Consider the following 57,671-nt stretch of genomic DNA (forward strand, 5'->3'; position numbering starts at 1 on the left):
TCTTGAGGACTCCGTCTGCATGGATCCCAGACTCATGGGCGAAAGTGTTCGTGCCTACGATGGGCTTTCCTGGCGGGATCTCCCTTCCGGACGCCCTCGCCACGTACTCGGAGATCTCCCTGAATCTTGTGGTCTTGACGCCGAGGTCTATGCCGTAGATGTGCTTGAGCGCCATCACGACCTCCTCGAGGGCCGCGTTCCCCGCGCGCTCGCCGAGGCCGTTCACGGTTACTCCGACATACCTGGCGCCTGCCCGCACTCCTGCAAGGGTGTTGGCGGTGGCCATGCCGAAGTCGTTGTGAGTGTGGGTCTCGATGTCGAGCCCGGTCTGCTCGTGGAGGGTCTTGATCTTCTCATACATGGTCAGTGGGTCCAGCAGCCCAACCGTGTCGCAGTAACGGAGCCTGTTGGCACCCGCTCCTTTCGCGGCCATCGCGAATTCGAGCAGAAACTCGGGGTCGGCGCGGCTCGCGTCCTCGGCGTTAACGGATATGTACAGCCCGTACTGAGCGGCGTACACCACCGCTTGGGTCATTGCATCGAGGACCTGCTGGCGCGTCATACGAAGCTTGTGGAAGATATGTATGTCAGACACGGAAATGGATATGGCTACGGCGTCCACCCCGCAGTCGATCGATGCCTCGAGGTCGGAGATGACGGCTCTGTTCCACGCCATGATGCTCGCATTGAGTCCGGCATGGGCGATCGCTTTCACGGCCTCCTTTTCGTCCCCACCCATGGCCGGGATGCCAGCCTCGATCTGGTCCACCCCGATCTCATCCAGCATTCTCGCGATTCGCAGCTTCTCCGTCCGAGCAAACACGACGCCCGCTGTTTGCTCGCCATCACGCAACGTGGTGTCGACGATGAGGACCTTCTTCTCGCTCTCCTTCATTGCTTCTTCCCTCCTCCTTTTCGGGTAGAGACTGCATATATATGCATACTCTCTGTGGCACGCCCGGCAGCTCACCCCGGTGTTGTCCAGCTACCGGTGTCGCAGCCTCGGATATGCATGTATATGCTACTACACTACACTCTCCACCAGCTTCCTGTCAAGAGGAAATCTAGGTGGATTGCCATGAAGACGTTAAACATTTTCAATTCAAACGTTATGCCCAGACTCGTCCGCAACGCGCGCGGTCAAGCCTTGAAACAGCAGGAGGGTACGCGGCACGCAAGGAGTATTAAAAAAGAATGTAGGTCAGGGTTGCGCCGCGACGGCGCCCAGGAGGGATCGCGATGGTCCTCGTGTCATGCAGCTACGTGCCGTTTGAGATCCCGCTAGCTCTCGGGATGCCTGTGAAAAGGGCAGTCTTCCGCGAGACCGGCGAGTGCTCGGACGCGTACCTGCCGCGCGACTTCTGTCCGTACGCGAGGGCTTTCATGCGTGACCACGGAAGGGACCATGTAGTCGCCATCGCAGGATCGTGCGACGCGATGCGGCGAGCGTATGACGCTCTGCGATACTTTAAGCTCGCCGGTGGCGTGTGCTTCGTGGACATACCTAGGACGTCTACCAGTGCTTCCGAGGAATACTATGCCTCGGTTCTGAGGGATTTCGCCCTTGACCTGGCGCGTGCAGCGCGCGCGGGGGTGCCCGACGCGGTTGCGCCCGCGGTGAACGTCGACGGGGATTCGTTTCGCAGGCGGCTCATCCATGCCGCAGGCTCAATGAACCTGCTCAGGTCGGAGCTTTCAGGCCTGTCGAGGCTGGTGGACGAGGGCCGGCTGTCAGCCGGCGAGGCTGCTAGCGCGGCGTTCCTGGCAAACGACGCGCTCGGCGCGGGCACGAACCAGTACCCGCACGAGGCTCCTGGCGGCTCCGAGAGCGGGCAGAGGGAAGCCCAGGCCGCGGAGGCGACCGACCTGGCTCGCGCCGCGGCGGCGGTCGCTCGCGCGCTGCACGCCATAAGGACCGCGGGAGACCCTGGGGCCGGACGGGCTGGCATGAGCCAATGTGAGTCGAGGAGCCGCCGCCACGGCCGGGGAAGGCCGCGCGTCGGAATCACCGGAACGTGCCTCCTGGAACGCGCACTGCTCGTGATGATCGAGCAGTCGGGGCTGGAGGTGGCCTTCGTGGATTCCTGCATCGGTCTTAGGTCTTTTGACTTTCGTGTCGAGATCGAGGCTGGCGCGGGCGACCCGTTCCGCGACCTGGCCCGGGCGTACCTGAGGAAGCCTCCGTGTCCGAGGATGTTTGCCGGCGACGCGAGGGCGCAGCGTCTCCGAGCTCTAGCCATTTCGCACAAGGTCCGCGGCATCGTGTACTTCGCGCCCAAGTTCTGTGATTATGCGTACTACGATTTCGCTGATATGAAAAGACGCGTTGGAGAGGGGGACGGCGTGCCCATGCTGCTCTTGGAGACTGAATACGGTTCGGCAGGATCAGGCCAGATCCTCACGCGCGTCACTGCGTTTAGGGAAATGCTGGAAGGCCGGCTGGAGCGAGGGTGAGGCGAATGGTTGGAGCACCGGCGTCGGGTCGGGCGCGAAACGGGGCGGCGGGCGGGTTCCGTGACGCTCGAGGCGGTGCGCGTGCGAGAGGCGCGGCGCGCCGACGTGTGCCGCAGCAGCCACGACGGGGATTCCTTCGTCCTGAGACCTTGTTGCGCAACAAGTGGGCGTACAGGGCGGCTTCCGCGGCCCTCCCGTTGCTCCGGGCCCGCGGTGCCAAGGACTACCAGATCGCGGCCATAGAGTGCATGCTTTCCGACTTTGCCGACGCGTATCTCGGCAGGAAGCCGTGTGTGTTCACGAGCGCCTTCGTGCCCACCGAGCTCGTATACGGCCTCGGTGGCGTGCCCTTCTTGCCGGAGGCGGCGTCAGGCCTCGCAGCGGCGTTTGGGCTCGGTGCCGCAAGCCTCTCGGCGTGCGAGGCGCTCTGGTACTCGCCGGACCTTTGCAGCTTTCACCGCGCGGGCGTAGGAGGGGCAGCGGCCGGGTTTCTGCCGCGTCCCTCGGCCGTGGTGGTCACAGCCCACCTGTGCGACGGGGGCAAGAAGTCGCTTGCCCATCTCAGTGCGCTGGCCGGTTGTCCGTTCTACATCATCGACGTCCCGTTCGCCTCGTCGAACCGCGGGGAAAGGTGGGTCGCCTCGCAAGTCGAGTTCGTGGCGGAGGACCTGGCCCGGCGCGTCCCGGGGCTTTCCGTGGATGGGCTGCCTCGTGCGCTCGTCGCATCCAATGAGGCTCTCACAGAGTACAGGGAGGTCTGTGCGCTCAGGAGAAACGTTCCGGCGCCGTGGCGCGGGTCGGAGGCGTTGAACTATGTCCTCTTGTTCCTGTGGTCGTGGGGGAGCCCATTACTGGCGCCCTTCTATCGAGCCCTTCGAACGCACCTCGCGCGGACCATCGACACGCAGGGCTTCCCCGTTCAGAGCGAGCGTCATAGACTCCTCTGGCTCAACCTTAGGCCGTATTACCGTACCAAGCTGTTCGAACACCTCGAGCGCGATAGAGCCTCCTCGGTGGCCTTCGAGGAGTATAGCTTCGCGTACTGGCCGGCTATGGATCCGCGCGATCCTTTCGTGAGCCTCGCGCGTAAGATGACGTCCAATTTCGGCTGGGGCCCGATTGAGCGTCGGCTCGAAGTCATCGAGAAGCTCGTGGACGAGTACTCCATCGACGGGGTCGTGCAGTTCGCGCAATGGGGCTGCAGACAGTCGAATGGTGGTGCAGCCATCATCGGCAGCGAGCTCCGGAAGAAGGGAGTTCCCTTCCTCAATTTAGACGGGGATGGGGTTGACGACGGGTCTGGAATCGAGGCGCAGTCCATCACCAGGTTGGGGGCTTTCATAGAACTGCTTGATGCGCGAAAGGTGGGTGAGAGATAGTGCTCGTGGCTGGAATAGATGTCGGCTCAACGACCACGAAAGCTGTCCTTCTGGACGGTCGCGCGATCGTTGGGGAACACGCGATGCCCACCGGCGTGGACCTCGCTCTTGCGGCCGAGCAGTGTCTCCACGCGGCGTGCAGCGCGGCCCGCGTGGCGCCGGAAGAGCTCGAGGCGCTCGTCGCGACCGGATACGGGAGGGACAGGGTGACCCGTGCTACAGCGAAGGTGACAGAGATAACCTGTCACGCCCGTGGCGCCCGTGCGCTCGTTCCGTGGGCTCGGGTCGTCGTGGACGTCGGGGGTCAGGACTCGAAGGTCATCCGGCTGGATGACGACGGCATGGTGGCCGACTTCGTCATGAACGACAAGTGTGCCGCGGGCACCGGAAGGTTTCTGGAGGTGATGGCCGCGAGGCTAGGCATTGCTCTCGATGAGTTCGGACCGAGGTGGCGGAGGGCGAAGGAAGCTGCGCGGATCTCGAGCACATGCACGGTGTTCGCTGAATCAGAGGTCATAAGCCTCCTATCCCATGGCGTCCGCCCCGAGCCCATAGTCAAAGGACTTTGCGACGCAGTGGCGGCGAGGCTCGCCGGCATGGTCCACCGCGTAGGCCTGGGCGGCGGGCTCGTGATGACGGGTGGGGTCAGCCGGAACGAGGGAGTCAGGAGGTCCCTGGAGGAAAGGCTTCATGCGACCGTCACGGTTCCGGACGAGTCCCAGTTTGCCGGGGCGTACGGTGCCGCGTTGATCGCTTTGGACCTCAGCGATGGGAGGGGCGGGGGGAAGGGAAAGCCCGATGCTCCCTGAGTCGAGGTGCGAAAACGCTCGCGATCATCGGGATGGGTTGCCGGTGATTGCACGAGGGGTGTCAAGATCCGGCCACTCGCCTGACGGGCCGGATCTTGGCGAAGGGAGCCCCGCTCGGGGACACCGCCGCGCTAGCTGGAACGTGGAACTTCAGATATTGGCCGCCCGTTCTATATAAGTGGTCTCCTCGCCACGCCCGTCTTGGACGTTGACGCACGCGGCGCCTTCGCCTATGACGGGCTTTTCGCCGGATTGTGGCGCATACAACGTGCTTGGAAGCAGAAAGGGGGAACGCGTTGCCGTGATCGAAGTGAAGAACCTCACCAAGATGTACGGCAGGGCAAGGGGCATCGAGGATCTGACGTTCTCGGTGGAGCAGGGCGAGATCCTCGGATTCCTCGGGCCGAACGGCGCCGGAAAGACCACGACCATGCGGATCATAACAGGGTACTTGGCGGCGACGTCCGGCACGGTCAGGGTCGCGGGGCGCGACGTGTTCGAGGATGCGATGGAGACGAGGAGAAGGATCGGGTATCTCCCTGAGAACCCGCCGCTTTACCGCGAGATGACGGTCAAGAGCTACCTGCAGTTCGTGTGTGAGATCAAGGGCATTCCGAAATCCCAGCGGGCCGCGCAGGTTGTCAGGGCCGTGGAAGCGTGCGGCCTGGGACCGGTGTACGGTCGCGTCATTCAGAACGTCTCGCGCGGGTTCAAGCAAAGGGTCGGCCTCGCCCAGGCGCTCCTCGGAGACCCCGATGTCCTCATACTGGACGAGCCCACGGTGGGGCTGGACCCTAGGCAAATCATAGAGATCCGGCAGCTCATCCGCAGCCTCGGGGGGAAGCACACCGTGATACTGAGCTCACACATCCTCCCCGAGGTGAGCATGGTGTGCGGCCGAGTTGTGATCATCAACAACGGACGCCTGGTCGCCATCGACACGCCAGAGGGCCTTGCCCGCAGGCTGCGTGGCTCGCAGTGCCTCGCGGTGCGCGTGCGCGGGCCGCGAGACGCGGTCGCGTCCGAGGTGGGGGCGCTCGCGGGCGTGCGGTCGGTCTCGGTGGACGATTCCGAGCCGCAGAGAGATGCCGGTGGAACGCACAGGCGCGACGGAGAGGTGCTGCTGTCGGTGGAAACTGAGCTCTCGGCGGACGTCCGCGAGGCCCTGTTCTTTAAGATGGCGGAGCGCGGATGGCCGATCCTGGAAATGAGATTCGTGGACCTAAGCCTGGAGGACGTGTTCCTCAGGTTGACCACCGAAGAGAAACTGGAGGACTCGGCGGAGGTGGCGGCAGGTGCTTAAAACGTGGTCTATCTTCAAACGCGAGGTAGCAGCGTACTTTCTGTCCCCCATGGCGTACGTCATGGGAGCGGTGTTCCTGGTGCTCTCCGGCTATTTCTTCTCGATCCTACTCTTCGCCACGAGGACCGCGACCATGGAGGGCACGTTCGGGAACATGGCGGTCACGTTCATCTTTGTGGCACCCGTTCTCACTATGCGCCTCCTGGCTGAGGAGAAGAAACTCGGCACCGACGAGCTTCTCTTGACTTCCCCTGTGACCATCACGTCTATCGTGGTCGGGAAATACCTCGCGAGCGTCTTCACATACCTTGTGTTCCTTGCGGCGACCCTCGTTTATCCAGCCATCCTCCGGCATTATGGCAGCCCTGATATGGGCCCGATTTACTCTGGATACCTAGGCATGTTTCTTTTCGGGGCGGCATGCCTTGCGGCCGGCACCTTCGCTTCCGCGCTGACAGAGAACCAGATGGTTGCCGGGGTGGTCGGGTTCGGCATCCTTCTGCTTTTCTGGATCCTGGGTTGGGTCAGCGCGGCGGTGACGGGCCCTGTCGGAGACGCCATATCGGCGCTCTCCATATTGAACCACTTCGACGACTTCCAGAAAGGGATAATAGACCTGTCGCACACCGTGTACTACCTCAGCTTCGCGTTCACGTTCCTCTTTCTCGCCGTACGCACCATTGACTCGAGGAGGTGGAGCGCATGAGATTGGCGATCCCTCGCGCGTGCCCGGTGCGCAGGCTCCTGCTGAGCCGCAAGGTGCGCTACGGATCCAACGCCGTGGTGCTCACATGCGCCGTGGTTGCTATAGTCCTCATGGTGAACTTCGTCGTCGGCCGGCATCCCGCCAAGGTCGACCTCACCCAAAACAAGATGTACACCCTCTCGGAGGAAACGCGTCAGATCCTTCGGAAGATCGACAAAGACATCAAGATAACCGCGTTCTTTCCCGAAGGTGACTCCGTGGGAGGCATGGTGAAGGATCTCCTCAAGGAGTACACTCGGCTGTGTCCGAAGATTTCGGTGTCTTTCGTGGACCCGGACAAGAACCCGTCCCTTGCAAAACAGTACGAGATAACCGCGTACGGCACGTCAGTGGTGGAGTCGGGATCGAAGTCGCGCAAGGTCATGCAGTATGACCTCGTGGATTACGGCGACGGTTCCCAAGCCCCAGGGTTTGCCGGGGAGCAAGCGTTCACGAGGGCCATAATCGGCGTGACCCAGGAGGAAGAGAAGTCCGTGTACTTCCTGGTCGGCCACGACGAGCGTGACCTCGTGCAGGACTACTGGCAAGCGCGATCATTCCTTGAGGGCGAGGGGTATACCACGAAGACGCTCAACCTCGCGACCGAAGGAAAAGTTCCCCAGGATGCCGCTCTACTAGTGATAGCAGGCCCGCAGAAAGACTTCGCGGACAAGGAAGTGGCGGCCATCCAGGATTACGTGAGCCACGGCGGCAGCGTGATGGTGCTGGCTGAGCCCTTGCGCGAGAAGGGGCAACTCAAGAATATCAAGGCGATGGTCGCCAGGTGGGGCGTGGGCATGAATGATGACGTGGTGATCGATCCTGCGAGTCATTACTTCCTCGACGCAGGCAGCCCCATTCCGGAAGTGGAGTATCATGACATCACCACGAAACTAGTCACAGAGAAACTCGGGTGCGTGTTGCCGAGAAGCCGGAGCCTGTACGAGATCACGGACAAGAGGGACCCGGGCGTCTCGGTGACGGCGCTTCTCAAGACGTCCGGTGAGTCGTGGGGAGAGACGGACCTCGCGGCCAAGCAGGTATCGTTCAACCAGAAAACGGACATCAAAGGGCCACTTGTTCTCGCATACGCAGTCGAGCGTGCGCTGGAGCCCAGCTCTGAGGCGAAGAATCAAAGCGGGAAGGAGGCCGGGGCCGAAGGCCAGGCAAGCGATGGAACCGGGACGCCCAGCGTGACGAACGCTTCCGGCACGGGCGGCCCAGCCGGCAAGGCGAGGATGCTCGTGGTTGGAAACGCGAGCTTCCTCGATAACGACGTTGTGACGTTCCAAGGCAACATAGACTTCTTCATGAATTCCGTGGGCTGGCTCGTGGGCAAGGAGGAGTCAATCACCATCAGGGCCAAGTCCCCGAGTTACAGCCAGGTGTACCTCACGGGCCAGCAGGCGAGCCTCGTGTTCTATAGCACGGTGGTCGGGCTCCCGCTGCTCTTCGTGTTGGTGGGCGGCGGTATCTGGCTGAGGAGGCGCAACCTATGAGGAAGTTCGCGAGCACTCTCGTCGCCCTTGCAGTGTTGGTGGTGCTTGGCGCGTACGTCCTCTTCGTTGAAGGCGTGAAGCCGCCGGACAAGAACGCAGGCAACACCCTCGTGAACGTGCCGGCCGGAGACGTCAGCCGCGTTGCCGTGGAGCAGGCTTCTGGCCGGGTCGAGGTGGAGAGGACGACCGACAGCGCAGGCAAGGACAAATGGAAGATCACTTTCCCGAAGGCGGTCGCAGCGAGCGACACCGCGGTCAATGCCCTCGTTAAGGCAGCTAGTAAACTTGTGGGCGAGAAGAAAGTTGCGGAGAAAGTTGATGCCAACGGGCTCGAGGCTTTCGGGCTCGCATCGCCCTGGCTCAAGATGACTCTTCACACCAAGGAAGGAGAGAAGGCCGTCCTCGTGGGCGCCGAGACGCCCGTCGGGGGTGCGCGATACGCAAAGCTTGCCGACTCTGACACGGTGTACACGCTCTCGTCTGACACCGTGTCGGCTCTAGCCAAGGGCCTGGATGACCTCCGCGAACGCGAGATATTCGCGGTATCGACTGACTCGATAACCGCCCTCCGCCTCGTAAAGCCGGGCGCGACCGGGATAAAGCTTGAAAAGAACAAGGGCGGCGCGGCTGGCGAGGATGAATGGCGGATCGCTGAGCCGTTCAGCGATGAGGCAGATAGATGGAAGGTAAGCGATCTCATATGGGATCTCACCGGCCTTACGGTGAGCGAGTTCGTTGACGACGAAGGCAAGGACCTCGCGAGGTGGGGGCTCGACCGTCCGAGGCTCCGAGTGCAGGCTGATACCTCCGAGCGGCCTTCGACCTTCGAGCTTGTCGTGGGTTCCGAGGCGCCGGACGGCAAGGGCTTCTATGTGCGCACGTCGGACTCACCCTCGGTTTACCTGGTCAACCCCGCTACGTTCTCGCCGCTGGAGACCACGGCCGTTGACCTCGTGAACAAGAACCTCTTGTCGTGGAACGACGACGACCTTCTCCGCGTCACACTCACTGAGCAAGGGCGGTCCGTGGGCCTTCTGAAGGACGGCAAAGAGTGGCGGACGGCGCCTGCTAGCCTGACCACCGGGATGGCGGCACAGGCCCTGCCCGCACCTCCCGCGTCCGCCCCGCAGGCGCCCAAGGTCGTCAAGGAGGGCGAGAGCTGGCAAGTGAAGGCGTCCGAGAAGAGGTACTCGTCCGACGATATGTCGGGGCTCTGGTCGGCGGTGCGTGATGTGACCGTGGACAATGTGGTTGAGCACGCCGCCGCCGGGGCCGATGACGCGCGTTACGGCCTCGACAGGCCTCGCGCGAAGGTTGAGCTCGACCTCGGCGATGGGAAGGTACTCGAGCTCAAGATAGGAGCGAGAGCCTCTGGGGGAGGGTACTACGCCTCGGTGACGGGAAGACGCCTGGTGTACGTCGTCCAAGACGCGAAGGTGCAGGCGCTCGAAACGGCCATCGAGAAGTTCCTGTGAACCTGGGGCGAACACGCCCCAGCCACGGTGAGGCTCGAACGTCGATCGTCGATGTCGCCGGTTTGAACTCGTTCATCGCCTGTGCGTGCAGATCATAGGCCCGAGATCATGGGCCCGCTGCCTCTCTGCGCAGCGGGCCCAACTTCTTAGCCCCTATGGAGGAATTCCCACGTCAGATGGTGAAGGAACAATGGCGGTTTACCGGGGCCAAAGCAGGTGGGCAGAGACTGTCCCAGCTCTTCCGACTATCTGAGCCCGTGTTGCACCCGCGGGCGGTGTCCGAAACGGGGCAGGCCTTGCCAAAACCCGTCCTATAAGCCAAGCGGCTGGGCTCTGACAGCCGTCGCGCGATAACTGGCGACCAGGCAACCGTCGGAAATGCTGCGATGACTCGCGGCCCCTCACATAGGCTCATAGGCTTGTCACGGTCCGTCGGGCGATCGGGAGGTCATAGCATGAGGCCCAAAGAACCAAAGGTGGGTGTTCTCGCACGCGCTCGCTCTCTCCTGGGGCTGCACCCCGTGACCCGTCTGAGGCGAGCAGGCCGTGGGAGCCGCGGGCTCGTGAGGTGTACCCTGGTCGTCCTGGCGCTCACGGTTCTCGCTGTCGAGGTTCCGTCGTTGCAGGCGCGTGCCGCCGGTATAGCGGGCGGGCCTGCGCGGCTTCGAGTTCATTTCATAGACGTCGGCCAGGGAGACGCCGTGCTCGTAGAGGCGCCTTCCGGCAAGACAATGCTCATAGACGGCGGACCTCCCGAATCCTCCGATCGGCTTGTGGAGTACCTCAAGGTCCACGGCGTTTCCAAGCTTGACGTTGTGGTATCGACGCACCCGCACGCGGACCACATCGGAGGGCTCATCGAGGTGCTGCGCGAATTCAAGGTCGGCCTCGTGGTGGACTCGGGAAAGGTTCATACGACAGCCACATACGAGCGTTTCCTCTCGCTCATCGATGAGAAGGGCATCGACTTCCGCCTCGGAAGAGCGGGTGGGGACATCGATTTGGGGCCGGGCGTAGAGGCGCGGATCCTGAGCCCGGTTGAGCCGCTTCCCGAGAACATCAATGATTGCTCCGTGGTGATCAGGCTTCGGTATGGCACGACTAGCTTCCTTTTCACGGGCGACGCGGAGAGGGATGCGGAGGACGCCATGCTCCGGCGCGGGGTCGAGCTCGGCGCAACCGTTCTCAAGGTTGCGCATCACGGAAGCAGCACTTCGTCGAAGCCTTGGTTTCTCGAAGAGGTGAAGCCTGCTGTCGCGGTGATACTGGTCGGAGCCGGCAATCCGTTCGGCCATCCTCATCGGGTGACCCTGATGAACCTAGCGGAGCACACGGACGAGATTTACCGGACCGACACGCACGGCGACGTGCTGGTGGTCACGGATGGGACCACGTTCCAGGTGAGCACCGCGCGCTAGACTGCGGCGGCGAGGAGGAGTTCTGGTTTACTTGCGAAACATATATTACGATGCGCGAGGAAGGAAGGTGGCCGAATGCTAGACCTGCTGAAGTCCGCCATGATGGGTGCGCCAGGGTACACGGAGATCCGATATCACCGGCGTGTCCAAACCGCCATAGACGCCCGCAACGGCACGCTCAAGCGTGTGGAGCGACGTACCCTCGCTGGGGCTGGAGTCCGATGCCTGGTGGATGGGTGCTGGGGTTTCGTATCGACTACCGATGTGACTTTGGAGGGCCTGCGAAAGGCCGTTATCGAGGCATCGGACGCTGCGAGAGCCGGCGCCCGGCTCCGGCGCGACAAGGCCCGGCTTGCCCCGGCTCGCCTTGGCAAGGGCGAGTTCGTATATCAGGCTTGCGTCGATGAGCCAGGCATCGCCGAGAAGATCCAGGTTGTTCTGAAAGCGGAGCAACGAATGCGGGAGGCATCGCCCCTTGTCGTGGGGAGCATCGTGGTCTATACGGAGTACGCCGACGAGAAGTTCATTGTCACCTCAGATGGCGCAGAGGCGCACATTGTGGACCGCAAGCCAAGCTTCCACGTGTTCGCGACTGTGGGGCGGGGAGACGAGCGCGAAACCGGTGCCAAGGCATGGGGGGTCACGGGCGGGTGGAATGACCTCATGAAGAAACGCGATCTTGACAAGATGGTCGACGAGGCCGTGGCACTTGCCGTGAGGAAGCTGGACGCAGGCTACGCCAAGGGCGGCCAATACACTGTGATACTCGATCCTCAGCTCGTTGGAGTGCTGTCCCACGAAGCCATTGGCCACACAGTGGAGGCTGATTTCGTGCAAAGCGGATCCGTGGTTAAGGGCAAGATCGGCGAGAAAGTCGCGTCCGACCTCGTGACCCTGGTTGATGACGGAACGATGCCCGGCGCTGCCGGGATGGTCCTTGTGGATGACGAAGGCGTGCTGGCGGAACGCACCGTGATCATCGAGAGAGGCGTCCTCCGAAACTACCTGCACAGTCGGGAGTCTGCGGCGGCCTTCGACACCGTGCCGCGGGGCAACGCACGCGCGTTCACGTACAGGGACGAGCCCATCATCCGCATGACCAACACGTTCATCCTTCCGGGTGACTCGAGGCTCGAGGACATGATCGCAGGGGTCGAACACGGGTTTTTCCTCAGAGAGATGGGCCAGGGGGGCCAGGCGGATTCGACGGCTGAATTCATGTTCGGGGTCTCTGAGGCATACAGGATCGAGCACGGGCGGATCGGGGAGCTGGTAAAGGGGATCACCATTTCGGGCCAGGCCTTCGACGTGCTCAAGAGCGTCGACGCTGTGTCGAGCGACTTCGAGCTCGATCTAGGCAGCGGGCATTGCGGGAAGTGGCAGCCCGCCAAGGTCGATGCGGGCGGACCGTATCTACGGTGCCGGGTTACCATTGGAGGGCGGCACGAATGAGCGGGGAGGGACGCGTCATGAAAGGCCTTGAGATTTCTGAGGAACTGGTGCGGCGCGCGAAAGCCATGGGAGCAGACGAGGCCGAGGTTTACTACCTCAAGGCCCGCAAGCTCGAGGCGGTGTTCGAAAAGAACGATCTTCAGGTCCCGAAGGGCGATAGCTATGAGGGAGTCGGTATACGCGTCATCCGCCGCTCAAGGCAGGGCTTTGCAGCCACCAACGTGCTTTGTGGCGAGACGCTGGATGACACACTCGCAGCCGCGCTCGCCATCGCGGAAGCGTCGCCCGTTGACCCCAACCACGTGTTGCCGGACCCTGCGGAGGCCAGGCCGGTGCCCGGGATTTACGACGAGGCTTCGGAACGCCTTGTCCTCGAGGACGTGCTCGATCTGGGGCGCAGGTTCGTCGAGGCCGCCAGGGCATACGACAGTCGCGTCACCATTGACTCCACCAGCTTCGCGGCGCACATCAGTGAGCGGGCCATCGCGAACTCGAAAGGCGTGCGCCTTTCGGAGAGGGCAAGCAGCTTCGTGTGCGTAGGTATGGCGTTTGCCCGCGACGGCGATGACATCTCGTCGTTCGACGCCGAGTATTCGGGGTCCTGCGCGCTCGCAGGAATCGATCCCGAGGCTTGCGGTCGCCGCCTTGCCGATAAGGTGGTGAAGGCTCTCGGGGCGACTACCATCCCGAGCTTCAAGGGGAGCGTGATAGTTACGCCCTACGCGGGCGATGAGCTCATAGTTCAGCCCATAGCGTTCTCGTCGAGCGCCGAGAATGTGCAGAACGGAAGGTCTAAATGGGCCGGTAAGCTTGGGTCGACGGTGACCTCTCCGCTTCTCAGCGTGACAGACGACCCGCGGATCCCCGCGGCGCTCGGTTCCGCGTCGTTCGATCGCGAAGGCGTGCCACCTGAGCCGATAGAGCTTCTGAAGGACGGAGTGCTCGGGCACTATCTTTACAATTGCTATACTGCGCGCAAGGACGGTGTGCGCTCCAACGGGCGCGCCACCGGAACCGATCAGACGACGCCTGGGATAGGGTCCACGAACTTCGTGGTCGCACCGGGCCAGACTTCCCTCGATGAGATGATCCGGGCCATCCCGAAGGGCCTCATAGTGAACAGGTTCTCGGGCAACCTTGACCCCGTGAGCGGCGATTTCTCCGGCGTGGTCAAGGGCGGCCATTACATTGAAAACGGGGAGATCGCAAAGCCGGTAAAGGAGGTTATGATTGCGGGAAACATCTACGAACTCTTCGCACACATAGTAGCCGTATCAAGAGAAGTGGTAACCATCGGCGAAATGAGGCTGCCCTATATACAGCTCGAGGGCGTGTCCGTCACGGGCAAGTGAACGCGACTGCCCTTCCCAGAGCGCGGGCGGCGGCGAGTGATGACGCGCCACGATGGCACCGCCATATTGGGACGAATCGGAGGGAGTTGCATGGGTTGTAACGGATTACGCGAGGTTAACGTGGCTGACGTGCGAGCCGCCATCAAGAAACTCTGTGTGAGCGCCAACTGCAACGTGCCGCGCGAGACAATAGCCGCACTCGAGCGTGCTTTGGAGAATGAGGAGTCTCCGGTGGGAAGGGAGATCCTCAAGCAGATCCTCGAGAATCACCGAATCGCACGGGATGAAGGGGTCCCCGCGTGCCAAGACACGGGGGTGGCGATGGTCTTCGTCGAAGTGGGTCAGGATGTGCATTTCGTTGGAGGCGACCTTTACGCCGCCATCAACGATGGTGTGAGGCAGGGCTACACCGAAGGATACCTCCGCAAGTCCATCGTAAACGACCCACTCTTCAGGAGGGTGAACACGGGGGACAACACGCCCGCCGTAGTCTACGTTGATATCGTTCCAGGCACGCAGGTCAAGATAACGGTCGCGCCTAAAGGCGGGGGCGCGGAGAACATGAGCGGTGTCGCCATGTTGACTCCCGCGGCAGGCGTTGAGGGTGTGAAGCGGTTCGTTGTTGAACGCGTTGAGAAGGCAGGCTCCAATCCCTGCCCGCCAGTGGTCGTCGGGGTTGGGATCGGAGGGACGTTCGACCGGGTCGCGCTGCTTGCGAAGAGAGCTCTCTTGCGTCCGGTCGGCTCCCACAATCCTGACCCAATGTACGCGAAGCTCGAGGAAGAGCTTCTCACCGAGATCAACAAGCTCGGCATTGGGCCGCAGGGGCTCGGCGGGAGGACGACGGCGCTTGCAGTGAACATCGAGTATGCGCCGTGCCACATCGCAAGCATGCCTGTGGCGGTGAACCTCAACTGTCACGTCGGCCCGCACGAGACCATCGTGCTTTGAGCGCCTAGGTGTTTTGAGAGGCTGGTTGAAGGAGGCAATATAGGTGGCAATCGAGATATTCACACCGCTCACTGATGAGGTCGTTGCCCGGCTGAAGGCTGGCGACAACGTGAGGATTTCGGGAGTTTTGTATACAGCTCGGGACGCCGCGCACAAGAGACTTGTCGCGCTCATTGCCGAGGGGAAGCAGCTTCCGCTGGACATCCGGGGACAGATCATATACTATGTCGGTCCGGCGCCGGCCCGGCCCGGGCAGGCCATTGGTTCGGCGGGTCCGACGACGAGTTACAGGATGGACTCCTACGCTCCGATTCTGATGGAGCACGGGCTCAAGGGCATGATCGGCAAGGGAAGTCGCTCCCGGGACGTAAGGGACGCAATGATGAGGTTTAAGGCGGTGTACTTCGCCGCCATTGGCGGCGCAGGGGCGCTTCTTGCCAAGTGCGTGAAGGCATCAGAGCTCGTGGCGTACGAGGACCTCGGTCCCGAGGCAATAAGAAAGCTCACCGTGGAGGGCTTTCCGGCCGTTGTCGTGAATGACATATACGGGAACGACCTTTACGAAGAGGGCGTGCGCAAGTACCGTGTGAGCTGAGTGCGGCTGCCTCGGTCCGCTTGCGCTCCGTGAGGTGCAGGGTTGCCGGTGAACGCACGAACGGGGTCGGGATCCGGCCGCTGGAGCGATAGTCGATCCGGCGGCTGGGTTTTGTTGGGCCATTCCGCCTGCACCGGCCGTGTCGTTTTGGACCGCGACGCTGGCAACCCTTTGCTTTACCGTGCGCATGCTCCGTCTGGCCCGCGATCGCCTATGGTGACGCAGCCCAGGCGCTTAAGTTGGGGATCGCCGCTTTGGGCAGAGATTCACGCCATAAAACCATAGAAGGAGCGTGGTGCCCTGGGGGCGCCTTCTCGTGTGGCGCCTTCTCGTGCCCCACTGGGCGTTGCCCACAGGAGGATGTGAATGTACAGATGTTGAAACCGATCGTATGGACCGGCACGGCCTTGGAACTTCTCGACCAGACTAAGCTGCCGCTGGAGAAGGATTACGTGAAGTGTGTGAGCTGCCGGGACGTGGCAGAGGCCATACGCACGATGAAGGTCCGAGGCGCGCCGGCCATCGGGGTAAGTGCTGCATATGGCATGGTGCTGGCGGCGCACGACGCGGACACGCACGACAAGGGCGCGTTCGTCGACCGGTTGAAGGCTGCTGCGCGCGACCTTGTACAGGCCAGGCCTACCGCGGTGAATCTGGCCTGGGCAGTGGGCAAGATGCTCGATGTGGCGTCGGCCTGTCCGGACTGGCGCGAAATCCCCGCGGCGATGGAGAGGGCAGCCTGTGCCATGGAGGCGGAGGATGTCGAGGCAAACCGGAGGATCGGCCGGAACGGGGCGGAGCTCCTCGGGAGCCCCGTCTCGGTGCTCACCCACTGCAACGCGGGCGCGCTTGCGACAGCGGGTTACGGGACCGCGCTGGGCGTGGTGCGGGCGGCGTTCGAGGATGGCAAGCGGGTTCACGTATTCGCAGACGAGACTCGCCCGTATCTCCAGGGGGCGAGGCTTACCGCGTTCGAGCTCCTCGAGGACGGCATCCCAGTTACGCTCATCACGGACAGCATGGCGGGTTACGTCATGAGCCTTGGGAAGGTGGATTGCGTCATCGTCGGAGCCGATAGGATCGCGGCCAACGGGGATGTGGCGAACAAGATAGGCACGTACAGCCTGGCGGTGCTGGCCAAGGAGAATGGGATTCCATTCTATGTCGCCGCGCCGGTGTCCACGCTCGACCTGGAGTGCCCGACGGGGCGGGACATTCCCATAGAGGAGAGGGACCCGAGAGAGGTCACGCACGTGCTCGGGCAAAGGATCGCACCCGAGGGGGTCGCTGTGTTCAACCCTGCCTTCGATGTGACCCCGTCTCGATACGTCTCGGCGATCATCACAGATAGAGGGGTGGCGCGTCCCCCCTATGAAACGAGCCTTCGAGCCCTCGTTGGTTGATTGGGGCTCTGAGAGTGTCCGGCGGCGCGGGCGTCGTCGGCAGGCTGGCGGGTATCGCGGGCGACCGCGCCAGTGCTGGTGAGACTCAGCCATCGGATTCGCGACGCGAGCGCCCGCTAGGGAAGAAGCCGCTGGGGAAGAACCCGTTGGGGAAGAGAGTGGGGGTTGGAATGGACGAGTCCAAGATGCTTCCCATACTCAAGGTCTATCCGAGACAAGTCTCTCACTACGTCGTGGTTTGTGGCGACCCGGCGAGAACCCAGACCATCGCGAGGCACATTGAGCACGCTCGCGAGGTCTCGTACAACCGTGAATACCGGCTCGTGAATGGCGTGTATCGTGGCACGCCCGTCACGATCGCTTCCCACGGGGTCGGCGCTGCCGGGGCGTGCGTGTGTTTCGAGGAGCTCATCAAGGCGGGCGCGAGGGTGCTCATCAGGGTTGGGACCGCAGGATCGCTGAACCGTTCCATAGTGGATGGGGACCTCATCGTGGCCACGGGTGCCGTCCGAGAGGATGGCGTCACAAGCCAACTGGTGCCGATCTCGTTTCCGGCCATAGCAGACTCCGCCGTGGTGGATGCTCTGTACCGCGTGGGGGTGGAGCGCGGCGCGAAGATCACCAAAGGCGTGGTGCTTACGGTCGGTGCTCTCTATCCCGGGATCCTGCCGCTTCCGAACGAGGAGATGAGTCGTGCGGGAGCCATCGGTGTGGAGATGGAGGTATCGGCCCTCCTCATTGTGGCCGCGCTGCGTGGCGCCCGGGCAGGCGCGATTCTGGCCGTGGACGGCATGGCGATCGAGTTCGACGGCAATTCGTACAATCCCAACCGTCAAGTGGTGGCGGAGGCCATCGAGCTTGAGGCGGAGATCGCTCTCGAGGCCGTGGCTCGGCTCGCCGCAACAGAAGGATAGGGGGACGCCGATCTCGCAGGCGAGACGGGGATGAGGTGAAGGTGCCGTGGTCGCGGTCTTTTTTGATGGCAGGCGGCTTCTTGTTCGCGAGGACATGCCCCTCCCGGCAAGGCGAGAGGGCGAGGCTCTTGTGCGAGTGAGGCTTGCCGGGATATGCAACACCGACCTCGAGGTGACCCGGGGATACCTGGGATATGTCGGTATCCTCGGCCATGAGTTCGTCGGGACGGTGGCGGATGCTGACGATCCGGGTCTCGTCGGGAGACGAGTCGTCGGCGAGATAAACGTGGCATGCGGCGAGTGCTCGATGTGCCGCGTGGGCCACCCAAGACACTGCGAGCGCATACGCACCATGGGGATGCGTGACTGGCCCGGCTGCTTTGCAGACTACACGGTGCTCCCGTCCGGCAATCTGCACTGCGTGCCGGAGCACGTGGGCGACCTCGAGGCCGTGTTCGTCGAGCCGCTCGCCGCGGCCGTTGAGGTGCTGGAGCAGGTCCACATTCGTCAGTCTGACAGCGTTGTAGTGCTGGGCGACGGGAAGCTTGGCCTACTCGTGGCGGAGGTACTCCATGCCTCCGGCCACCGCGCGATCCTGGTCGGACGGCATGCCGAGAAACTAGCGATTGCGGAGAGGCGAGGCATCGAGACGGCTCTCGCAGGCTCCCGAAGCTTGCCGCGGAAAGCCGACGTGGTCGTGGAGTGCACCGGGAGCCCTTCGGGGCTCGCGGACGCCGCCGCACTCGTCCGCCCTCGCGGCACCATCGTCCTGAAGAGCACGTTCCACGCCGGCGCGCCTGTCAACCTCTCTCCTTTGGTGGTAAACGAGGTCACGTGCGTTGGGTCGAGGTGCGGCCCGTTTCCGCCCGCCATTCGACTCCTTGAGGAGCAGAGGATCGATACGAGCGGCCTCATCGGGGCCATCTTCCCTGCTGCGCGCGCGGTAGAGGCTTTCGAAGAAGCATCGAGAAAAGGAAGCCTCAAGGTGCTCCTGGATTTCCGGGGCGAGGCGTCCTAGCCGCGGGATGAGAGCCACAGCTGCTCGTCCGCAGGGTCGCGGCACCGGGCTTTTCGGGTGCACATGGACTTTAGGCAGGGTGGGACGGTGACGAGGGGTGGACGAAAAGACCAAGACCGATGCGAACCGCAGCGGTCGAGGAGGCGCCGGGTTCGACACGCAGGCGATCCACGCCGGGTGGGATGGCAAGCACGCGCACGGTGCGATAAGCCCTCCGATTTTCCTCACTTCCAGCTTTGTATTCGACAGCGTTTCCCACGCGCAGGAAGTTTTTTCGGGAGAATCCGCCGAGTACGTCTATACCCGCGGTAACAATCCTACCCTGCGGCTCTTCGAGCGCAAGATGGCGATCCTCGAGAAAGGTGCTGGGGCAGTGGCTTTTTCCTCCGGAATGGCGGCCATCTCATCCGTCCTCCTCTCCTTGCTCAAGGCGGGGGACGAGGTTTTGGCCTCCCGAACTGTTTATGGCTCAACGTACCACGTGCTTACGCACCTCCTCCCGCGATTCGGCATAAGGCCGAGGTTCGCTGACCTTTCACACCCTGGCGAAGTTCAAGCAGCTTTCTCTGACTCTGACGCGACCAAGGTTGTGTACCTCGAGTCTCCCGCCAACCCTAACCTGGGGATCGTTGATATAGCCGCCACCTGCGAGGCGGCTCATGCCCGGGGGGCCGCGGTCGTGGTCGACAACACCTTTGCTACGCCGTATTTCCAAAACCCGCTTTCGTTCGGCGCGGACGTCGTGGTGCATTCGTGCACGAAGTACATAAGCGGGCACGGGGACGTGCTCGGGGGCGTGGCGGTGGCGCGCGACCCGGATTACGTTACCCGCCTTCGCTTTGATTTCCTCTGCGACCTCGGGGGCGTGTTGTCGCCGTTTAACGCGTGGCTCTTGGTTCGAGGGCTGAAGACCCTTCGCCTCCGCATGGAACGCCACGCCGCCAATGCGCTTGCCGTGGCAAGGTTTTTGGCGGGCCACCCGAAGGTGGAACGCGTTCTGTATCCAGGCCTTGAAGGATTCCCTCAGCATGAGCTCGCCATGCGCCAGATGCGGGGATACGGCGGCATCGTGTCGTTTGAACTGAAGGGCGGATATGACGCTGCAGTCCGCTTCATGGACAGCCTGCGGTTGTGTACCATCGCAGTGAGCTTGGGAGACGCGGAGACCCTCGTCGAGCACCCGGCGTCCATGACACATCGCGAGTACCCGAGGGAAAGGCTCTCTGAATTCGGGTTTAGCGAGACCCTCGTGCGCCTCTCAGTGGGCCTGGAAGACCCTGAGGACATCATAGCCGACCTGGACCGGGCGCTTCGCCGCGCTTGACCCTGGGCGACACGGGCAGCGATGGGCGGGCCTACGGGGCTAGGCGCATGAGGCGGGCGACCGACGACGTGAGAAAACACACCACAGAGGCCACCGCGAGCGGCAGGAGCGCGGCAGCGGCCGTCCACTTCTTGCTTCGGGTCTCGTGCCAGATGGTCCACAGAGTCGTGGCGCATGGGTAATGCAGGAGCGAGAAAAGCGAGAAACAGACGGCTGTGACCTGGGTCCAACCGTGTGACACGAGTAGCTGTCGGAGCGCGTCGAGCCCGCCCGGATCCAGCATGGTGCTGGCACCTGAGTACTCCATCGCGAGTATGGGGATGACTATCTCATTTGCGGGCAGGCCGAGGACGAAAGCCGCCACGACGTGCCCATCGAGCCCGATGAGGCGCCCGAATGGTTCTAGGAGGCCCGCAAAGCGGCTGAGGACGCTTGCCCCGCAAGGCGCGAAATTCGCAAGCGCCCACGTGATTGCGCCCGCGGGAGCCGCGACCGCGGCCGCCCTCGCGAGGACGAACAGCGCGCGGTCGATCAGCGACCTCACGATTACCCTTGTGACCTGCGGTTTTCTGTACGGGGGGAGCTCGAGCACGAAGAACGACGGCACGCCGCGCAGCGCCGTCCGGGACAGGACCCAGGACATGCCGAGGGCGACTGCAACTCCGAGCGTCACCGTGCCGAGCAGCCAGAGGCTCGCGACACCCCCAAGACCCGTGGCGAAGAACATGGATGCCATGGCTATGAGCGATGGGAATCGCCCGTTGCATGGCACGAAGTTATTCGTGAGGGTGGCGATGAGCCTTTCCCGGGGCGAATCGATTATCCGGCAAGAAACCACCCCTGCGGCGTTGCACCCGAATCCCATGCACATTGTAAGTGCCTGCTTCCCATGGGTTCCCGCGCGCCTGAGGATGGCGTCGAGATTGAAGGCCACCCTGGGCAGGTAGCCCGCGTCCTCGAGCAGGGCGAAACACGGGAAGAATATGGCCACGGGCGGCAGCATCACCGATACCACCCACGCCAGGGCCCTGTAGGCACCCATGACAACGAGTCCTGTGAGCCAGGTCGGGGCTCCCGCCCACGCGAGAAGGGCCAGGAGTCGGTCCTGTCCCCAGAAGAGCGCGGCTGCCAGCAGCCTCGATGGGACGTTCGCGCCCACCAACGTTATCCAGAAGACCACGCCCAACAGAGCCGCCATGATGGGATACCCCAAAAGGCTTGATGTGAGGACGTCATCGAAGCGCGTGTCCCAGCCGGCAGTGGGTCGGGTCACGCGGTGGACCGTTCTCAGGCATATGCTTTCGGCGGTCTCGTATATCCTGGCCACCACGAGGTCGCGTAGATCCCCTGGTGCCCTCGAGCGCGCTCGTCGTACGGCTTCCATGAGCTCTCTGTGCTTGCGGCTAGTCGGCTCGTTCACGCTGGCATCCCACCTTTTCCTGCGACCGACTGGGCTGCGTCGTTCGATGGAGCGTTCGATGGAGGTCTCGCGTCATGCGGTCGAGCGTCGCACAGGATCCGGCCGAGTGTCGCAACAAGGCCGGGCTCGCCGTCGATCATGCGAAGGGCGAGCCAGCGAGGAGAGATCTTGAGCCCAGCGTCGGATGCGAGCGCCGTGAGGTCTGGTTCGATCTCGGCGATGATCGCCTCTACGTCCGGACCGTACGAGATCCTGACGGGCCTCGTGGACACGCGTCCGCTTGCCACGTCGAGGACGGCATCCATCAGCTCCACGATGCCGCGCCCCGTTCGCGCCACCGTAGGCACCACGGGTAAGCCGAGTTCGGACGAGAGCTGGTCCACGTCAATCGTGATTCCCTTGCGCTTTGCCTCGTCCATGAGGTTCAGGCATACGACGATTCTCGGGGTCACCTCAGCGATCTGAAGGACCAAGTTCAGGTTTCGCTCGAGGCACGTCGCGTCGGTGACGGCAATGACCACGTCGGCCCCTCCAAAGCAGATGAAATCCCGGGCCACCTCCTCCTCCGGGGACGCGGCAAAGAGGGAGTAAGTGCCAGGCAGGTCGACGACCCGGTGCGCCACTCCGCGGTGCGCGTAGACGCCTTCCGCGAGCGTTACTGTCTTGCCAGGCCAGTTGCCGGTGTGCTGCCGCAGGCCTGTCAGGGCGTTGAAGACAGTGCTCTTGCCCGTGTTGGGGTTTCCTGCCAAGGCTACGGTGTATCTGGCGGAGCGAGGTAGAGAACCCGCCGAGGGTCGGCGGATATGCGCATGACTTAGTGTGAAGGAACGTGGCTGCGGCGTGGGTGCCACCGAAGAATCACCTCCGCCAAGGAAACATGGGGTCGTTTGAGGCGACCGGCTCTCTGTCGTTTTCCGGGGCCCAAGGCTTGTCGGCCTTGCCCTCTGGGGACGCTGCGGTTTCGGCGCGCCTCGTTCGAATTCGGCGCTTAAGACAGCCGAATCCTCCACGCCCCGTCGCGCAGGCACCGGCAACCCTAGCGCCGTCAGGAAAGGAGACGAGAACTTATGCCGCCACACTTAGTGCCCTCTATGCAAAAGGCGAAAGCCGATGGCCCAGACTGTGGAACTGCCCGAGTACCTGCCAGTCTGGCCGAGGACAGCGACGGTTCTGGACGACCCCGCCGAGCTGTGCTGCCATACTGGGGCAAACATCAGCGGTCTCGCGGCATCACACTTGAGTGGCAAAGGCCATATCAGTGTGCGGCGCACGAGCTCTCCCCGGGATCGCTCCTCGGCTCCCGGAGGACCTCCACGGCGACGAGGTCCGCGTCCCGCCTTCTGAGGGCTATGAGCGTGCCCCTTACGCTGTACGCCGTAGGGTCGCCCACGGGGCTACGGCGGACGGGCACGACACATGCCCCGGGCACGAAGCCCACGTCCAGCAGCCGCCGCCTCGGGAGTCCGGTTGCGGACAGGCTGGTGACGCGGCAGGTGGATCCAAGGCAGGCATCTGAGAGCTTGAGGTGGTCCTGGCTATTGCGCCGTGGTCTGCTCAAACCCCAAACTCCTTTCGCACGCAGCGCATCCTCTTTCCGTGCGTTAGCGGTCGGCTGCTCCGCTTAAGTGCCCTCCGGTCCCTGCCAGCCTCGAATTGCACACAGGCGCGACGCGGGCGTGGGGGAGGAAGCAGCTAGTAGTATACTATGACGCGCCGGATGGAATCGGTGAGGAGAAGGCCTGACGCGGTGCACCGGTGCGGCGGGAGCCCGGATCGGCCGGGTGGGGTTGGCAGCGACGGCTACACGGGAAACGAGCACCTGACCTCCGGCCAAAGCGAGACACTGTTGCCAAGCGACCTCAATGAATGTTAAAATGTAGCCGGACGCGCGGTTATGCACGTCTGAACCCATACGAACCTGGCAGGTGCCCTATCCAGGGAGAATAGGGAAGAGGCAGCGGGGCAAGGTTAGGCCCTGCAAGCCCGCGGTTCCCGCCACTGTACCCGGGGAGCGGCCTTGCTCAGCCACTCTGGTTGGCGTTTAGCTGGGGACACGCCGATGACGGCGTGCTAGACCCAGAGGAGTGCCAGGGGAAGGCGCAAGGCATGCGAGGATCCGGAAGCCAGGAGACCTGCCTGCCAGCCGGACCTTGCGCCTTCGGTGAAAAGGAGAGGCAGGTTGCGCTCAAGTGAGCAGCAGGCCCCGGCCGAAGGCCGGGGCTTTGTCGTGGCAGCGCCTGCACGGGTGCGGTGGGTCCGAATTCCGCGGAAATGGAGGGAGTCCCAGACCATGGTTCTCTCAGTGCTCGGGACGAGAAGGGCGCGCTACGGAATGTGGCTCGTTTTCCTTGCGGTGCTGGTAGGTCTTGCGACAGGTTCTCAGGCCGTGCTGTGCGCGGAGGCGCAGGGAGATCAAGCCATAACTGTGACAGACGATCTTGGGAGGGTGGTAACGCTTTCGCACCCGCCAGCCCGCATCATTTCCACGGCCCCAAGCAACACAGAGATCCTTTTCGCTCTCGGCCTCGGTGACAAGGTCGTGGGTGTGACCGACTCTTGCGATTACCCGCCGGAGGCCAAGACCAAGCCGAAGGTGGGCGCGGTCGAGCTCGATTACGAGAGGATCGTGGCGATGTCTCCGGACCTCGTCGTCGCGGTGGGAAGCCTTCAACGTCAAGCCATCTCAAGGCTTTCAGAGCTTGGAGTCACGGTCCTTGCGGTAGATCCCAAGAGCATTGACGGAGTGCTTCGGGCCATAACGCTGATAGGCAGGGCCACTGGCGCGCAGGATCGCGCGTCTAGACTGGTGGGGGAGCTCAGAGGCAGGATAGATCGTGTCGCGCAGAAGCTAGCCCGCCTAACCCAATCGGAAAGGCCTCGGGTTTTTGTGGAGATCTGGGGAGAGCCCCTCATGACGGCGGGCCCGGGGACTTTCGTGGACGAACTCGTTTCCGCGGCCGGCGGCCGCAACATCGCCCACGACGCCGATGGAGAGTGGCCGGTATTCAGCGCCGAGGCTGTGATAGAGCGCGACCCGGACGTAGTGATCCTGACGAATTTCAATAAGGCCGAGGCTCTCGCGCGTCGCGCCTGGCAGGGGATATCTGCGTACAGGACGGGGCGGGTGTACGAGGTCAACCCCGACCTTTTGGTGCGGCCGGGCCCGCGGCTCGTGGACGGGCTCGAGACTTTGGCAGCCCTGCTGCATCCGGAGTTGTTCAGGTGAAGCTGCGAGGATAGCCTGACGGACTCGGGGAGCTCGCGCCGCAGGCTGGCATGGACGACTCAGACGTGCAACGAGGAGAGGTGGATACACAGGTGGTGCGTGAGAAAGGCCGGGATGAGCCGGACACGGAGGACCCGGGATCGGGCACAGACCCTAGAGGCTTCTCCGAGACCGGCAGCGGGAAGGCCGTAGGCTCCGCGGCGCGGCTGGCTCGTCACTTGAAAGCGCAACCTGTCTGGCGGGCGGCTCGCCTACCCGTTCTCATCCTGGGCCTTGTCGCGGTCATGGTGGTCGCTGCGGGCACGGGCTCCGTGCGAATCTCACCAACCGAGATAGCTGGCATATTGATCGGGCACGTGCATCCAGGCCTTGGGAGCCGCCTGGCGCCGCAGCAGGGATGGCCGTCATCTCACGAGGTCATCCTCCTCCAGGTGCGCTTGCCCCGGATATTGCTCGCGGCCATGGTCGGGGCCTCACTGGCCACCGCCGGTGCCGCCCTGCAGGGCCTTCTCAGGAATCCCCTCGCAGACCCGTACATAGCCGGGGTATCGGCTGGAGCCGGGCTCGGCGCCACGATCGCCATGGTTGCGGGGATGCCTGTCTCAGTCCTGGGGGTCAGCTCGGTGCCGATGTTCGCGTTTCTCGCCGCGCTCGCGACGATAGTGGTCGTGTACTCCCTCGCGCAGGTGTCGGGCAAGCTACCCACTGACACGTTCTTGCTCGCGGGCGTTGTTGTGGGTTCTTTCCTCTGGTCGGCGATATCCTTCATCCTCGTCGTCTCTGGCGACACCATGCACGAGGCGCTCATGTGGCTCATGGGGAGTCTCTCGAACAAGGGATACGCCCACGTCAAGATGGCGTTCCCATTCATGGCGGCTGGGATAGCTGCCCTCGTCGTGCTGGCTCGCGACTTCAACCTCATGAGCTTGGGGGATGAAGAAGCCCGCTATCTGGGCCTTAACCCTGACGAGTTCAAGCGGATCGCGATACTCGCCGCGTCGCTCGTTACCTCGGCGGCGGTTTCGGTTGGCGGCATCATCGGGTTCGTGGGCCTCGTGGTCCCCCACACGGTTAGGCTCCTCTTTGGGCCGGACCACCGGGTCCTGATGCCCGCGTGCGCAATCGTCGGGGCAGGGTTCCTTGTGGCCGCCGACACCCTCGCGCGCGTGGTCGTGGCTCCCGGGGAGGTCCCGGTCGGTGTCATCACGGCGCTCGCGGGCGGGCCGTTCTTTGTGTACTTGTTGAGGCGCCGGAAGGCGTCTGGGGCGCTGTAGCATGAGGCTGGATGTGTTTGCCATTCGGTGTGTGTACGGTATAATAACGGCGTTGGATGGAGTGTCTCTTTCCGTCTCGGGGGGAGAATTCTTGGGCGTGCTCGGTCCGAACGGCTCAGGCAAGACGACCCTGCTCCGGGCGATGGCGGGCGCCGTTCGTCCCGTGAGCGGGGTAGTCACGCTGGACGGGACAGATATCAGGAGGATGAGCGCTAGGGCTGTCGCTCGCCGCCTGGCGGTGGTGCCGCAAAACGGCCAGTTGCCGTTCTCGTTCACAGTGCGCGATATGGTGCTCATGGGCCGCTGGCCTCACCTCCGACGGTTCTCGGGTGAGACCTGGCGTGACTTGGAGGTCGCAGCCCGGGCCATGGAGGCGACGCGCGTGGCTCACCTCGCGGCGCGCCCGATCACAGAACTCTCCTACGGGGAAAGACAGCGGGTCATGGTGGCGCGGGCGCTCGCACAGGAACCACAGATCCTGCTGCTCGATGAGCCTACGTCGCATCTCGACCCGCGGCATCAGGTCGAGATCATGGACCTCGTATGGAGCCTTTCGAGACGGGAAGGCCTTGGCGTCGCGGCCGTGCTGCACGACGTGAATCTCGCCGCCCAGTACTGCGACAGAATAGTGATGTTGAAGGATGGGCGTCTTGCAGCGTCCGGCACGCCCGGCGAGGTGGTTACGCCCGAGGCCATTGAGGAGGTGTACGGGGTGAGGTCGTGCGTCGCACCTCACCCCGTGACCGGGCGGCCACAGGTGGCGTTGCTGTCCGGGGTTGCGCCGCGCGAGTGGCGGTGACCCCGCGGAATTGTCACTGGGCTCAGTCAATCGATTGATGGGATGGGAGCGGAGAACAGGTGGTTCGTGATACTCGAGATGAGACGGAGAGGCCTTCCGGCGGGTGCAATCAGCCGCCAAGCCTGAGCAGGGGGCTCGTTCAGGTGTATACGGGCGACGGCAAAGGCAAGACGACGGCGGCCTTGGGGCTTGCGCTGCGTGCAGCCGGGCACAGGTTCCGCGTGGTCGTGATCCAGTTTGCAAAGGGGGCGAGCTACGCCGGGGAGCTTTTCGCCGCCGAACGATTGTATCCCGAGCTTCGCCTCTTTCAGTTTGGGCGCGATTGCCCGAAGGCCTCTGCGATCAGGCAGGGCCTCGCGGCTTGTGAGGGGTGCCGCGAGTGCTTCCTCCAGGAGGGCGGGCTTACGGATGAGGACCGCAGGCTTGCGGGCGAGGGCCTTGCGATGGCGCACGATGTGGCGTCCAGGGGCCTCGCAGACGTCCTCGTGCTGGACGAGGTCTCCATCGCCGTTCGCTTCGGTCTCGTGCCTCTGGAGGAGGTCTTGAAGCTCATCGATGAGAGGAGCCCGCGGGTGGAGCTCGTGCTCACAGGGCGGGGAATGCCCCAGGAAGTGTTGGATCGCGCGGACCTGGTCACTGAGATGCGCCAGGTGAAGCACCCGTTTGAGAAGGGCGTGAGGGCGCGCCGGGGGATCGAGTTTTGAGTTGCCTTTCAGGAGCCCACGAGTTCGCCGGGAGCTTGCGAGGCGTGAGATGCGGTGCGGAAAGCCCGCTGGTCGTGCCGGGGGCGAGCTGCGTGGCGATTGGATGGCGAGGCTTTGCGAAAGGATGGCGAAGATGAGCCGCATCAGGTTCGGGACTGACGGCTGGCGGGCCGTCATGTGCGATGAGTTCACCTTCTCAAACGTCCGCCTTGTGGTCCGGGCGATCGCGGATTACTTGAGTGAGACGGGCCTTGGCGGCAAAGGGGTCGTGGTGGCCTACGACGCGCGGTTCCTGTCGGAGAGGTTCGCGCAGGAGGCGGCCTCTGTCCTCGCAGCAAACGGGGTGAACGTGTGGGTTACGTCCCGCGACACGCCGACGCCCGTTGCGGCCCACGCGGTCGTCCACGGAAAACGCGCGGGTGCCGTGATGTTCACAGCGAGCCACAATCCTCCGGAATACAACGGCTTGAAATGGATCCCGGAGTATGGGGGCCCGGCCATGCCGGATGTAACCTCGGAGATCGAGAAGCGCATCGCGCAGGTCGAGGGCGCCTGGAGGGGAGAGAGCCCCGGGCAGGCAGGCGATGGTCAGGGCGCAACGGGCGGGGCCAAGCCCACCGGCTCCATCAAGCAGTTCGATCCGATGGGCGACTACATCAACCATGTTTCGCGGCTTGTGGACGTGGACGCGATCCGCCGCGCCCGGTTGCGGATCGTTTACGACCCACTGCACGCTTCGGGCCGTGGCTATCTCGAGCGCATCCTGGAACCTTGCGATGTTCTTGTCGTAAATGATAGGCGTGACCCACTGTTCGGCGGCAGCCCCCCGGATCCCTCTGAGCAGCGGTTGCAAGGGCTTGCGTCGAAGGTGAGGGAAACCGGCGCCCACCTCGGTCTCGCGACCGACGGCGACGCCGACAGGTTCGGGGTCATCGATGCGGACGGGACTTTCCTCTCGCCGAATCAGGTCATATCGCTCCTCGCAGCGCACCTGGCGCGCAATCGCGGCATGAGGGGCGTCGCAGTGCGTACCTGTGCCACGAGTCACATGGTGGACGCGGTCGCGCGTGCTTGTGGCCTCGAGGCGCGGGAGACTCCGGTTGGTTTCAAGTACGTGTCGGCGGAGATGAGGCGCGCGAAGGTGGTCATCGGGGGCGAGGAAAGCGGCGGCCTGAGCATCGGCGGTCACGTGCCGGAGAAAGACGGCATCCTGGCGTGCCTCCTCGCCGCCGAGATGCGCGCTGTTACCGGCCGGCCTTTGAAGGAGACGCTCCGTGCTCTCATGGAGGAGGTCGGCCACTTCTACAGTCGACGTGTGGACCTGCATGTCGAGGGCGGGGCGAGGGAGAGGGTCATGGACACGCTCCGCTCGAGCCCCCTGCGAGAGGTCGCCGGCGTGCCGGTGTCGCGCGTATCGACCATGGACGGCGTGAAGACCGAGTGCGCGGACGGGAGCTGGTTCCTCGTCCGGGCGTCCGGCACAGAGCCGGTGGTGCGGATTTACGCCGAGGCGCCAACAGAGAGCAGGCTTTCAGCCATCCTGGAAGAGGTCCGCGAGATCGTGAGGGTCGGGAACGAGACCACGACCGGAGTGTAGGGTAGATGGCGACAAGTTCGCGTTACTCTTGAGAACGCAAGTCCTGCCTAGGGTTGCCGGCCTTGCCCTCCAGGGACGGCGCACCGGCGGCGCGCCCCGTTCGAGTTTAGCGCGCAGGCAGGGCAAATTCTCGGCGCCCCGTCGTGCAAGCACCGGTAACCCTAGCCCGCTGGCAAAAGGGACGAAGACTCGTGGCAGCATACCTGGGCGCGGCGCGGCTCATTCGCTAGCGGTGCGCGCAAGCGGCTCGGCCTGCGCGGCGAGATGCTCAGAACGAGGTGAGGACGATGAGTTCCTTTGGCTATAGAACGAGGCGCGGGCCTCTTGCGACGTACTTCGTGGCGGCGCTCGCGGGGGCCGTTGTGGGTGGGCTCCTCGTGGGCGCGATCTTCCTGAGCGCGGTCGATAAACGTATAGCCGCGCTGCCGCACGCTTCCACGGGTGAGCCGGCCGAGGAGGGGACCGGCGGTGGCGCGGGAGCACCCGCAGGCGAGGCACTGCCGCCGGCGGCTGGTGGGTCGACTTCGGTAGTGACAGCTATCGCTAGGGATGTGGGCCCGTCGGTCGTGAAGGTCTCGACTCTTCGCGAGAGGGTCTTCTACAATTTCTTCTTCGAGCGTATGGTCCAACAGGAGGAGGGGCTCGGCTCCGGGGTCATCTTCGATGCCCGTGGGTATGTGCTCACGAACTATCACGTGATCGAGAAGGCGAAGCAGATCGGGGTGGTGTTGAGCGACGGGCGCGAGTTCAACGCGCAGGTGGTGGGCGGCGACTACTACACAGATGTCGCAGTGCTCCATGTGGAAGGGGAGGATCTCCCGGTCGCACGCCTCGGTGATTCGGACGCGCTCGAGGTCGGAGGCCTCGCCGTTGCAATCGGAAACCCGTTCGGGTTCGACCACACGGTGACGGCGGGGGTCATAAGCGCTCTCGGGAGGTCTCTCCCCCTCGATGAAGAGCAGGGGATATACCTTGAGAACCTGATCCAGACCGACGCGCCGATCAACCCCGGGAACAGCGGAGGCGCGCTGGTTGACGAGACCGGCGCCGTGGTCGGCATCAACACCGCTATCATTTCGGAGGCGCAGGGCATAGGGTTCGCGATTCCCATCAACACCGCGAGGGCCATCGCTTCGGAGATAATCCAGTACGGCAAGGTGAGGCGGCCGTGGATAGGGATCACGCAGGTTTGGGCGATAACCCCCGAGGTGGCGCGAGACTATCGCCTTGGCGTGGACAACGGCCTCGCCATCGTGAGCTACGCGCGGCAAGGGCCCGCGGCGGCCGCGGGCCTTCGACGGGGCGACATTATCGTGTCGGCCGGTGGCAAGAAAGTGAGCACGATGGCTGACCTTCGGGGCGCGGTTGACGCGGCTGGCATTGGCGGCCGACTCGAACTCGAGGTCTACCGAGAGGGTCGCACGGTGAGGGTGACAGTTACGGTGGGGGAAGCGCCATAACCTCCGCGCGTGACGCCGCCGTGCACTCTCGCCTCAGCTGTTCCGTTCCGGGACGCGCGCCGGTGTGCGCCGGCGTGCGTGCCTGGGCGGATGGCTCATCCCCGCCGCGCGGTCAGCGAAGCCATGGGACGTATCGCAGGGCCCTGACCTCATGCATCCGCCGCTCATTCTCGCATGTCTTCAGGGCCTTCTCCATTTCGTAGGCACGCCTCGCGGCATCGCCAGCGTTCCGGCGCGGCGTCTTGGTGATCTCTATCCTCACGTTGCCGAGCAGGATTATCATGGCCCGCACCTCCATCCGAGGTCTTGTAGACCTTGATAGAGTTAATCCTTGCATCAATAGCATAAATCACGGGCTTAATAATGTCAATAACAACATTAACAAAGTGAAGGTGGCTCAAGGCGTGCTGATATCGTGCGCCGCCGCGAGAGAGCCCGTCCGGCGAATGTTCGCGAATGTTCAGACACCCAGCATATCGCAGGGTATTACCGGGGCGGGGTGGGACGCGCGCGGCGGCACGAGGGGTGTCGTGGGCGGGAGCATGCAGGACCGACCGGTCGGGGACCGGCCTCGCAACATGAAGGACGCGGCCTACAGCCCGGTGGGGCTCTCCACGAACACGGCGGGTATGCCGAAGGTCTCCTCGACGTGTCTTGCGAGCGCCTTGGGCCCAAGGGTTTCCGTGGCGTAGTGACCAGCGAAGATGACGTTGATCCCGGCGTCCCGCGCAAGGGTGGCTGCCTCATGGCTCGTCTCGCCGGTGAGGTATACGTCTGCCCCGGCTTCGACCGCCTGCATGAGGTCAGGCCCGCCACCGCCGCTGCATATCGCCACACGGACAACCTCGCGCCTTCCGAACCCGAGAAGCGTCACCGGCGAACCCAGGCCCCGCTCCACCGTGGCGGCGAGGTCCTTCACGCTCGTCCTCTCCACCTCGCCGATGACACCTATGAGCGAGCCCCTGTATCGGAGGAAAGGCTTCGGATTTGCGAGGCCGATCATCCTCGCGAGCTGGGCGTTGTTGCCAACCTCAGGATGCATGTCCAAGGGGAGGTGGGCAGCGTACAGGCCGACGCCATGCTCGATGAGAAATCTCACCCGCTTGTAGAGCGCCCCCCGGAGTGGCGCTCTCCCCCAGAAAAGGCCATGGTGGACGAGGAGGAGCTGGGCGCCGGCTTCTTTTGCGCGTGTGAAGGCCTCGAGGCTTGCGTCGACAGCCGCTGCGATACGCGTGATGTCCCTGTCTGTCTCCACCTGCAGCCCATTGACGGAAGAGTCGTCGATCTCTGGGACGCGCAGGTAAGAGTCTAGGTGCTCGACGATTGAGGAGAGCCGCACAATCATCACCGCCCGTTTCGTTCTTTCTTGTCCTGTGGTGGGTGGCGGCAATCGGCAATCAAGCCGCTCCACAGGTGGCCGCTTACCATGATGCCGATCACCGTGATAATCATATCATACGCGCGCGGGCCGCGCTACGAAATCGCCCCTACCGTGCCGTCCGCGGCCCGAGCTCTCACGCTGCCCGGCGAGATACAGGACTCCGTGCCTGGTGGGCGGTGTGCACAAAAATGTTGACACTCGCTGACGCCGGGTGGTAGACTGTCCTCAGGATGTTTATCCATAATCTAGGCGCGGGTCGGCCGCGAGGAGGCAGTGTCAGCATGTCGACGCCTGTGAATTCCCTTCAGAGAAGGGTCAACGCTTTTTCTAGCAGGCTTACCAAGGTGAAGAACGAGAACCTCTATTACTATTTGCAGCAGGTGGACGCGCTCGACGGGGCGAGGGTGCAGATCGACGGCGAGTGGAAGGTGATATTCTCGTCGTACTCGTACCTCGGCCTTATCACTCATCCAAGGATCAACGCCGCGGCCAACGAGGCCACCAACGAGTTCGGGACGGGCACCCACGGCGTGCGAATCCTCGCGGGCACGACCAAGCTTCACGTCGCTCTCGAGAAGAGGATGGCGGAGTTCATGAGGACCGAGGACGCTATCGCCTTCAACAGCGGGTTCCTCGCGAACGTGGCCACCATCTCATCACTGATGGGCAAAGGCGACGCTGTGATTTGCGACGAGCTGTCCCATGCGAGCCTCGTAGACGGCTGCAGGCTTTCGAGGGCTGAGTTCATCTGGGCGAAGCACAACAACCTTGAGGACGTGGAGCGCATTTTGGCGGATGCGAAGGACAAGTACCGTGGCAAGCTCGTCATCGTGGACGCTGTGTACAGTATGGACGGCGACGTGGCGCCGGTGCCGGAGCTCATCGAGCTCGTCCGAAAGTACGATGCGTGGCTCCTCGTGGACGAAGCGCACTCCCTCGGTGTCCTGGGCGAGACCGGCCACGGCATTCAGGAGTACTTCGGGCTTCCCGCGGGGGCGATAGACATCCTAACCGGGTCTCTGTCGAAGACCATCCCTGCCGTGGGCGGATATGCCGCCGGCAGGGCTGACTTCATCTCGTTCCTCCGCCACAACGCAAGAGGGTTCGTATTCTCCGCGGCGCTTCCACCGGCGGCCGTCGCGGCGGCGCGCGAAGCCTTCGACGTCATAGAAGAGGAGCAGTGGCGCATTGGGAAACTGCGCCGTAACATCAAGAGATTCGTGGACGGGCTGAACGAGCTCGGCTATAACACGCTCAACACGAAAAGCTCGGTGATCCCAATCGTAATCGGTGACGAGGAGACCACTCTCAGGCTCACGATGCTCCTCCACAACGAGGGTATATTCATCTGCCCGATCCTGCCGCCCGCGGTTCCACCGAAGACATGCAGGCTCCGCGCGAACGTTCTCGCGTCTCACACCGACGAGGACATTGATTTCGCCCTGGACTGCCTGGAGAAGGCCGGGGCGAAGCTGGGCATCATCGGGGCAAGGAGGCAGGCCGCGCTATGAAGGCGGTGCAATTCCTCGGCACCGTCCCGCGCTACCTCTTCTCCAAGGCGGCGGGGGCGCTTACGGAGAGAGCCTTTTATGGCCCTGCATCCGGCGTGGTGCTGCGCGATGTGCAGGAGCCCAGGCTGCCCAGCGCGAACTGGGTGAAGGTGAAGACCCGGTATTCGGGGATATGCGGAAGCGATATCAACCTCATTCTCCTGCATGACAGCCCCAGCTCGTCGCCGTATGTGTCGTTTCCGTTCACCTTCGGCCATGAGAACTGCGGTACTGTGGTGGAGGTGGGGGCGAACGTAGATAACGTCCGCGTCGGCCAGAGGGTGCTCGTCGACCCTGTCCTATCGTGCGGTCCACGGGAGATAGCGGAGCCGTGCGACTTCTGCAAGCGCGGAGACTATTCGCTGTGTCAGAACTTCACCGAAGGAATAGTCTCACCCGGGTTCGCCATTGGCCTCTGCCGTGACACGGGGGGCGGTTGGGGCGAGTTCTTCGTCGCTCACAAGTCCCAGGTCATTCCACTTGATGACGACGTGACGTTCGAGGACGCGGTGGTCGTCGATGCATTCTGCTCCGCGCTTCACCCGGTCCTCCGCAATTTCCCTGATGACCGGGACACGTGCCTCGTCATGGGCGCGGGGGTCATAGGCATATCGGTGGTTGCGGCGCTCCGGGCCCTGGGGAGCCGGGCGCGGGTGGTGGTGATGGCGAAGTACCCGTTCCAGGCCGAGCTCGCGCGCGCTTTCGGCGCAGACGACGTGGTGTGCTCGCGCGCCAGCGCGGACTACTTCGGAGACCTCGCGAAAACCCTTGGCGGGAAGGTTCTCAAGCCCATGGTCGGCAAGAGGATCGTGCAGGGTGGCGCCGATGTCGTCTTCGAATGCGTTGGGAGCTCCACGAGCATCGACGACGCATTGAGGTTCACGCGGTCCGGCGGGAGGATGGTGCTCGTGGGCCTCGCGGCGTTCCCAAAGGGCGTGGATTGGACGCCCATCTGGCTTAACGAGATCACGGTCCGCGGGTCGTTCTGGTGCGGCGGCGAGACTTACGAGGGCAGGAAGACCACGACGTACAGGCTGGCGTACGAGCTCATCAAGAACGGCAAGGTGTCCCTCTCTCGGCTCCTCACCCACAAGTTCAGAGTCGAGGATTACAAGAAGGCCATCGAGGCGAACCTGCACAAATCCGCAAGCAAGGTAGTCAAGTCCGCCTTTGAGTTCGACTGACCGCCGTGCCGCGGGATTCCGGTGGCGGTCCAGGCCGTCTAAGCACGGCGCCACAAGTCCTCGTCTCCTTTCTTGACGCCGCTGGGGTTGCCGGTGCTCTCGGTCCGAGAAGGCTAGGTGGGGCGGAAACCCGTCCCCACCTAGCTTTCGCCTTGCTCACTATGCGCGCTCTGCCATCCGAATCGTGGCTCGGTTCTTGACCGCCGGATCCTCGTAGGTCAGAGAGGCTAGGCCCGGGGCTCACGCGAAGTAGCGCTTCAGGAGCCCTTCGAGCATCTGGGCGTGTCGGGCCTCGTCACGGGAGGATTCGTCGAAGAAGTCGTGGGCGGGGTCGATGCCGAGCTCCTTTGCCTTCACGGCAGATTCTCTCTTGCCTTTGTTCGCTGCCTGCTCGCCCTTGAGCATCCTCTCCAGGTTTTCCTTGGTGCTGGCGGATATGACGCCGTTGAGCTCCGCGAAATGGGCTGCGTGCCAGGCCTCCTCCATGGCTATCCTGACGAGTGCCGCCGCGACCTCGGGGTATCCCTCGCGCTCGGCCTGCCGGGCCATGGCCAGGTACACGCCCACCTCACTTGACTCGCCTCTGAGGTTCATGTTCACCGCTTCCTCAAGCTCGGTCCCTCTCGTTACCCCCAGCTTGACTTCACACACAAGCTCTGCCATTCTATTCCTCTCCTTTCGTTGGTTTTCCCGTCCTCTCCTCGAGGCCGGGGCGCCGGCGCGAGTCGGCAGCGTCCATCTGGCCAAAACGCGCCTCGCAATCCTTGCAGTACCCGTAAAAGTAGTGGTCGTGGTCGACGACAAGACGTGGGATCTTCGCCTCAAGACGGGGCTCGAGCTCTGCGAGGTCCTCATCCACCTCCCGCGGCGTGTCCTCCACGCGCCCGCATATCGTGCACACGAAATGCGCGTGCGGCAAGGCGTTGGCGTCGTAGCGAAACACGTTCTCACGCATGGCAAGTCTCCGGACGAGCCCCGCGGAGACCAGGGCCTGGAGCGTACAGTAGACAGTATTGAGACTCAGCGTCGGAAAGGCGGGCTTGAGTGCCTCGTACACCGCGTCCACGCTTGGGTGACTTGTGGTGCCTTTGAGCATTTCGTATACAGCAACTCTTTGGGGTGTAGGTCTTATCCCCGCCCCGCGGAGCTCATCCGCGATGGATCGTCTGGTTACATCTCTCATGTCGCGCTCACCACCAGACTCATTACCCTGCTTGGTCGGCAGGGGGTGTCTTCCAGAAGCGTCGCCTTCCCGCCCTCGAGACGCGAGCGATGCCGTGCCGTCCTCACGCCCACGCCTGACGCGGAAGAGCTTCGTCGGCACGGGAAAAGACAAAGCCAATGGAAAACCGAACCTGTGACAACTGCTAGGTAATACTATTTACTAACTAGTAATCATTACTGTCACCCTCATTATCGGTCTCTTTTTCGCGCACCGCAAACAGCGTACACAGGCACTGCACCGCTAAAGGGCATGAAAGGCGTCATCTGTTCGCAATTATATGCATATTGCGCATCCAGGCTAATGAAAGCGGCGCCGGGCGCAACCGCACGCCGCCCCGGCGCTCCCTGCCGACCGTCGTCAACATACCATGGGGCGAGGTGGTCAAGTCGGTGGTCGTCGGGCCAGGCGGCTGCACGCTGCCTCGGCGCATATCGACTTCGTCGCGCGGAATAATAATCCCGGACCTTTGGCGGCCGCGGGAAGTGGTGGCAAGTGTACAAGGCTGGAAGAATATGCATCGCGCTTCTCGTCCTCGTGGCTCTCGTAGCTGTTGTGTGGTACGTTCGTCTCGGGGGGCGCGCGCCCGCTGCCGAGACGTGGCCGGCAAGGGCTGACGTCGACGCCCGCTCTTCGGCGGCTCCAACCACGGCTGTGGCTCCGACGTCGTGGGAGCTCGCGGCGCCTGGCCAGGCGTACGACTATAACTTCGATCTCATGGCCCGCGTGATCTCGGCTGAGGCGAAGGGCGAGCCGTACGTGGGGCAGGTGGCGGTGGGCGCGGTCATTCTCAACCGCGTGGAACACCCTCATTTCCCAAAGACCATCCCGGGGGTCATCTTCGAGCCCGACGCGTTCACCGCTGTGTCCCAGGGGACTATCTGGTTGCCACCGACAGCGTCCGCGATCCGCGCCGCTCAGGATGCACTCGCAGGGTGGGACCCCACGGGAGGAGCGCTTTACTACTACAATCCGGCCAAGGCGACCAACTGGTGGATTACAACCAGGCGTTTCCTGGTCCAGATCGGGAGCCACGTCTTCTATAGGTGACCAGATCACACGTGACGTGAGATGAGGTGGATGGCATGAGACGCGACTGGTTGCGCCTCGGCGGGGTCGTTGTCGTGATCCTCCTGGGCCTCGTGACCCTTCGCGAGCACAGGCTGCGACGCGAGATCGAGCTGAGAACGGAGAACCAGTATCAGCGGGCATTTCAGGAAGTGGTTTATCACCTCGACGGCCTCGAGCAGGAGCTCGCCAAGGCTCTCGCGGCCGGTTCGACGACCCAGACTGCCAAGGCATTCGCTGACGCCTGGAGGCATTCGGAGTCGGCGAGGTCTGCCATAGGCCAGCTTCCCATCGCTACGGTGCCGCTTTCCGCTACCGAGGACTTCATCGGCCGGGTTGCCGCGTTTACCTACACCCTGTCACAGAAGGGAGCCTCCGGCGCGACCATCACGGATCGAGAGTGGAATGTGCTACGGGATTTCCGCAGGCAAGCCAAGTTTGCCGCCGAAGAGCTCGCGAAGATGGGAGAAGACTTCGCCACAGGCGCCTTGCGGTGGACAGAGTTCCAACGTGACACGGTGGCTGCTGCAGCCACCCGGCCCGAACGCGCGCCGGAGAGCACACCGTCGAACCAAGTTACCAAGGGTTTCAAAATGCTTGAGGATGGAATGACGCGGTTCCCGTCCCCGGACCTTGAAGGAGTGCTGCCGCCCCCCGAGAGGAAGCTGCCGCAAGTGCCTGGCGCCGCGATCGGCACCGATGAGGCCGTGCGCGTGGCCGTGAGCTTTGTGGGACCGTCGGTTGTCGCGGGCAGGCGGGCCGGGGTCGTCGGGAGGGTGCCATCGGACCCGGAAGCATACAGGATCCAGATTCCGGCGAGCGGCGGACGCGGTGCCGTGTGGGTGGATGTGTCCGTCAAAGGGGGGCGCGTCCTGTGGATGATGGATGAGACGCCGATCGGCGCTGCCACGGTCGCCCCGGCCATGGCGGAGGCCATCGCGGCCGACTTCCTCGCTTCCAGGGGTTTCGAGAACATGCGGCAGATCTCGAGGCAGGTACACGAGGGAGTCGCGGTGATAGGCTTTGCCTGCGAGCAGGACGGCGTGCTCATGTATCCGGACCAGGTCGTTGTTAGGGTCGCCCTTGACACGGGAAGGGTGGACGGCTTCGAGGGCACGAACTACCAAGTCTTCCACAGAGCGAGGCGGATAGCGCCGCCTGGTGTCACTGAGGCCCAGGCTAGGGCCGCGCTGAACCCGAGGCTGGACGTTACGGCTTCACGCCTTGCCGTGATCATGGACGACTTCTATAAGGAGACGCTCGTGTACGAGTTTCGCGGCACGCTGGACGACCAGACCTATCTCGTGTACGTGAACGCGGATACGGGTGAGGAAGAGAAGATAAAGAGAGTGGGGCCTCAAGGCATCGAGACTGTATGATGCGCAGCTATGACGTGGTGGTGGTTGGAGCGGGACCGGCCGGCTCGACCGCCGCGCGGGTGGCAGCTGAGCGGGGCCTCTCGGTTCTGCTCATCGACAAGGCCAAGTTTCCGAGGAACAAGCCGTGCGCCGGCGGTGTGACGGCAAAGGCCATTAGAGAGCTAGGATTCGAGTTGCCAGATGCCGTCGTCGAACATGACATAATGGGCATAAAGCTCATCTCGTCCAGGGGTGGGTCGGTCTCGGCAAGGGATTCCAGGCGGCTTGGGGTAACGGTGCGACGCGCGACGTTCGACAGCTTTCTTGCCTCGAAGGCCGCGGAGGCGGGCGCGGAGTTCTTGGACCAGACGCCGCTCGTTGGGCTCTTGGTGGAGACGGGCTCTCGGCGTGAACGTTACGTGGTTACCACGGGGCGGGGCCGGTTCGGGGCAAGGGCGGTCATCGGCGCCGATGGCGCGTGCGGAAGAACCGCCAGGCTGGCGGGGGTGAGGGGCCGCTGGTCCAGGTGGGAACTGGGGGCATCAGTCTGCGCTGAAGTCGATCTCTCGCCCGGCTCCCCGACGGGGGAGACGGCCGACACGGACCTCATCGAGCTTTACCTCGTTCCGCCCCTGAGGGCGGCGTTTGGTTGGGCTTTCCACCGAAAGAACGGGCTGCACGTGGGAGTGGGCGCGACCGCCATTGACGCGCCCAGGCTCCCCAGCGCGTTCGCGGATCATTTCAGCCGCGTGGCAGGGGCCCATCAGCTGGGCATCCCGTGCCCGAAGGCGAAGGGGCATCTCCTGCCCACGGGAGGCCTCAGGCGGCCTGTCGCCCGGGGAATGGTCTTCCTGGCGGGCGATGCCGCAGGCTTCGTGGACCCCTTCTCCGGCGAGGGAATATACAGCGCCATCCGGAGCGGCAAGATGGCCGCGGAAACCGTCGCGGACGCACTACGCTACGGCCGCTCCTCGGACGCGGCAGCCCTGTACACTCGAAGATGCCGCGCCGAGTTCTCGAGGGAGTTCCATCTCTCGATGCTCCTCGCGGCAGTGCTTGGGGTCAAAGACGGCGTGCCGTTCCGCATGGTGGAGGCCAACCCCGATCTCGCGTTCCTCCTCGCAGACATTCTGTTCGAGCCAGGCTCCTACCGGCGCCTGTTCGCGGCGAGCCTTCTGAAGTCTCCGAGAGTCCTCGCGAGATTCTTTGCGGCGCGGCTCGGCCTGTTGCCCACAGGCGACGTGCGCGTCTCTCGGTGAACGCGTTCAGGCCCCCTCTAGCATCCCGAGCCTCAGCTCTTCAGCGACCCGGGCTATGAAGAAGGAGTTCGTAGGGGCCTTACCGTCCCGAAAGGCCTCGCACTGGCCGAAGACCCTCTTGAGATACTCTGTATTCCCGTGCTTCCATGTCTTCTGTATGGTGTACCTGATGGCGGCTTCCACGATGAGGGGGGTGGTTGCATGTTTCTCGGCTATTTTCGGGTAGAGGGCTTTGGTGACGACTGCGAGCAAGCTTGGGTCTCGTCGAACCATCTCGATTGCTTCCTTTAGATACTGGTACCCCTTGAAATAAGTCGGCGCGCCCATTCTGAAAAGCACTCTTGCTACTTGGTCGGAGGCGCTTCTGCAGGCACTGTCGACGGGGATGCTCCGGGCTCTCACAGGCAGGGTTCTGTCGGCCCCTGCCACCTGGCGTATTCGATTGAGGAGGCAGGCGCCGTCGAAGGGCTTCAGAAGGTAGTAGTCTGCGCCGAGCCTCGCGCTCCTCTTTACCATGCTCTCCTCCTCGAACGCTGTGATAACGATGATGCCGGGCTTCTTCGGCAGGTCCATCTCGGAGAGGCGCTCCAACACTTCCAGCCCGTCAAGATAAGGCATTATGATATCGAGGAGAACGACGTCGGGTTTGACCTGCACGATCATGTCGAGCGCCTGTAAACCGTCCTCCGCGGACCCAGCCCATTCAAGGCCCGGCTCGCCGCGGACAAGAGCCTCGAGGATCTCACACATGTCCCGATTGTTCTCTGCCGCCATGACCTTTATCGTGCGCTCCATGGCGTGCCGCTACCCCCTTTCGCCGGCTCGGAACATAATATTGATGATTCTCTATCTTTTGCGATTATCCTTTCGGCGTCCAGAGGAGACAGAGACCGTCGAAAGCCAAGCGGGAGAGGGGGAAGTCCGTCGTGACGACCTAGTGGCGGCTGGGGAGGACGTGTTCCGCCTTCACGCACGTACGTCGCACGAAAGACAGCAGGTCGGCTCCAGGGCGTTGCATGGAGAGAGCTTGGCAGCGCCTGGTGCGTGATGTGGGAGATGGGGAGGTGGGACGACACTGAACTGAGTCGCGCGGGGAACCCGCGCGCTGGAGCTCGCAGCGGATCGTCGGAGCGGATGCGAAGCCGCGGATAAACAAGGAAAACCGCATAAAAATGGTGCGCCTAGCAGGACTCGAACCTGCGCACCCGGCTCCGGAGGCCGGCGCTCTGATCCTCTGAGCTATAGGCGCACTCTCAAGTAGAATGATATCAGCCTTGAGTCGTCCTGTCAATGATTCCGCGGACATTGCGGGCTCTTGGAGGCCGCGAGCGGCCCGGTCGGTCGCCCGCCGCGCCCACCGATTCGGCGCAGCACTTCTCCGCCACGCCCGGGCATGCCCTCGCTCCGCTGCACAAAACGGACGTTGCCTGCCTAGTATATGCTTGGGATGGCTTTTCCCCGAGAAGGCGAGGTGACTTTGGTTGAAGTGGCTCAGGGTGTTGTGGAACGTGGTCACGAGCGACGCGGTCATGGAACCGCTCATCATAATCCTCGTTGGTTACGGCCTTCAAGTTTACCAGAGAAATCGCAGATACCAGATGATACTTGATACTACAGTGGACGTCGTGGACTACATCGAGGAACACTATAAGGAGTGGGGCATAAAAGGCCATGAGAAGATGGATAAGTTCCTGGAGCTTTTCGTGAAGGAGTTCAAGAAAGCCACCGGCAAGGCTCCGCGAAAGGACGAGATTGAGACGGCTGTCCTGAGAGCCGAGGCCTATGTGCAAAGGGCCAGGCGTGGCGCGGCCACGGATTCGCGCGGGCGTAAGGCCGCCTGACCCGGCGCTAAGTGGACGCAAGCCGGCGCAAGTTCGCGCTGATTCTGAGCATGCGGGTCCTGGCAAGGGCTACCGGCCTTGCCCTCCTGGGACGGCGTGTCATGCGGCATCGGCTCGCCCCGTTCGAACTCGGCGCGCAGGGTGGCCGAATTGCAGGCGCCCAGTCGGGCGAGGAGCACGGACGACCCCAGCGCCGTCAGGAAGAGAAACCAGGGCTTGTAGCACGGTACGCAGGACCAATGGTGGATTATGTGCGGTGCCCAGAGCCCGAGACGCGCGGCGCTCAGGCGTTTCGGTGCCTTACAAGGTCTGTCACGGCCGGTTCCGTCTCCGGTACCGGGGTTCCCACCCTGCGTTGACAAGACCTGCCGACGTGGTATAATCTTGAGCGTCGAAAACACGAGCTCTTGCGGGTTCCCCGGGAGGGCAGACTTGTGGCTTCCGAAATCTCCGGTGTGCATTCTGCCGGGCGGCGCTGGTTCTTGGCCCGAGTGAACGCGGCGAGCCCGGCGCAGGTTTTGGTGGGCGGCTTTGCGAGCCTGATTCTCGTAGGCGCGCTGCTGTTGACGCTTCCCGTCTCGTCTAGGGACGGGGCGCCGCTTCCCTTCCTCGACGCCTTGTTCACGTCTACGTCGGCGGTCTGCGTGACCGGCCTCGTGGTCGTGGACACTCATGACCAGTTCTCATTGTTCGGCCAGATCGTGATACTGCTCCTCATTCAGGTGGGCGGGCTCGGGATCATGACCATGTCCACGCTCATCTTCCTTCTGCTCGGCAGAAGGGTATCCCTTCGGAACAGGCTTATCATTCAGGAAGCCATGAATCACCTGACCCTTGAGGGAATGGTGCGCCTGGTCAGGAGAGTCCTTCTGGTCACGATGACCGTCGAAGGTGCCGGCGCGCTCCTCCTGGCAGCGCGATGGTCCTTCGACATGGGTTTTCCGAAATGCCTTTATTACGGCGTGTTCCACGCAGTGTCCGCATTCTGCAACTCAGGCATTGACCTCTTTGGAGGATTCAGGAGCCTCTCGGGGTATGCCACGGATGTCTGGGTCAACCTCGTGATCACCTCTCTCATCATTGTGGGCGGCCTGGGCTTCTCGGTGGTGAGTGAGGTCGTGGCACATCGCAGGGGAACCCGATTGAGCCTGCATGCGAGGCTGGTGCTCCTCACAACGGCGACTCTCATCGCAGTCGGGACGATCGTGATATTCCTACTCGAGTGGGATAATCCGGCGACCCTGGGGCCGTTGGGTCCGCTCGGGAGGGTGTTGGGCGCCTACTTTCAGGCTGTCACACCACGCACGGCCGGGTTCAGTACCGTATCCATTGGCGACATGCGGGCGGCCACGCAGCTTTTCTTGGTGATCCTCATGTTCATCGGGGCTTCCCCAGGCTCGACCGGAGGTGGGATAAAAACATCGACGTTCGCCACCCTCCTTCTTGCGGTGAGGAGCGTGGTCAGGGGCAAGGAGGACGTGGAGGTCTTCGAGCGGAGGATCCCCCGAAGGATCGTATACAGGGCTCTGGCGGTTTCGATGATATCCCTTGCCCTCGTGGTCGTCATGACCATGGCTTTGTCGATAACCCGCAACGACGACCTACTATCGGTCCTTTTCGAGGCCACGTCGGCGTTCGGGACAGTCGGCCTTTCCATGGGGCTCACGCCGAACCTAACGCCGCTCGGCAAGGTTCTCATAATGGCCACGATGTTCGCGGGACGCGTCGGCCCTCTCACGGTGGCAACGGCCATCGCTCAGAGGCAGCACGCCGCCAATGCCGTCAAGTACCCTGAGGAGCGGATCATGGTTGGATGAAAAAGACATGTTGCGGCGGACACTCGACTTAGCATAGTATGTAGTCGGTTCGAGGTCTATCAAGAGTGGAGGGATCAACGTATGTTGCCGACGCCTCGCAAATTCACCCTTGTCGCCGGGAGCTCCGAGGGCGACACCGCGCTCACTGCGTTCGACAAGGCGCTTCTCGCCGCCGGAATCGGGAATCTCAACCTCCTGAAAGTGTCGAGCATTCTGCCTCCAGGTGCGGAGTACATGGATGCACTTGACATACCGCCGGGTTCGTTGACTCCGACAGCTTACGGCTCGGTCACCAGCGACGTTCCCGGGGAGCGCATAGCGGCTGCAATCGGTGTCGGCATCGTCTCCGGAAGCTTCGGGGTGATCATGGAGTTCGGGGGCAAGTGCTCGAGGGAGGAAGCTGAGGACACCATCGAGAGGATGATACGCGAGGCTCTCGCTTTCCGGAAGATGGTGCCCGACAAGATCCTCATAAAGGGCACGGAGCACGTGGTTCAGAAGATCGGATGTGCCTTTGCAGGTGCGGCCCTCTGGTACTAGAAGGGTCCCGAGCAGGTGTACACCGCCCACGCCTCGTCTCTGCTGCGCCCGCTCTATCCGCGCGCAGGGTCAGGCGCTCTCGGCTGCGACGCGGTGGGCCTGCATGAGGGGCGAGTGTACTGACCGGGCAGCCCCTCGCGGGGCAGGATTGGTGATAGGTGGCTCTTGGAAGTTGACGTGCGGTGGGAGATGCTGGATATGAGTATCCTCGTGGAAAAGAGAGACGGATTCCTCGGGGCGCGCACTGACTACGATCGCGCCGATATCGTAATCCTGGGGCTTCCCATGGACTTTACTACGAGCTGGCGGCCTGGTGCGCGCGGCGGACCCGCCAAGATACGCGAGGTTTCGTTCTCCCTCGAGGAGTACAGCCCCAGCCAGGGGCGAACCCTTGCGTCGGTGAGGGCTGCTGACATCGGCGACGTATCCCTCCCGCTCGGCAATACCGAGAAGAGCCTCGACGCCATCGGACAGGTCGTGGAAAGGATCGTCGAAGACGGCAAGATCCCATTTGCGCTCGGAGGCGAGCATCTCGTGACCCTTCCGTGCGTGCGGGCTGTCGCCGGGGCGCACGGGGATCTTGTCGTCGTCCACCTCGACGCCCATGCTGACCTCCGAGACGAGTTCGCTGGGCAGAAGCTCTCCCACGCCACGGTCCTGAGAAGGGTTGCGGAGATCGTCGGGGTGGACAACCTTTACCAGGTCGGCATCAGATCAGGGGCGGCCGAGGAGTTTGCGCCCGGTCGCTGGGGTCCGCACAGGATCGCTGGACCCGTGCCTGCGGCCGTGCGAGCTGTGCTGGAGCAGTTAGGGGACCGGCCGTGCTACGTGACGCTCGACATCGACGTGGTTGACCCCGCTTTCGCGCCGGGAACGGGCACGCCAGAGCCGGGCGGATGTTCCTCGTCTGAGATCCTCGATGCCGCAGAGCTTCTCGCGCGCGCGAATGTCGTAGGTTTCGACCTTGTAGAGGTCGCGCCGCCGTGGGATTTCTCCGACATCACCTCGCTCCTTGCCGCCAAGATCGTGCGGGAGATGCTCCTTGGAGTAAGCGCCCGTCTTGCCTCCGCGACACGGGCCCCCGGTCGGACAGGCCCTAGTGACAGCGGGGAATTGCCATAGTCCAGCTTTGGAGTGTATAATTGGATCGTCGCCCCCCGCACCTACGCATCGCGCGAGGCCCAGAGGGGGTCTTTTCCCACCAACGCGCCTCAAGCGCGGCTTTGAGGTTGGAGCCTGTGCGGCGTAGATTTGGGCTTCTGAAAGACTTCTTTGTACGCTACAAGTCCAGGTATACCCTGGGCGTTCTTTTCCTGGTGGCGGTCGATGCCCTGCAGCTTGTGGTTCCGCGCATCCTCGGGAGGGTGACGGACGAGGTCCGCGCTGGCAAGCTCGACGCGAGCGGCCTTGCGCGTTACGTCGGCCTCATCGTGGGCATCGCCGTGCTGGTTGGGGTGGGCAGATACTTCTGGCGGATGTACATAATGGGCACCGCTCGCCTCATCGACTACACGCTGAGGAACAAGTTCTTTGGACACCTGGAGACCCTCTCCGCGAGTTTCTTCAACAACCACAAGACCGGCGATTTAATGGCGCACGCGACCAACGATATCCATGCCGTGAGGCACGCTCTGGCGCAAGGCGTGGTCATGTCGGTGGACGCGGCCTTCCTCACGATCGCCACTGTCGCCATCCTTGTACGCACCATAGACCTGCGGTTGGTGGCACTCGGGCTGGCGCCTCTTCCGTTCGTTGCCCTGGTCGTGACCCATTTCTCACGTGTCATACATCTGAGATTCCTAACTGTCCAGAAGACGTTCGCGGACCTCACCGACCGAACCCAGGAGAATCTGAGCGGCATACGGGTGGTCAAGGCGTTCGTGCAGGAAGAGTCGGAGGTGGGAAAGTTCACCGAGGTCGCCCAGCGCGTGGTCGACGCCAACATGCACCTCGTCAGGATCTGGGGCCTCTTCTGGCCGCTGGTCCAGTTCATCGCGGGCTTGGGTTTCGTGGTGGTTCTCGGATACGGCGGCAGGCTCGTGATCTCCGGCGATATCAGCCTGGGGGACTTCGTGGCCTTCGGGGGCTACCTCGGTATGGCTACCTGGCCCATGATGGCCATCGGATGGGTCGTCAACACTCTGCAAAGAGGCATGGCCTCCATGGACAGGTTGAACGTGATATTCTCCACGAGGCCGGAGGTTGAGGATTCAACGGATCTCGCCCCCGTAAGCCGGCTTGAGGGAGAGATCGAGTTTCGGGGTCTCCTGTTCGCCTATCCTGGCCAGGACCGTCCGGCTCTCCGCAACATCGACCTCAGGATCCCTGCTGGGCGCACCCTGGGGATACTAGGCAGGACCGGAAGCGGGAAGACAACCCTTGTCAGCCTTCTCTTGCGCCTCTACAATCCCGGCCCGGGCCAGCTTCTCATGGACGGCGTCGACATCAACAAGATCCCCCTCGCCGTCTTACGCCGCGACATCGGGTACGTTCCGCAGGACAACTTCCTGTTCTCGTCGTCTGTCCGGGAGAACATCGGCTTTGCCTCTGACGATTTCTCACCCGAGGAGATCGAGAAGGCAGCCGAGATCGCGGGCGTGGCGGACGACGTGCGCGGGTTCCCCGAGGGGTTTGGCACGATAGTGGGCGAGCGCGGGGTAACGCTGTCCGGCGGACAGAAGCAGAGGATCGCGATAGCGAGGGCGATTGTGAAGAATCCAAGGATACTCATCCTTGACGACTGCTTCTCCGCTGTGGACACGGAGACAGAGGAGAGGATCCTGAAGTCGCTACGAGGCATCATGCGACAACGGACGACCATTCTCATATCCCACAGGATATCCACCCTGAAAGAGGCGGACGAGATTATCGTGCTGGATGACGGCGAGATCGTAGAGCAGGGCGACCACGAGTCCCTTGTGGCCGCCGGGGGCATTTACGCCGACATCTACGAGCGCCAGCTGCTCGAAGAAGAGCTAACCTCCACTGAGGAGACGTGATCCATGCCAGGCATCCAGGAAGAAGAGGCTATTGGGAAAGCATACGACGCGAGGTTGATGAGGCGCCTGCTCAGGTACGCGGCCCCGTACAGGAAGCATCTGGTCGTGTGCGTGATCCTCCTCTTCGTCATCACCCTAACGGACCTCGCGCAACCTTACTTGACCAAGATAGCCATCGACGACCACATCAACGCGTTGGGCGCGCCCATGCTCGCTTTCTCGCCCGGCCAGGAGCCGTTCCCAGGCGTCGCCATACGCGGCATGGTGTTCGTGCGCGAGAAGTGGCTTCCGAAGAGCTTTCCGCGCCACGACGGCGAGGGAGACCCAACGTCCGGCTGTCCCGCGCGGATCGAGTTTGCGGACGGGCGGTATTTCCTCGTCATGGGCGATCCCTCGAGCGAGAGCGAGGCCGCAACCAGGGACGAGCTTACGCCCGAAGAGGTGCGTGCGTTCAAGGCGCGGGACGCAGCAGGTGTGTTGAAGCTCGCCCTCGCTCTCCTTGGCGCGATGATCCTCGGGTTCGTCCTGAACTACGCGCAGGTCTACATCCTCCAATACACCGGACAGAAGATCATCTTCAACATGCGGGTGGAGATATTCCGCCATCTACAGGAGCTTTCGCTGTCGTTCTTCGACAAGAACCCCGTCGGCCGACTAGTCACGAGGGTCACCAACGACACTGAGGCCCTGAACGAGATGTACACGTCGGTGCTGGTGAACTTGTTCAAAGACCTGTTCTTGCTTGTGGGCATCATCGTTGTGATGCTCAGGATGAACCTCGAGCTTGCGCTCGTAAGCCTTTCGACCGTCCCGATCATCATCGGGGTTACGGTGCTCTTCCGCGCGAAGGCCCGCGAGGCATACCGGCTCGTACGCACGAGGCTCGCCCGGATCAACGCGACGCTCGCCGAAAACATCTCCGGGATGAGGATCATCCAGATATTCGGGCGCGAAAGGAAGAAATATGAGGAGTTCGACTCGATAAACAGGGATTACCTCGCGGCCAACATGCGCGAACTCCAGGTGTACGCCATCTTTAGGCCCGCTATGGACCTCGTGTCATCCCTGGCGCTGGCGCTGCTTGTATGGTACGGAGGCGGCCGGGTGCTCGCTGGAAGGCTCGAGTTCGGGGTGTTGTATGCGTTCATTAACTACGTCCAACAGTTCTTCCGGCCTATCGAAGATCTGACGGACAAGTACAACATTATGCAGTCAGCCATGGCCGCATCGGAGAGGATATTCATGCTCCTCGACACTGACGCGCGGGAGCCTGATCCGGCGAAGCCCGCGTCGCTGGGGCGGCCGCGTGGAAGCATAGAGTTCCAGAACGTATGGTTCGCGTACAACGGCGAGGACTGGGTCTTGAAGGACGTGAGCTTCAAGGTCGAGCCGGGCGAGACTTGCGCCTTCGTGGGCGCCACGGGGGCGGGCAAGACATCCATCATCAGCCTGATAGGCAGGATGTATGAAATCTCGCGCGGGAGGATCCTTATAGATGGCGTTGACATCCGGGACATCCCCAGGCGTGAGCTTCGCCGCTACATCGGGGTGGTGCAGCAGGATGTGTTCCTCTTCACGGGGGACATCGAGAGCAACATTAGGCTCAACAACACTGAGATCAGCGAGAGTGACGTGCAGGAGGCCGCGAGGCACGTGAACGCCGACGCGTTCATAAGGCGGCTGCCCGGCGGGTATCGCGCCGAAGTGAAAGAGCGGGGGGTGACCCTGTCGGCGGGCCAGCGGCAACTCCTCGCATTCGCCAGGGCTCTCGCATTCGACCCTGCCATCCTGGTGCTCGACGAGGCTACGGCGAACATCGACACGGAGACAGAGGCGCTTATCCAGGATGCCCTCGCCAGGCTCGTGCGTGGCAGGACGACGTTGGTGGTGGCCCACAGGCTGTCAACTATCCAAAATGCTGACAAGATAGTCGTGATCCACAAGGGCAGGGTGCGTGAGATCGGCACACACCAGGAGCTTCTCGCGAAGAGGGGCATTTACTACCAGCTGTATCTCCTTCAGTACAAAGAGGAGCTCAGCCGGGCAGCGGCCGTCGGCATCGGAGGGCGGCAGCAGGGCGACTCCTGACCTCCCGCCGGTCGGTCGCGCCGACCGGCATGCGTCGCGTCTCTCGCTTCCTCGCTTCGCTATACGCCCATCGAGATGTGGTGTATAATTGCCCCGGAGGGAGATAGATGCCGTCGCATGTCCTGGTTGATCCCGAACGGTGCACGCAGTGCGGCAAGTGCGTGGCGGGATGTCCGTCCGGGGCGATGTCCTGCGCGAGCGGGCATGCGCCCGCCGTGGATGCGTCCAAGTGTGACGGGTGCGGAGAGTGCTTCAGGCTGTGCCCTGAGCGCGCTCTAGTGTTGGGTGGGGGCGCGGAAGGCGTGCTGTGGCTGCTCGCGGCGGGTGGCCGCGCGGCGCAGGCGGCCGACGGCGCCTTCGTCTCGGCGTTGCCGGGGCTCGAGCGAGGTACGCTGGTCCGGGCGGCCCGCGAGATGCTTGGGCGAGGTCGTCACGCGCATCAGGCTCCCTCGCCTGCCACGGGCGGGCAGGGCGAGGGCGAAGAGGGCGCGAAGGACTGTCGCGAGAGCGAGGCCCCGACTCTGTGCGTCAGTCATACTCGCCGCCGGGGCGGTTCGGGAGCTGGATATCCAGCGGTGGTGGCGTACAGCGTGGAGATGGGGCGTGTCCTGCAGCTGGCCGCGAAGGTGGCCCCGGTGAACACCACCGTCCTTATCCTTGGGGAATCCGGCGTTGGCAAGGAGGTCGTGGCGCGATTCATTCACATGAGCGGGCCGCGCCGGAACGGCCCGTTCGTCAACATCAATTGCGGCGCCATTCCGGGGTCCCTACTGGAGTCCGAGCTCTTCGGGTACGAGGCAGGTGCGTTCACCGGCGCGAGGCGCGAGGGCAAGCCCGGGATGATCGAGATGGCCGCCGGGGGAACGCTGTTCCTCGACGAGATATCGGAGCTTCCCACCGACCTCCAGGTGAAGCTGTTGCAGGTCATCCAGGAGCGAAAGCTCGTGCGGGTGGGCGGGGTGAAGCCCCTGAACGTGGACATCCGCATAATCGCAGCGACCAATCGCGACCTCGCGGCCATGGTGGCGAGGGGGGAGTTCCGCGCGGACCTCTTCTACCGGCTGAACGTCGTCCCCATCACCATTCCGCCCCTGCGCGAGCGGCCTGACGACGTGATCCCCCTTATCTACCATTTCCTTGACAGGTATAACAGCGCCCATGGCTACAAGAAGGTCATCAGCGAGGACGCGCGCGAGGTCTTGACGCGATACTCGTGGCCTGGGAACGTTAGGGAGCTCGAGAACCTCATCGAACGGTTGGTGGTTACCGTCGAGGGCGATGAGATCACCGTGAGGGATCTGCCCAAGGCGATCCTTGAGGAAGGCGGGGTGAGCCAGCCGCACGTGGTGGTGGGCGGGATCATGCCGCTCCGCCAGGCCGTGGAGGAAGTCGAGAGGCAGCTCATCCAGCGCGCGCTCGCTGAGAACAGGAGCACGTACAGCATAGCCAAGCTTCTCGGAGTCAATCAATCCACCGTGGTGCGGAAGATAAAGAAATACGCCGCAACGCGCGGCGCGACCGCTCCTTCGGCCAAGGCGCGATAAGAGTCGGGGTCACCGCTGGGCGAGAGCGCGGGTCACCGCGCCGCGTCTCTCCATGCGGACGGCTTGACGCATTCAGCGACCACGGTGACGTTGTGGACGTGGGGGAATGCGCCGGTGCATTTCATGATGCATCGGCGCATTAGTCTGTTTGCGGTGGTCCCACGGCGAACGCCGGCGCAGGCGGTGCGTGGTCTGTCTCTCAACGCGCGACTTGCCTAGGGTTGCCGGCCACGCCCTCTGGGGACGACGCGTTTGCGGCGCACCTCGTCCGGATTTGATTTGGCGCCCGAGCTCGCCGAATTCTCCACGCCCCGTTGTGCAAGCACCGGTAGCCCTGTCACTCCAAGAACAGACGACAACTTGCGATAGATGCTGTTGAACTTGCCTAGTAGCTGCCGATTTGCGCGGCCCTGGCAACGGCCTTGCGGGCCTTAACTCAGCCGGGATGGCATCACGTGGGTGACCCCGGCGGTCTCGTGGCGTCATACTTGGGTGCGCTGCGAGGAAAGCCGGGAGGAGGGGCAGGCGGGATCTCGCATAGGCGGCGTAGGGGGTGGTGGTCGCGATGCCGCGGTACGTGGCGCGGTACGTGGCGGGCGCCGACATGCCGCGACCCCCTCTTGCACGGGAGCGGTCACTTTCGATCGGCAGTCCGTGATGCGACTGTGCATTAGGCGCGGTGCATCGCTCCGGGCGAGCCGGGGGTGGGCGAACGAGATTGTGACAGACGGCACAATGGGTTGGACGCGCCTGGACGGATCCATTGTGATAACCTTCACAAGCGGCACGGTTCTTGCTATGGTTGCGGGCGGTAGTTGCGCGGCGGGGGTCGGCGTCCTGCCGCGGCGACGAAGGAGGAATCGGGATGGCGTGTGAAGAGTGCACATGTTTCGGCGGAGTGTCCGAGGAGCAGAAGGCCAAGGTGAGAGAGATCATCGAGCACTATCGGGGAAGGCCCGGCGTGCTCATCCAGGTTCTTCACGAGGCGCAGCAGGTCGTCGGGTACCTGCCCAGGGAGATCCAGACCATGGTGGCGGAGGGGCTCGGTGTTCCGTTGAGCGAGGTGTACAGCGTGGTTACGTTCTACGCGCTCTTCTCGCTCAAACCCAAAGGGCGGCATCAGATCAGCGTGTGCAAGGGCACAGCCTGCTACGTGAGGGGCGCTGAAGACATCCTGAAGAAGCTGGAGCAAGACCTGGGCATCCGGGCCAAGGACACCACGAGCGACGGCAAGTTCTCCATGGAGGTTGTCCGTTGCATGGGCGCGTGCGGCCTCGGCCCGGTGGTGAGGGTCGATGACGACATCTATGCGCGGATGAAGCCGGATAAGCTCAAAGACATCCTTGCCAAATACGACTAGGCGGGGTCACGCGAGGGAGAGTCTTCCGGACCGTCGCGGCGTAACGTCGCCGCCTGAGAGTAAGGAGGCTGGTCACATGGATTCCTACCGTGCGCATGTCCTGGTGTGTGGCGGCGCAGGCTGCGTTTCCTCTGGGTGCAAAGAGGTTCAAGAGGCTTTCGTGGATGAAATAGCAAAGTGCGGCCTTGCTGGTGAGGTCAGAGTGGTGAGCACCGGGTGCATGGGTCCTTGCGAGCTCGGCCCGGTTGCCATCATATACCCCGAAGGGGTCCTGTACCGGAAGCTCAGGCCCGAGGATGCCAGGGAGATCGCCCGTGAGCATCTGCTGAAAGGAAGGATAGTCCAGCGCCTGCTGTATGAAGCTCCCGATACCCAGCAGCGGGTACCGACATACGGAGACATTACGTTTTTCAACAGGCAGCTCAGGATCGCCCTGCGCAACACCGGCAAGATAGACCCGCTCAACATAGAGGAGTACATCGCTGAGGACGGTTACGTTGCCCTTGCGAAGGTCCTTACGGAGATGACGCCGGAGCAGGTGGTGGACGTCGTAAAGCGCTCGGGGCTGCGCGGGCGCGGCGGGGCTGGGTTCCCGACCGGCCTCAAGTGGGATTTCACGCGCAGGGCCAAGGCCGACCAGAAATACGTGGTCTGCAACGCCGACGAGGGTGACCCCGGTGCGTTCATGGATAGGAGCGTGCTGGAGGGTGATCCCCACAGTGTCATAGAGGCTATGGCGATCGCAGGCTATGCGGTGGGTGCGTCTCAGGGGTACGTGTACGTGCGAGCTGAGTACCCCTTGGCAGTCAAGCATCTCACGCACGCCATAATGCAAGCTCGGGAGTACGGAGTGCTGGGCAAGGACATATTCGGGAAGGGGTTCGACTTCGACCTTGACATCAGGGTCGGCGCGGGCGCGTTCGTCTGCGGGGAGGAGACGGCGCTCCTGGCCTCGGTGGAGGGGAAGCGTGGTGAACCGCGGCCGAGGCCCCCGTTCCCGGCAAACGAGGGCCTGTGGGCGAAACCCACTCTCATCAACAACGTCGAGACGTACGCGAACATCCCGCCCATAATCCTGAAAGGGCCGGAGTGGTTCGCCAGCATCGGCACAGAGAAGAGCAAAGGCACCAAGGTGTTTGCCTTAGCCGGGAAGATAAACAACACGGGCCTCGTCGAGGTGCCGATGGGTACGTCGCTTGGCGAGATAATCTTCGATATCGGGGGCGGCATCCCAGGCGGCAAGAAATTCAAGGCCGCGCAGACCGGAGGCCCGTCAGGCGGGTGCGTGCCAGCGGAGTTTCTCAACACCCCCGTTGACTATGAGTCTTTGAAGGAGCTCGGCACGATCATGGGCTCGGGCGGCCTCATCGTCATGGACGAGGACACGTGCATGGTCGACCTGGCCCGGTTCTTCCTCGAGTTCACGCAGGACGAATCGTGCGGCAAGTGCGCTCCGTGCCGTATCGGAACGAAGAGGATGCTCGAGATCCTGACGAGGATCACGCGCGGCGAGGGACGCGAGGGAGACATCGAACGTCTAGTGAAGCTGGGCACCTGGATCAAGGAGACCGCCCTGTGCGGCCTTGGCCAGACGGCTCCGAACCCCGTGCTCACCACGATACGGTACTTCAGAGACGAGTATGAGGCTCACATCCGCGACAAGCGGTGTCCGGCGTCGGTGTGCGCCGCGCTGTTCGAGGCCCCGTGTCAGAACGCGTGCCCGGCCGGGGTCGACGTCCCAAGGTACATCAGCCTGATAAGGCAAAAGAGATATCAGGACGCTGTCAGGCTCATAAAGGAGAAGAACCCATTCCCAGCGGTGTGCGGGCGGGTATGCACCCACCCGTGCGAGGGCAAGTGCAGGCGGGCTCAGCTGGATGAGGCGGTAGCCATATGTGAGCTGAAGAGGTTTGCGGCTGATTGGGAGCTCATGAACCCGCTGCCACCGGACCGTCCGGCCGTCCGCAAGGATTCCAAGGTCGCCATCATCGGGTCGGGGCCCGCGGGGCTCACAGCCGCGTATTACCTTGCAGGGTTTGGGTACGAGGTCACGGTGTTCGAGGCACTCCCCGAGGCCGGTGGGATGCTCAGGGTGGGCATTCCCGAGTACCGGCTGCCGAAGGATGTTCTGGACGCGGAGATCCTCGCGATATGCCGCAGGGGCGTCGAGATACGCACCGGGGTCGCGGTGGGCAAGGACATAACCCTGGAGGAGCTGAAGGCGCAGGGCTATAAGGCGATCTTCATCGCGGTCGGTGCGAACGTCAGCCAGAAGCTGGGCGTGCCCGGTGAGGACCTCGATGGAGTCATCGGCGCGGTGGAGTTTCTGCGAGAGGTGAACCTAAACGGCCGCCGGAAGGTGGGGAAGAAGGTCGCGGTCATAGGTGGCGGCAACGCCGCCATAGACGCGGCCCGCACCGCCTTGCGGCTCGGCGCGAAGGAGGTCCACATAATCTACAGGCGGCAGCGGGAGGACATGCCGGCCGACAAGTCCGAGATAGCCGAGGCGGAGCGGGAAGGGGTTAAGATCCATTTCCTGACTGCGCCGTCCAGGATGATCGGAAGCGCCGGCAAGCTTACGAACATGGAGTGCGTCCGCATGTCTCTTGGCGAGTTCGACCGCACCGGCCGCAGACGCCCTGTCCCGATCGAGGGCTCGGAGTTCGTCATCGACGTGGATACAGTGATATCCGCCATCAGCCAAAGGCCGGACGCATCGGTGGTGCCGGCTGGGTCACGAATCGAGGTCACCAAGTGGTCTACGATAGTCGCAGACCCGAGGACCCGCGCGACCGGCGAGCCCGGCGTCTTCGCCGGTGGAGACTGCGTTAACGGTCCGGACACCGTGATCCAAGCGATCGCAGACGGCAGGCGGGCCGCCGAGGAAATAGACAAGTTCCTCGGTGGGACCGGGAAGATCCCGGTAAGCCCCGACCTCGGGAGAGAGCTCGCCGGGGAAATCCATGAGGAGCGTATGATCCGTCAGCATCCGGAACACCTGCCCGTCTCCGAAAGAAAAGGCAACTTCGATGAGGTCGTATCGAGGCTCAGTGAAGCAGCCGCCCTTTACGAGGCGTCCCGGTGCCTGCGGTGCGACGTGAAGGACTGAGGAATGGAGCGTGAGCCATGATGGACATGATTAGTCTCACAATTGACGGTCGCAAGGTGGAAGTCCCGAGAGGCTCGACGGTTTTGGATGCTGCGAGGGCGGCCGGGATCGACGTGCCCACTCTCTGTTACCTGAAGGACGTGAACGCCGTCGGCGTGTGCAGGGTCTGTGTGGTGGAGATCGAGGGTGCGAAGTCCCTCCAGGCCTCGTGCGTCACCCCGGCTGCTCAGGATATGGTCGTTCACACGAACACCCCGGCGGTGCGCGAAGCGCGTCGCACGGTGCTTGAGCTCATCATATCGAACCATCCTTTCGAGTGCCTCACTTGCGAGCGGAACGGAAACTGCGAGTTGCAGGCGTTGGCTGAAAGGTTCGGGACACGCGACATTGAGTACCCGGGCGAACGAGCCAAGTTCCCTGTCGACACGTCGAGCCCGTCCATCGTGCGAGATCCGAACAAGTGCATTCTGTGCAGGCGTTGCATGAGCGTGTGCCAGAAGGTGCAGACCGTCTTCGCGCTCGCTCCGAACAACAGGGGCTTCGGAACCATGATCGCGCCGGCTTTCGGAGACGAGCTCATGAGCGCAGTGTGTTCGCTGTGCGGGCAGTGTGTGTTGGTGTGTCCCACGGGGGCGTTGAAGGAACGGGACGAGACGGAGGCTGTGTGGCAGGCCCTCGCAGACCCATCGAAGCACGTGCTCGTGCAGACCGCCCCCGCTATCCGTGCAAGCATCGGCGAGGAGTGCTGGCTCGAACCCGGCAGCCGGGTCACCGGGCAGCTCGTAGCTGCCTTACGCAGGCTCGGGTTCGATAGGGTGTTCGACACGGACTTCGCGGCAGACCTCACCATCATGGAAGAGGGGCATGAGTTCCTCCAGCGCTTGCGCGAAGGCGGCACGTTGCCTCTCATCACGTCGTGCAGCCCAGGCTGGATCAAGTTCATAGAGCACTTCTACCCCGAGCTCCTGCCTCACCTCTCAACGTGCAAGTCGCCTCAACAGATGTTCGGCGCGGTTGCAAAGACGTACTATGCAGAGAAAGCTGGCATCGACCCGAAGGATATCTTTGTGGTGTCCGTGATGCCTTGCACTGCCAAGAAGTTTGAGGCCAGGAGGCCGGAGATGACGGCGAGCGGGTATGCCGACGTGGATGCGGTGCTCACCACGAGGGAGCTCGGGAGGATGATCCGCGAGGCCGGGATAGACCTGGGCTCCCTCGAGCCTGAGGCGTTCGACCCGCCCCTCGGTATGTCCACCGGCGCGGGCGCCATATTCGGGGTGACGGGCGGCGTGATGGAGGCGGCGCTCCGGACCGTGTCTGAGGTGGTCCTCGACCGCGAGCTGGACGACATCGACTTCGTTCCGGTCAGGGGCTTCGATGGGGTGAAGGAAGCAGAGATCGACCTCGATGGAACACACGTTCGCGTCGCAGTCGCGCACGGCCTCGGGAACGCCAGGCGTCTTTTGGAGGGCGTGAAGAGCGGCGAAGCCAACTACCATTTCATCGAGATAATGGCGTGCCCGGGTGGGTGTATCGGCGGCGGCGGTCAGCCCATACCCACGAACGACGAGATACGAAAGAAGAGGATCGCGGCCATTTACGAAGAGGATAAGCACATGCCGCTGCGCAAATCGCACCTCAACCCGGCGGTCCAGGAGCTCTACAGGGAATTCCTTGGGAAACCCCTTAGCGAGAAGGCACACGAGCTCCTGCACACCCACTATCATGCGAGGGCGCGGTTCTGACCGAGCGGCGGATGCCCTAGGGCCGTTGCAGGCCGCACGGCCTGATATGAATCGCTACATTCAGGCCCCGGCTCCCGGGTAGCCCCCGGAAGCCGGGCGCCGGGATGTTTCCAGCTCCCAACCTCCTACATGGGCCGCAGGCATTTCGAGCCAAAGCCTCGCGGCAGCCCGCATCGTGTGATGCGGGCTTCTTTCTGTGGTGGAGCACGTCTACAAGCTGCCTGCTGCGGTGCACGAGCCACCGGCCAGCGCATTTCGCCCGAGACGCGAGGCGCGGGCTGAACCCTCGAGATGAGCTCGGGCGGAGCCTGCGAGCCGAGGGCACGGAGCTTGCCCGGCTTATGCTCGGGTCCACGGTGACGTGGCGCCGGGCTGACACGATTGCCCCAAGATATGAATTACCTGGTGGGACGAAGAGGAGTTTCACAAGGCAGTAAGAAGTACTCTATAATCTGAGTCTGTAGATGCAGGGCCCTTGCTTTCATTTGCCCTGCTGCAAAGCGGGTTTGAGTTCCGAGCGCGTAATGCGCGCCCGGCCGCTATGAGTCTGCCACCCACTGAAGGGGGATTTGCCATGGGCGGGAATGGTCCGGGCCGGTCCACCGACGGCCGACGGAGAAAGATTCATCTCGGGATATGGGGGATGCGGGTCTGGGTTCTTGCTGCCCTTCTAGGTGGCCTCGCTGTGCCTATGCGCTTTCAGTCGGGCGTCGCCGAGGCTGGTCCTCCGTCGTACCTGCTTCAGTACGACATCAAGAAGGGAGAGACCCTGTGGTACCAGGTGCTCATCAGTGAGACCATATACTCAGGGACAAGACGCATGACCAACCTTTACCGGGAGGACGTCAAGGTCGAGAGCGCTGCCACGGCTGACGGGAAGATCCATCAGACAGTGACCTGTGCCGGCACCGTCACGCCGGAAGGAGGAGAAGCGCGCAATCTGGAGCCGTTCCGCTATTACCTTACCCTCGAGAGGACGGGGCGGATCCTCGAAGCCGAGGGGCTGAAGCCGTGGGACGGTCGCCAGGTGGAGAC

At 63.0% G+C, this 57,671-nt stretch carries 47 protein-coding genes, 1 tRNA gene and 1 riboswitch (2 of these 49 running past the window's edge); of the genes, 38 read left to right on the forward strand and 10 right to left on the reverse strand.

The window, feature by feature from the left end:
• A protein-coding gene (gene nifV / locus GX515_06890; protein ID HHY32736.1) for a homocitrate synthase crosses the window boundary here: on the reverse strand, window positions 1-895 show its 5' portion. Its footprint begins 257 nt before the window's first position; 895 of the gene's 1,152 nt are visible here — the first part of the coding sequence; its start codon is at window positions 893-895; its stop codon lies off the left edge, out of view.
• Window positions 896-1,239: 344 nt separating this feature from the next.
• Between nifV and GX515_06895 the strand changes: the two genes are divergently transcribed.
• The 16 genes from GX515_06895 to GX515_06970 all read left to right on the forward strand — a co-directional run bounded on the left by GX515_06895 (window position 1,240) and on the right by GX515_06970 (window position 20,091).
• Window positions 1,240-2,454 (forward strand): 2-hydroxyacyl-CoA dehydratase, encoded by a 1,215-nt coding sequence (locus GX515_06895; protein HHY32737.1) that lies wholly within the window; start codon window positions 1,240-1,242, stop codon window positions 2,452-2,454.
• 5 nt (window positions 2,455-2,459) lie between these two features.
• Window positions 2,460-3,833: a 2-hydroxyacyl-CoA dehydratase gene (locus GX515_06900; GenBank protein ID HHY32738.1), complete on the forward strand. Its 1,374-nt coding sequence runs from the start codon at window positions 2,460-2,462 to the stop codon at window positions 3,831-3,833.
• A complete protein-coding gene (locus GX515_06905) occupies window positions 3,833-4,642 on the forward strand; it encodes a 2-hydroxyglutaryl-CoA dehydratase (protein HHY32739.1) in 810 nt (269 codons plus the stop codon). The genes GX515_06900 and GX515_06905 overlap by 1 nt, the downstream gene beginning before the upstream one ends.
• Window positions 4,643-4,943: 301 nt before the next feature.
• On the forward strand, window positions 4,944-5,945 hold the full coding sequence (locus GX515_06910; GenBank protein ID HHY32740.1) for an ATP-binding cassette domain-containing protein: 1,002 nt from the start codon (window positions 4,944-4,946) through the stop codon (window positions 5,943-5,945).
• Window positions 5,938-6,651 carry an ABC transporter permease gene (locus GX515_06915; GenBank protein HHY32741.1) on the forward strand — a complete coding sequence of 238 codons (714 nt, stop codon included), beginning with the start codon at window positions 5,938-5,940 and terminating at the stop codon, window positions 6,649-6,651. The genes GX515_06910 and GX515_06915 overlap by 8 nt, the downstream gene beginning before the upstream one ends.
• Window positions 6,648-8,189: a GldG family protein gene (locus GX515_06920; protein HHY32742.1), complete on the forward strand. Its 1,542-nt coding sequence runs from the start codon at window positions 6,648-6,650 to the stop codon at window positions 8,187-8,189. Before GX515_06915 ends, GX515_06920 begins: the two co-directional genes overlap by 4 nt.
• Entirely contained in the window at window positions 8,186-9,664 is a 1,479-nt protein-coding gene (locus GX515_06925; GenBank protein HHY32743.1) for a DUF4340 domain-containing protein, read from the forward strand. The genes GX515_06920 and GX515_06925 overlap by 4 nt, the downstream gene beginning before the upstream one ends.
• Before the next feature lie 455 nt (window positions 9,665-10,119).
• Entirely contained in the window at window positions 10,120-11,082 is a 963-nt protein-coding gene (locus GX515_06930; protein HHY32744.1) for an MBL fold metallo-hydrolase, read from the forward strand.
• Between the two features lie 75 nt (window positions 11,083-11,157).
• Window positions 11,158-12,534, forward strand: coding sequence for a TldD/PmbA family protein (locus GX515_06935; protein ID HHY32745.1), 1,377 nt, complete (start codon window positions 11,158-11,160; stop codon window positions 12,532-12,534).
• Between the two features lie 17 nt (window positions 12,535-12,551).
• Window positions 12,552-13,886: a TldD/PmbA family protein gene (locus GX515_06940; protein ID HHY32746.1), complete on the forward strand. Its 1,335-nt coding sequence runs from the start codon at window positions 12,552-12,554 to the stop codon at window positions 13,884-13,886.
• A 90-nt stretch (window positions 13,887-13,976) separates the two neighbouring features.
• Entirely contained in the window at window positions 13,977-14,837 is an 861-nt protein-coding gene (locus GX515_06945) for a fumarate hydratase (GenBank protein HHY32747.1), read from the forward strand.
• A 43-nt stretch (window positions 14,838-14,880) separates the two neighbouring features.
• The gene (locus GX515_06950; protein ID HHY32748.1) at window positions 14,881-15,432 is read left to right on the forward strand and encodes a Fe-S-containing hydro-lyase; all 552 of its coding nucleotides are present in this window, start codon (window positions 14,881-14,883) and stop codon (window positions 15,430-15,432) included.
• A gap of 374 nt (window positions 15,433-15,806) precedes the next feature.
• Window positions 15,807-16,835, forward strand: coding sequence for an S-methyl-5-thioribose-1-phosphate isomerase (mtnA, locus tag GX515_06955; GenBank protein HHY32749.1), 1,029 nt, complete (start codon window positions 15,807-15,809; stop codon window positions 16,833-16,835).
• A gap of 185 nt (window positions 16,836-17,020) precedes the next feature.
• Complete coding sequence (locus tag GX515_06960; protein ID HHY32750.1) at window positions 17,021-17,749, forward strand: nucleoside phosphorylase; 729 nt, start codon at window positions 17,021-17,023, stop codon at window positions 17,747-17,749.
• Between the two features lie 46 nt (window positions 17,750-17,795).
• Window positions 17,796-18,767: an alcohol dehydrogenase catalytic domain-containing protein gene (locus GX515_06965; GenBank protein ID HHY32751.1), complete on the forward strand. Its 972-nt coding sequence runs from the start codon at window positions 17,796-17,798 to the stop codon at window positions 18,765-18,767.
• 97 nt (window positions 18,768-18,864) lie between these two features.
• Window positions 18,865-20,091, forward strand: a complete 1,227-nt coding sequence (locus GX515_06970) for a PLP-dependent transferase (protein HHY32752.1) — start codon at window positions 18,865-18,867, stop codon at window positions 20,089-20,091.
• Between the two features lie 31 nt (window positions 20,092-20,122).
• On the opposite strand, the gene GX515_06975 is transcribed toward GX515_06970, so the two are convergent.
• The 3 genes from GX515_06975 to GX515_06985 all read right to left on the reverse strand — a co-directional run bounded on the left by GX515_06975 (window position 20,123) and on the right by GX515_06985 (window position 23,069).
• Complete coding sequence (locus tag GX515_06975; GenBank protein ID HHY32753.1) at window positions 20,123-21,475, reverse strand: ferrous iron transporter B; 1,353 nt, start codon at window positions 21,473-21,475, stop codon at window positions 20,123-20,125.
• A gap of 32 nt (window positions 21,476-21,507) precedes the next feature.
• The gene (locus GX515_06980) at window positions 21,508-22,314 is read right to left on the reverse strand and encodes an iron transporter FeoB (GenBank protein HHY32754.1); all 807 of its coding nucleotides are present in this window, start codon (window positions 22,312-22,314) and stop codon (window positions 21,508-21,510) included.
• A gap of 452 nt (window positions 22,315-22,766) precedes the next feature.
• Window positions 22,767-23,069, reverse strand: coding sequence for a ferrous iron transport protein A (locus GX515_06985; protein ID HHY32755.1), 303 nt, complete (start codon window positions 23,067-23,069; stop codon window positions 22,767-22,769).
• A 348-nt stretch (window positions 23,070-23,417) separates the two neighbouring features.
• Window positions 23,418-23,666: riboswitch (cobalamin riboswitch) on the forward strand.
• A 135-nt stretch (window positions 23,667-23,801) separates the two neighbouring features.
• On the opposite strand from GX515_06985, the gene GX515_06990 reads away from it, so the two are divergent.
• The 6 genes from GX515_06990 (at window position 23,802) to GX515_07015 (ending at window position 30,571) form a co-directional block, all read left to right on the forward strand.
• On the forward strand, window positions 23,802-24,737 hold the full coding sequence (locus tag GX515_06990; GenBank protein HHY32756.1) for a cobalamin-binding protein: 936 nt from the start codon (window positions 23,802-23,804) through the stop codon (window positions 24,735-24,737).
• A 284-nt stretch (window positions 24,738-25,021) separates the two neighbouring features.
• On the forward strand, window positions 25,022-26,011 hold the full coding sequence (locus GX515_06995) for an iron chelate uptake ABC transporter family permease subunit (GenBank protein ID HHY32757.1): 990 nt from the start codon (window positions 25,022-25,024) through the stop codon (window positions 26,009-26,011).
• A gap of 1 nt (window position 26,012) precedes the next feature.
• Entirely contained in the window at window positions 26,013-26,810 is a 798-nt protein-coding gene (locus GX515_07000) for a heme ABC transporter ATP-binding protein (protein HHY32758.1), read from the forward strand.
• Window positions 26,811-26,953: 143 nt separating this feature from the next.
• Window positions 26,954-27,514 carry a cob(I)yrinic acid a,c-diamide adenosyltransferase gene (locus GX515_07005; protein HHY32759.1) on the forward strand — a complete coding sequence of 187 codons (561 nt, stop codon included), beginning with the start codon at window positions 26,954-26,956 and terminating at the stop codon, window positions 27,512-27,514.
• A 133-nt stretch (window positions 27,515-27,647) separates the two neighbouring features.
• Window positions 27,648-29,111 carry a phosphoglucomutase/phosphomannomutase family protein gene (locus tag GX515_07010; protein HHY32760.1) on the forward strand — a complete coding sequence of 488 codons (1,464 nt, stop codon included), beginning with the start codon at window positions 27,648-27,650 and terminating at the stop codon, window positions 29,109-29,111.
• A gap of 287 nt (window positions 29,112-29,398) precedes the next feature.
• A complete protein-coding gene (locus GX515_07015; GenBank protein ID HHY32761.1) occupies window positions 29,399-30,571 on the forward strand; it encodes a PDZ domain-containing protein in 1,173 nt (390 codons plus the stop codon).
• Between the two features lie 112 nt (window positions 30,572-30,683).
• Here GX515_07015 and GX515_07020 read toward each other — a convergent pair whose 3' ends face one another.
• Window positions 30,684-30,854 carry a hypothetical protein gene (locus GX515_07020; protein ID HHY32762.1) on the reverse strand — a complete coding sequence of 57 codons (171 nt, stop codon included), beginning with the start codon at window positions 30,852-30,854 and terminating at the stop codon, window positions 30,684-30,686.
• 309 nt (window positions 30,855-31,163) lie between these two features.
• The gene (locus GX515_07025; protein HHY32763.1) at window positions 31,164-31,919 is read right to left on the reverse strand and encodes a Nif3-like dinuclear metal center hexameric protein; all 756 of its coding nucleotides are present in this window, start codon (window positions 31,917-31,919) and stop codon (window positions 31,164-31,166) included.
• Between the two features lie 314 nt (window positions 31,920-32,233).
• Between GX515_07025 and GX515_07030 the strand changes: the two genes are divergently transcribed.
• Together GX515_07030 and GX515_07035 are read left to right on the forward strand one after the other, a co-directional pair.
• Entirely contained in the window at window positions 32,234-33,463 is a 1,230-nt protein-coding gene (locus tag GX515_07030) for a pyridoxal phosphate-dependent aminotransferase family protein (GenBank protein ID HHY32764.1), read from the forward strand.
• On the forward strand, window positions 33,460-34,686 hold the full coding sequence (locus tag GX515_07035; protein ID HHY32765.1) for an alcohol dehydrogenase catalytic domain-containing protein: 1,227 nt from the start codon (window positions 33,460-33,462) through the stop codon (window positions 34,684-34,686). Before GX515_07030 ends, GX515_07035 begins: the two co-directional genes overlap by 4 nt.
• 240 nt (window positions 34,687-34,926) lie before the next feature.
• Here GX515_07035 and GX515_07040 read toward each other — a convergent pair whose 3' ends face one another.
• Window positions 34,927-35,349 carry a rubrerythrin family protein gene (locus tag GX515_07040; protein ID HHY32766.1) on the reverse strand — a complete coding sequence of 141 codons (423 nt, stop codon included), beginning with the start codon at window positions 35,347-35,349 and terminating at the stop codon, window positions 34,927-34,929.
• 1 nt (window position 35,350) lies between these two features.
• Complete coding sequence (locus GX515_07045) at window positions 35,351-35,869, reverse strand: transcriptional repressor (GenBank protein HHY32767.1); 519 nt, start codon at window positions 35,867-35,869, stop codon at window positions 35,351-35,353.
• 756 nt (window positions 35,870-36,625) lie between these two features.
• On the opposite strand from GX515_07045, the gene GX515_07050 reads away from it, so the two are divergent.
• From GX515_07050 to GX515_07060, 3 genes are read left to right on the forward strand one after another with little or no spacing between them, the layout of a single operon-like run.
• A complete protein-coding gene (locus GX515_07050; GenBank protein HHY32768.1) occupies window positions 36,626-36,958 on the forward strand; it encodes a hypothetical protein in 333 nt (110 codons plus the stop codon).
• A gap of 35 nt (window positions 36,959-36,993) precedes the next feature.
• Window positions 36,994-38,355: a germination protein YpeB gene (gene ypeB, locus GX515_07055; protein HHY32769.1), complete on the forward strand. Its 1,362-nt coding sequence runs from the start codon at window positions 36,994-36,996 to the stop codon at window positions 38,353-38,355.
• The gene (locus GX515_07060) at window positions 38,352-39,593 is read left to right on the forward strand and encodes a geranylgeranyl reductase family protein (GenBank protein HHY32770.1); all 1,242 of its coding nucleotides are present in this window, start codon (window positions 38,352-38,354) and stop codon (window positions 39,591-39,593) included. Before ypeB ends, GX515_07060 begins: the two co-directional genes overlap by 4 nt.
• A gap of 6 nt (window positions 39,594-39,599) precedes the next feature.
• Here GX515_07060 and spo0A read toward each other — a convergent pair whose 3' ends face one another.
• Both spo0A and GX515_07070 read right to left on the reverse strand, forming a co-directional pair.
• Window positions 39,600-40,388: a sporulation transcription factor Spo0A gene (spo0A, locus tag GX515_07065; protein HHY32771.1), complete on the reverse strand. Its 789-nt coding sequence runs from the start codon at window positions 40,386-40,388 to the stop codon at window positions 39,600-39,602.
• Between the two features lie 378 nt (window positions 40,389-40,766).
• A tRNA-Arg gene (locus tag GX515_07070) sits at window positions 40,767-40,842 on the reverse strand.
• A gap of 280 nt (window positions 40,843-41,122) precedes the next feature.
• Here GX515_07070 and GX515_07075 point away from each other — a divergent pair.
• The 11 genes from GX515_07075 to GX515_07125 form a co-directional block, all read left to right on the forward strand.
• The gene (locus GX515_07075) at window positions 41,123-41,434 is read left to right on the forward strand and encodes a hypothetical protein (protein HHY32772.1); all 312 of its coding nucleotides are present in this window, start codon (window positions 41,123-41,125) and stop codon (window positions 41,432-41,434) included.
• Window positions 41,435-41,916: 482 nt separating this feature from the next.
• Window positions 41,917-43,251: a Trk family potassium uptake protein gene (locus GX515_07080; GenBank protein ID HHY32773.1), complete on the forward strand. Its 1,335-nt coding sequence runs from the start codon at window positions 41,917-41,919 to the stop codon at window positions 43,249-43,251.
• Between the two features lie 81 nt (window positions 43,252-43,332).
• Window positions 43,333-43,791 (forward strand): arginine decarboxylase, pyruvoyl-dependent, encoded by a 459-nt coding sequence (locus GX515_07085; GenBank protein HHY32774.1) that lies wholly within the window; start codon window positions 43,333-43,335, stop codon window positions 43,789-43,791.
• Between the two features lie 198 nt (window positions 43,792-43,989).
• Complete coding sequence (gene speB, locus GX515_07090) at window positions 43,990-44,913, forward strand: agmatinase (GenBank protein ID HHY32775.1); 924 nt, start codon at window positions 43,990-43,992, stop codon at window positions 44,911-44,913.
• A gap of 137 nt (window positions 44,914-45,050) precedes the next feature.
• Window positions 45,051-46,790 carry an ABC transporter ATP-binding protein gene (locus GX515_07095; protein HHY32776.1) on the forward strand — a complete coding sequence of 580 codons (1,740 nt, stop codon included), beginning with the start codon at window positions 45,051-45,053 and terminating at the stop codon, window positions 46,788-46,790.
• A 3-nt stretch (window positions 46,791-46,793) separates the two neighbouring features.
• The gene (locus GX515_07100; protein ID HHY32777.1) at window positions 46,794-48,878 is read left to right on the forward strand and encodes an ABC transporter ATP-binding protein; all 2,085 of its coding nucleotides are present in this window, start codon (window positions 46,794-46,796) and stop codon (window positions 48,876-48,878) included.
• 107 nt (window positions 48,879-48,985) lie between these two features.
• A complete protein-coding gene (locus tag GX515_07105) occupies window positions 48,986-50,422 on the forward strand; it encodes a sigma 54-interacting transcriptional regulator (GenBank protein HHY32778.1) in 1,437 nt (478 codons plus the stop codon).
• 865 nt (window positions 50,423-51,287) lie between these two features.
• Complete coding sequence (nuoE, locus tag GX515_07110) at window positions 51,288-51,782, forward strand: NADH-quinone oxidoreductase subunit NuoE (GenBank protein ID HHY32779.1); 495 nt, start codon at window positions 51,288-51,290, stop codon at window positions 51,780-51,782.
• 76 nt (window positions 51,783-51,858) lie between these two features.
• Window positions 51,859-54,891, forward strand: a complete 3,033-nt coding sequence (gene nuoF / locus GX515_07115; protein HHY32780.1) for an NADH-quinone oxidoreductase subunit NuoF — start codon at window positions 51,859-51,861, stop codon at window positions 54,889-54,891.
• A 20-nt stretch (window positions 54,892-54,911) separates the two neighbouring features.
• Complete coding sequence (locus GX515_07120) at window positions 54,912-56,636, forward strand: 2Fe-2S iron-sulfur cluster binding domain-containing protein (protein HHY32781.1); 1,725 nt, start codon at window positions 54,912-54,914, stop codon at window positions 56,634-56,636.
• A 574-nt stretch (window positions 56,637-57,210) separates the two neighbouring features.
• Window positions 57,211-57,671, forward strand: partial view of a hypothetical protein gene (locus tag GX515_07125; protein ID HHY32782.1) — the 5' portion only. The gene runs 352 nt beyond the window's last position; the window shows 461 of its 813 coding nt (coding positions 1-461); its start codon is at window positions 57,211-57,213; the stop codon falls past the right edge of the window.

The sequence above is a fragment of the Bacillota bacterium genome, from assembly GCA_012842395.1.
Taxonomy (GTDB): Bacteria; Bacillota; SHA-98; order UBA4971; family UBA4971; genus UBA6256.

Coding starts and splice junctions, on each gene's coding strand:
- GX515_06895 (HHY32737.1), top strand. CDS start 1,240: ATGGTCCTCGTGTCATGCAGCTACGTGCCGTTTGAGATCCCGCTAGCT.
- GX515_06900 (HHY32738.1), top strand. CDS start 2,460: ATGGTTGGAGCACCGGCGTCGGGTCGGGCGCGAAACGGGGCGGCGGGC.
- GX515_06920 (HHY32742.1), top strand. CDS start 6,648: ATGAGATTGGCGATCCCTCGCGCGTGCCCGGTGCGCAGGCTCCTGCTG.
- GX515_06925 (HHY32743.1), top strand. CDS start 8,186: ATGAGGAAGTTCGCGAGCACTCTCGTCGCCCTTGCAGTGTTGGTGGTG.
- GX515_06930 (HHY32744.1), top strand. CDS start 10,120: ATGAGGCCCAAAGAACCAAAGGTGGGTGTTCTCGCACGCGCTCGCTCT.
- GX515_06935 (HHY32745.1), top strand. CDS start 11,158: ATGCTAGACCTGCTGAAGTCCGCCATGATGGGTGCGCCAGGGTACACG.
- GX515_06940 (HHY32746.1), top strand. CDS start 12,552: ATGAAAGGCCTTGAGATTTCTGAGGAACTGGTGCGGCGCGCGAAAGCC.
- GX515_06945 (HHY32747.1), top strand. CDS start 13,977: ATGGGTTGTAACGGATTACGCGAGGTTAACGTGGCTGACGTGCGAGCC.
- mtnA (HHY32749.1), top strand. CDS start 15,807: ATGTTGAAACCGATCGTATGGACCGGCACGGCCTTGGAACTTCTCGAC.
- GX515_06960 (HHY32750.1), top strand. CDS start 17,021: ATGCTTCCCATACTCAAGGTCTATCCGAGACAAGTCTCTCACTACGTC.
- GX515_06975 (HHY32753.1), bottom strand. CDS start 21,475: ATGGAAGCCGTACGACGAGCGCGCTCGAGGGCACCAGGGGATCTACGC.
- GX515_06990 (HHY32756.1), top strand. CDS start 23,802: ATGGTTCTCTCAGTGCTCGGGACGAGAAGGGCGCGCTACGGAATGTGG.
- GX515_06995 (HHY32757.1), top strand. CDS start 25,022: ATGGTGGTCGCTGCGGGCACGGGCTCCGTGCGAATCTCACCAACCGAG.
- GX515_07000 (HHY32758.1), top strand. CDS start 26,013: ATGAGGCTGGATGTGTTTGCCATTCGGTGTGTGTACGGTATAATAACG.
- GX515_07010 (HHY32760.1), top strand. CDS start 27,648: ATGAGCCGCATCAGGTTCGGGACTGACGGCTGGCGGGCCGTCATGTGC.
- GX515_07015 (HHY32761.1), top strand. CDS start 29,399: ATGAGTTCCTTTGGCTATAGAACGAGGCGCGGGCCTCTTGCGACGTAC.
- GX515_07020 (HHY32762.1), bottom strand. CDS start 30,854: ATGATAATCCTGCTCGGCAACGTGAGGATAGAGATCACCAAGACGCCG.
- GX515_07030 (HHY32764.1), top strand. CDS start 32,234: ATGTCGACGCCTGTGAATTCCCTTCAGAGAAGGGTCAACGCTTTTTCT.
- GX515_07035 (HHY32765.1), top strand. CDS start 33,460: ATGAAGGCGGTGCAATTCCTCGGCACCGTCCCGCGCTACCTCTTCTCC.
- GX515_07040 (HHY32766.1), bottom strand. CDS start 35,349: ATGGCAGAGCTTGTGTGTGAAGTCAAGCTGGGGGTAACGAGAGGGACC.
- GX515_07045 (HHY32767.1), bottom strand. CDS start 35,869: ATGAGAGATGTAACCAGACGATCCATCGCGGATGAGCTCCGCGGGGCG.
- GX515_07050 (HHY32768.1), top strand. CDS start 36,626: ATGGCCCGCGTGATCTCGGCTGAGGCGAAGGGCGAGCCGTACGTGGGG.
- ypeB (HHY32769.1), top strand. CDS start 36,994: ATGAGACGCGACTGGTTGCGCCTCGGCGGGGTCGTTGTCGTGATCCTC.
- GX515_07060 (HHY32770.1), top strand. CDS start 38,352: ATGATGCGCAGCTATGACGTGGTGGTGGTTGGAGCGGGACCGGCCGGC.
- spo0A (HHY32771.1), bottom strand. CDS start 40,388: ATGGAGCGCACGATAAAGGTCATGGCGGCAGAGAACAATCGGGACATG.
- GX515_07075 (HHY32772.1), top strand. CDS start 41,123: ATGGAACCGCTCATCATAATCCTCGTTGGTTACGGCCTTCAAGTTTAC.
- GX515_07085 (HHY32774.1), top strand. CDS start 43,333: ATGTTGCCGACGCCTCGCAAATTCACCCTTGTCGCCGGGAGCTCCGAG.
- speB (HHY32775.1), top strand. CDS start 43,990: ATGAGTATCCTCGTGGAAAAGAGAGACGGATTCCTCGGGGCGCGCACT.
- GX515_07100 (HHY32777.1), top strand. CDS start 46,794: ATGCCAGGCATCCAGGAAGAAGAGGCTATTGGGAAAGCATACGACGCG.
- GX515_07105 (HHY32778.1), top strand. CDS start 48,986: ATGCCGTCGCATGTCCTGGTTGATCCCGAACGGTGCACGCAGTGCGGC.
- nuoE (HHY32779.1), top strand. CDS start 51,288: ATGGCGTGTGAAGAGTGCACATGTTTCGGCGGAGTGTCCGAGGAGCAG.
- nuoF (HHY32780.1), top strand. CDS start 51,859: ATGGATTCCTACCGTGCGCATGTCCTGGTGTGTGGCGGCGCAGGCTGC.
- GX515_07120 (HHY32781.1), top strand. CDS start 54,912: ATGGACATGATTAGTCTCACAATTGACGGTCGCAAGGTGGAAGTCCCG.